31 protein-coding genes (1 of these 31 only partly in view) are annotated in these 57,239 nt (G+C 72.2%); 12 read left to right on the plus strand and 19 right to left on the minus strand.

Features of this window, described 5'->3' with window-relative positions; genetic code table 11:
• The 4 genes from AB0E24_RS22355 to AB0E24_RS22370 form a co-directional block, all read left to right on the plus strand.
• Positions 1–16,363: the 3' portion of a non-ribosomal peptide synthase/polyketide synthase gene (locus tag AB0E24_RS22355; protein ID WP_359379285.1), read on the plus strand. It extends 3,695 nt beyond the left edge of the window; the window shows 16,363 of its 20,058 coding nt (coding positions 3,696–20,058); its start codon lies beyond the left edge, outside the window; the stop codon is at positions 16,361–16,363.
• Positions 16,360–17,616 (plus strand): MFS transporter, encoded by a 1,257-nt coding sequence (locus tag AB0E24_RS22360; RefSeq protein ID WP_102933536.1) that lies wholly within the window; start codon positions 16,360–16,362, stop codon positions 17,614–17,616. The genes AB0E24_RS22355 and AB0E24_RS22360 overlap by 4 nt, the downstream gene beginning before the upstream one ends.
• A 73-nt stretch (positions 17,617–17,689) precedes the next feature.
• Positions 17,690–17,893 carry an MbtH family protein gene (locus AB0E24_RS22365; RefSeq protein ID WP_069872127.1) on the plus strand — a complete coding sequence of 68 codons (204 nt, stop codon included), beginning with the start codon at positions 17,690–17,692 and terminating at the stop codon, positions 17,891–17,893.
• A gap of 151 nt (positions 17,894–18,044) precedes the next feature.
• Positions 18,045–18,908, plus strand: coding sequence for an SAM-dependent methyltransferase (locus AB0E24_RS22370; RefSeq protein ID WP_079256269.1), 864 nt, complete (start codon positions 18,045–18,047; stop codon positions 18,906–18,908).
• 22 nt (positions 18,909–18,930) lie between these two features.
• Here the strand turns inward: AB0E24_RS22370 and AB0E24_RS22375 are convergent, their stop codons facing one another.
• Together AB0E24_RS22375 and AB0E24_RS22380 are read right to left on the minus strand one after the other, a co-directional pair.
• Entirely contained in the window at positions 18,931–19,146 is a 216-nt protein-coding gene (locus tag AB0E24_RS22375; RefSeq protein ID WP_069872123.1) for a ferredoxin, read from the minus strand.
• A 5-nt stretch (positions 19,147–19,151) separates the two neighbouring features.
• Positions 19,152–20,342, minus strand: coding sequence for a cytochrome P450 (locus AB0E24_RS22380; protein ID WP_069872121.1), 1,191 nt, complete (start codon positions 20,340–20,342; stop codon positions 19,152–19,154).
• 145 nt (positions 20,343–20,487) lie between these two features.
• Between AB0E24_RS22380 and AB0E24_RS22385 the strand changes: the two genes are divergently transcribed.
• Complete coding sequence (locus AB0E24_RS22385) at positions 20,488–21,069, plus strand: TetR/AcrR family transcriptional regulator (protein WP_441005790.1); 582 nt, start codon at positions 20,488–20,490, stop codon at positions 21,067–21,069.
• Positions 21,070–21,155: 86 nt separating this feature from the next.
• Here AB0E24_RS22385 and AB0E24_RS22390 read toward each other — a convergent pair whose 3' ends face one another.
• From AB0E24_RS22390 to AB0E24_RS22415, 6 genes are all read right to left on the minus strand, one after another.
• The gene (locus AB0E24_RS22390; protein WP_359379293.1) at positions 21,156–23,840 is read right to left on the minus strand and encodes an SMI1/KNR4 family protein; all 2,685 of its coding nucleotides are present in this window, start codon (positions 23,838–23,840) and stop codon (positions 21,156–21,158) included.
• Positions 23,841–23,974: 134 nt separating this feature from the next.
• Complete coding sequence (locus AB0E24_RS22395) at positions 23,975–25,294, minus strand: NAD(P)/FAD-dependent oxidoreductase (RefSeq protein WP_250854202.1); 1,320 nt, start codon at positions 25,292–25,294, stop codon at positions 23,975–23,977.
• Between the two features lie 135 nt (positions 25,295–25,429).
• The gene (locus tag AB0E24_RS22400) at positions 25,430–27,397 is read right to left on the minus strand and encodes a glycoside hydrolase family 84 protein (protein WP_359379296.1); all 1,968 of its coding nucleotides are present in this window, start codon (positions 27,395–27,397) and stop codon (positions 25,430–25,432) included.
• Between the two features lie 229 nt (positions 27,398–27,626).
• A complete protein-coding gene (locus tag AB0E24_RS22405; RefSeq protein WP_069873951.1) occupies positions 27,627–28,061 on the minus strand; it encodes an SRPBCC family protein in 435 nt (144 codons plus the stop codon).
• Between the two features lie 172 nt (positions 28,062–28,233).
• The gene (locus AB0E24_RS22410; protein WP_069873948.1) at positions 28,234–29,256 is read right to left on the minus strand and encodes a glycoside hydrolase family 113; all 1,023 of its coding nucleotides are present in this window, start codon (positions 29,254–29,256) and stop codon (positions 28,234–28,236) included.
• A 111-nt stretch (positions 29,257–29,367) separates the two neighbouring features.
• Positions 29,368–31,227, minus strand: coding sequence for a DUF2334 domain-containing protein (locus AB0E24_RS22415; RefSeq protein WP_147966249.1), 1,860 nt, complete (start codon positions 31,225–31,227; stop codon positions 29,368–29,370).
• A 589-nt stretch (positions 31,228–31,816) separates the two neighbouring features.
• Between AB0E24_RS22415 and AB0E24_RS22420 the strand changes: the two genes are divergently transcribed.
• From AB0E24_RS22420 to AB0E24_RS22430, 3 genes are all read left to right on the plus strand, one after another.
• Positions 31,817–33,058, plus strand: coding sequence for a glycosyltransferase family 2 protein (locus tag AB0E24_RS22420; protein ID WP_087684144.1), 1,242 nt, complete (start codon positions 31,817–31,819; stop codon positions 33,056–33,058).
• Between the two features lie 199 nt (positions 33,059–33,257).
• A complete protein-coding gene (gene wecB / locus AB0E24_RS22425) occupies positions 33,258–34,397 on the plus strand; it encodes a non-hydrolyzing UDP-N-acetylglucosamine 2-epimerase (protein WP_435865310.1) in 1,140 nt (379 codons plus the stop codon).
• Complete coding sequence (locus AB0E24_RS22430) at positions 34,394–35,095, plus strand: 3-keto-alpha-glucoside-1,2-lyase-like domain-containing protein (protein ID WP_359379305.1); 702 nt, start codon at positions 34,394–34,396, stop codon at positions 35,093–35,095. The genes wecB and AB0E24_RS22430 overlap by 4 nt, the downstream gene beginning before the upstream one ends.
• Here the strand turns inward: AB0E24_RS22430 and AB0E24_RS22435 are convergent.
• Positions 35,026–37,368, minus strand: a complete 2,343-nt coding sequence (locus AB0E24_RS22435) for a HelD family protein (protein ID WP_359379308.1) — start codon at positions 37,366–37,368, stop codon at positions 35,026–35,028. The genes AB0E24_RS22430 and AB0E24_RS22435 overlap by 70 nt on opposite strands.
• A 136-nt stretch (positions 37,369–37,504) precedes the next feature.
• Positions 37,505–38,464, minus strand: coding sequence for an NAD(P)-dependent alcohol dehydrogenase (locus tag AB0E24_RS22440; RefSeq protein WP_099012493.1), 960 nt, complete (start codon positions 38,462–38,464; stop codon positions 37,505–37,507).
• A 91-nt stretch (positions 38,465–38,555) separates the two neighbouring features.
• Between AB0E24_RS22440 and AB0E24_RS22445 the strand changes: the two genes are divergently transcribed.
• Positions 38,556–39,239, plus strand: coding sequence for a TetR/AcrR family transcriptional regulator (locus tag AB0E24_RS22445; protein ID WP_359379312.1), 684 nt, complete (start codon positions 38,556–38,558; stop codon positions 39,237–39,239).
• A 1-nt stretch (position 39,240) separates the two neighbouring features.
• Here the strand turns inward: AB0E24_RS22445 and AB0E24_RS22450 are convergent, their stop codons facing one another.
• Entirely contained in the window at positions 39,241–39,846 is a 606-nt protein-coding gene (locus AB0E24_RS22450) for a CAP domain-containing protein (protein ID WP_359379315.1), read from the minus strand.
• 347 nt (positions 39,847–40,193) lie between these two features.
• The gene (locus AB0E24_RS22455) at positions 40,194–41,885 is read right to left on the minus strand and encodes a phospholipid carrier-dependent glycosyltransferase (RefSeq protein ID WP_435865308.1); all 1,692 of its coding nucleotides are present in this window, start codon (positions 41,883–41,885) and stop codon (positions 40,194–40,196) included.
• Positions 41,886–42,212: 327 nt separating this feature from the next.
• Here AB0E24_RS22455 and AB0E24_RS22460 point away from each other — a divergent pair, with 327 nt between their 5' ends.
• Positions 42,213–43,778: an MDR family MFS transporter gene (locus AB0E24_RS22460; protein WP_174885666.1), complete on the plus strand. Its 1,566-nt coding sequence runs from the start codon at positions 42,213–42,215 to the stop codon at positions 43,776–43,778.
• A 19-nt stretch (positions 43,779–43,797) separates the two neighbouring features.
• Here AB0E24_RS22460 and AB0E24_RS22465 read toward each other — a convergent pair whose 3' ends face one another.
• From AB0E24_RS22465 to AB0E24_RS22495, 7 genes are all read right to left on the minus strand, one after another.
• The gene (locus AB0E24_RS22465) at positions 43,798–46,662 is read right to left on the minus strand and encodes an NHLP bacteriocin export ABC transporter permease/ATPase subunit (RefSeq protein ID WP_359379319.1); all 2,865 of its coding nucleotides are present in this window, start codon (positions 46,660–46,662) and stop codon (positions 43,798–43,800) included.
• A gap of 1 nt (position 46,663) precedes the next feature.
• Positions 46,664–48,946, minus strand: a complete 2,283-nt coding sequence (locus tag AB0E24_RS22470; RefSeq protein WP_435865309.1) for an NHLP family bacteriocin export ABC transporter peptidase/permease/ATPase subunit — start codon at positions 48,944–48,946, stop codon at positions 46,664–46,666.
• The gene (locus AB0E24_RS22475; RefSeq protein WP_069873920.1) at positions 48,943–49,749 is read right to left on the minus strand and encodes an HlyD family efflux transporter periplasmic adaptor subunit; all 807 of its coding nucleotides are present in this window, start codon (positions 49,747–49,749) and stop codon (positions 48,943–48,945) included. The genes AB0E24_RS22470 and AB0E24_RS22475 overlap by 4 nt, the downstream gene beginning before the upstream one ends.
• Positions 49,750–49,853: 104 nt before the next feature.
• Positions 49,854–50,072, minus strand: a complete 219-nt coding sequence (locus AB0E24_RS22480; RefSeq protein WP_069873919.1) for a hypothetical protein — start codon at positions 50,070–50,072, stop codon at positions 49,854–49,856.
• A 463-nt stretch (positions 50,073–50,535) separates the two neighbouring features.
• Positions 50,536–51,555 carry a glutathione S-transferase family protein gene (locus AB0E24_RS22485; protein ID WP_099016770.1) on the minus strand — a complete coding sequence of 340 codons (1,020 nt, stop codon included), beginning with the start codon at positions 51,553–51,555 and terminating at the stop codon, positions 50,536–50,538.
• A gap of 386 nt (positions 51,556–51,941) precedes the next feature.
• Positions 51,942–53,561, minus strand: a complete 1,620-nt coding sequence (locus AB0E24_RS22490) for a helix-turn-helix domain-containing protein (RefSeq protein WP_359379326.1) — start codon at positions 53,559–53,561, stop codon at positions 51,942–51,944.
• A gap of 296 nt (positions 53,562–53,857) precedes the next feature.
• Positions 53,858–54,466 carry a TetR/AcrR family transcriptional regulator gene (locus AB0E24_RS22495; RefSeq protein ID WP_069873913.1) on the minus strand — a complete coding sequence of 203 codons (609 nt, stop codon included), beginning with the start codon at positions 54,464–54,466 and terminating at the stop codon, positions 53,858–53,860.
• Between the two features lie 172 nt (positions 54,467–54,638).
• On the opposite strand from AB0E24_RS22495, the gene AB0E24_RS22500 reads away from it, so the two are divergent.
• Together AB0E24_RS22500 and AB0E24_RS22505 are read left to right on the plus strand one after the other, a co-directional pair.
• Entirely contained in the window at positions 54,639–55,862 is a 1,224-nt protein-coding gene (locus AB0E24_RS22500; RefSeq protein ID WP_079153766.1) for a cytochrome P450, read from the plus strand.
• Positions 55,863–55,991: 129 nt separating this feature from the next.
• Positions 55,992–57,128 (plus strand): amidase domain-containing protein, encoded by a 1,137-nt coding sequence (locus tag AB0E24_RS22505; protein WP_359379331.1) that lies wholly within the window; start codon positions 55,992–55,994, stop codon positions 57,126–57,128.
• Positions 57,129–57,239: the final 111 nt, after the last annotated feature.

The raw sequence follows: 57,239 nt of genomic DNA on the forward strand, positions 1-57,239 counted from the left end.
CAGCGTCTCGTGGCGCATTCTGCTGGGCGATCTGGAGAGCGCCTACCGGCAGGCCGCCGCCGGGGAGCCGGTGTGTCTGGAACCCGCCTCCACGCCCTTCACCACCTGGGCCCACCGGCTGGGCGAGCGGGTGCGGGAAGGGCTGCTGGACGGCGATCTGGCGTACTGGGACGGCGTACGGCGGGCGGGCGGCGCGGACCTTCCGGTGGACCGTCCGGGCACGGCCACGTCCGGGTCCACCCACACCGTGCGGGTACGGCTCGACCGCGAGACCACCGACGGGCTGCTGCGCCGGGTGCCCGGGGTGTACCGGACGCAGATCAACGATGTGCTGATGAGCGCGCTGGGGCGGGTGCTCGCCGGGTGGACCGGCGAGGACCGGGTGCTGGTGGCCATGGAGGGCCATGGCCGGGAGGAGCTGGACTCGGCCGTCGATCTGTCCCGGACCGTGGGCTGGTTCACCACGCAGTACCCGGTGGCGCTGACGCTGCCAGGGGACGGCTGGGGCGTGGTGCTCAAGTCGGTGAAGGAGCAGCTGCGCGCGCTGCCGCACCGTGGGCTGAGCTATGAGGCGCTGGCGTATCTGAGCGCCCCGGACTCCCCCGCGCGGGCGCTCGCCGGCGCGCCGCTGCCGGGCATCTGCTTCAACTACCACGGCCAGTGGGACTCGGCCGGGGACGACGGCGCGTTCACACTCACCGGGGAGACCCTGGGCCGGGATCTGGCCGCCGATGAGCCCTCGGTGTATCCGCTCGATGTGTCCGCCGTGGTGGCGGCCGGTGAGCTGGAGCTGACCTGGCTGTTCTCCGACCGGGTCCACGACGTGGCCACGGTGCGGGGGCTCGCGGACGGCATGCTCACGGCGCTGCGGGAGATCGTGGCGCACTGCGACGGACCGGGCGCGGGCGGCCGTACCCCCTCCGACTTCCCCCTGGCCCGGCTGGACCAGGACGCCGTCGACCGGTTGGTGGGCGACGGGCGGGAGGTCGAGGACGTCCATCCGCTGACGCCGCTTCAGGAGGGCATGCTCTTCCACCGGCTGGTCGGCGGCGCGGAGGACGTCTACCTCGACCAGGCCACGCTGGTCCTGGACGGGGTGCGCGACCCGGAGGCCTTCGCCCGGGCCTGGCAGGAGACGGTGGACCGCACACCGGTGCTCCGTGGCGGCGTGGTCTGGGAGGGCGTCGAGCGGCCGGTGCAGATCGTGCGCCACCGGGCCCAGCTGCCCGTGACCCATCTGGACTGGCGCGGGCTGTCCGAGGAGCGGCGTGAGGCCGAGCTGGAGCGGTTCCGGGCCGAGGATCTGGCCCTGGGCATCGATCTGGCCGCACCGCCGCTGATGCGGCTCGCCGTCGCCCGGCTGACCGACGCCCGTGTGGCGCTGATCTGGACCTCGCACCATCTGGTCCTGGACGGCTGGAGCCTGGCGCAGGTGTTCACCGAGGTGTGCGAGCGGTACACCGCGGCCGCCCGGGGCAGTGCCCCGGCGCTCCCCGTCCGGCGGCCGTTCCGCGACTATCTGACGTGGCTGGAGGGGCAGGACGGACGGGAGACCGAGAGCCACTGGCGGGAGCTGCTCGCGGGCTTCACCGCGCCGACCCCGCTCCCCCGCGACCGCAGGGCCGTGGAGTCCCACCGGGCCCGGTCCTCGGCGACCGTGGCGGTGTCGCTCACCCCCGAGGTGTCGGAGCAGCTGCGCCGTACGGCCCGGAGGGGCGGCCTGACCGTCAACACGATGGTGCAGGGCGCATGGGCGCTCTTGCTGTCCCGGTACAGCGGTGAGGAGGACGTGGTCTTCGGCACCACCGTCTCGGGCCGCCCGGCGGAGCTGGCCGGGGTCGAGTCGATGGTGGGGATGTTCATCAACACCCTGCCGACCCGGGTGCGGGTGGACGCCGCCCGCGACACCGGGGACTGGCTGCGGGACCTCCAGATGGCTCAGTCCGCCTCGCGGCGCCATGAATCCGTCTCGCTGGCGCGGGTGGCGGGCTGGAGCGACGTACCGACCGGAACCCCGCTCTTCGATTCCATCGTGGCATTCGAGAACTACCCCTTTGACGACACCTCGGCGCGCGATGCGGGCCTGCGGATCATCGAGGTCCGCTCCATCGACGCGACCAACTTCGGTTTGAGTCTGCGGGCGCATCTCTCCGACCGGCTGGGCTTCGACCTCGGCTATGACCCGGGGCAGTTCGACGCGCGGACCGCGGCGGCGGTCGCCGACCGGCTGTGCCTGCTGCTCACCGCGATCGCCGCCGACCCCGGCCGTCCGCTGCGGGCGCTGCCGTGGACCACCGCCGAGGAGCGCCGCCGGACCCTGGTGGAGTGGGGCGGCGGCGCGGCACCGGAGGCGCCGGAGCGGACGCTGGTGGACCTGTTCGAGGAGCAGGCGGCCCGCACCCCCGGGGCCATCGCCGTCTCCTGCGCCGGGGTATCGCTGTCCTACGCCGAACTCGACGCGCGGGCGGGCCGGTTGGCCCATCGGCTCATCGCCGAGGGCGCCGGGCGGGAACGGTATGTGGCGCTGGCGCTGCCCCGTACACCGGACATGCTCGTGGCGATCGTGGCGGTGCTGAAGTCGGGCGCGGCCTATCTGCCCCTCGACCCGGACCAGCCGTCCGGCCGGATCGCCCGGATGCTCGCCGACGCCGAACCGGCCGTACTGCTGACCACCACCGCCCTCGCGGCACGGCTCGGCGAGGAGACGGAAGAAGGCGCTGCCCCCGCCGTGGCCCGGCTGTGCCTGGACGACCCCGCTCTGATCGCCGATCTGGAGCGGCAGCCCGCCGCCGTTCCGGCCGGTTCGGGGCCGCTGCCGGACAGCCCCGCCTACGCCATCTACACCTCCGGGTCCACGGGCGTGCCCAAGGGAGTGGTGATCCCGCACTCCAATGTGGTCCGGCTGTTCTCCGAAACCCATGCGTGGTTCTCGTTCGACGCGAGCGATGTGTGGACGCTGTTCCACAGCTACGCCTTCGACTTCTCCGTCTGGGAGATCTGGGGGGCGCTGCTGCACGGCGGCCGCCTCGTGGTGGTCCCGTACGCCGTCTCCCGCTCCCCCGAGGAGTTCCTGCGGCTGCTGGCGGACGAGGGGGTGACGGTGCTCAGCCAGACGCCGTCCGCCTTCCAGGGGCTGATGCGCGCCGACGAGGAGCGCCCCGGGGCCCGGCTCGCCCTGCGCCGGGTGGTGTTCGGCGGTGAGGCGCTCGACGCGCGGCGGCTGGCGGGCTGGTACGCGCGGCATCCGGACACCGCGCCGGTGCTGGTCAATATGTACGGGATCACCGAGACCACCGTGCATGTCACCTACGCCCCGCTGGACCGCGCCGCCGCGTCCGCTCCGGCGGACACGGCGAGCGGCATCGGCACCGGCATCCCGGATCTGCGGGTGTATGTGCTGGACGAGGGGCTGGAGCCGGTGCCGCCGGGGGCGGTGGGCGAGCTGTATGTGGCGGGGGCGGGGCTCGCCCGGGGCTATCTGCGCCGCCCGGGGCTGACCGCGTCCCGTTTCATGGCCGATCCGCACGGGCCCGCCGGGAGCCGGATGTACCGCACCGGCGACCGCGCCCGGTGGAGCGCGGACGGGGAGCTGGAGTATCTGGGCCGCGCCGACGACCAGGTGAAGATCCGCGGTTTCCGGGTCGAGCCCGGGGAGGTCGAGGCCGCCCTCACCGCCCATCCGGAGGTCGGCGACGCGGTGGTGACCGTACGGGAGGACCAGCCGGGGGTGCGGCGGCTGGTGGCCTATGTGGTGGCGGCCGGTGCGGATGTGCCGCCCGAGGCCGGTGAGCTGCGGGAGTTCCTCCAGCGGTCGCTGCCCGCGCAGATGATCCCGGCGGCGTTCGTACCGCTGGACGCGCTGCCGCTGACCGCCAACGGCAAGCTGGACCGGGGCTCGCTGCCCGCGCCCGGCGCGAGCGGACTCGCGGCGAGCGCCGAGCGGATCGCCCCGCGCACCGAGGCCGAGCGTACGGTGGCGCGGGTGTGGGCCGAGGTCCTCCAGGTCGATCGGGCCGGGGCGATGGACGACTTCTTCGCCCTGGGCGGCGATTCGATCCTGGCCATCCGGGTGGCTTCCCGGCTGCGGACGGCCTTCGGCGCGGAGGTCACGCCGCGCGCGCTGTTCACCCACACCACCGTGGCCGAACTCGCCGCCGCGCTGTCCGCGCCGGAGGACGGCGGGGCCGTCGGCCACGAGCGGGGCGGGGCGGTGGACACCATCCCGGTCGTGCCTCGGGACGGGGAGCTGCCGCTGTCGTTCGCACAGGCGCGCCTGTGGTTCCTGGACTCCTTCGACGACGGCGGTACGGAGTATGTGACGCCGTTCGCACTGCGGCTGCGCGGCCGTCTGGACACCGCCGCCCTGCGCACCGCCCTGGACGGCCTGGTGGCCCGGCATGAGCCGTTGCGCACCACTTTCGCCGAGGTCGCGGGCCACGGGGTGCAGCGGGTGCACGAGCCGTACCCGGTGGCGCTTCCGGTGCACGACCTCACGGCCGGTCCGGTGGCCGAGCGCGAGCGGGAGCTGGAGCGGCTGCTGGAGCGGGAGGGTGCCACGCCCTTCGAACTGCGCACCGGGCCGCTGCTGCGGGCGTCCCTGATCCGGCTGGACGACGAGGAGCATGTGCTCACCCTGACGATGCATCACATCGTCACGGACGGCTGGTCCACGGCCGTCATCGGCGCCGATCTGAGCGAGCTGTACGGCGCGGCGGCCGTGGCACGACCGCCCGCGCTCGCCCCGCTGCCGCTGGGTTACGCCGACTACGCGGCGTGGCAGCGCGATCCGCTGGGCGGCGCGGCCCGGGTGGAGCCGCGGCTGGAGTACTGGCGGGCGCGGCTCGCGGATCTGGCGCCGTTGGAGCTGCCGACCGACCGTCCGCGGCCGGCCGTGCGGACCAGATGCGGGGCGCTGCTGGAGTTCACCCTGCCCGCCGGTCCGGTGGAGAGGCTGCGCGCGGCCGGGCGGCGCGGCGACGCCACCCTCTTCATGACGCTCCTCGCCACCTGCCAGGTGCTGCTCGCCCGCTGGTCGGGGCAGGAGGACATCGCGGTGGGCACCGTGACCTCGGGACGGGAGCGCCCCGAACTGGAGCATCTGGTCGGGATGTTCGTGAACACGCTGGTGCTGCGCACCCGGGTGGAAGCCGACGAGTCGTTCGAGGCCCTGCTCGCCCGGGTGCGGGGCACCGTGCTGGACGCCTTCGCGCACCAGGACGTGCCGTTCGAGCGGATCGTGGACGCGCTCCAGCCGGAGCGGGACACCAGCCGCACCCCGCTCTTCCAGGTGATGGTGGCGCTGCACAACCTGGGCGCCGAGGTGCCGCGACTGCCCGGTCTCGCCGTGGAGGCCGTACGCGTCCCGGGCCGGACCGCCGGTTTCGACCTGGGCTTCGACTTCGTGACCCACCTCGGCGCCCTGACCTGCTTCGTGGAGTACAACACCGATCTGTTCGACGCGGCCACCGTGGAGCGGATGGCCCGTCAGCTGCGGCTGCTGCTGGAGGCGGTGGCAGAGGACCCCGGGCTCCGGGTGGCCGAACTGCCGCTGCTGACCGCCGAGGAGCGGCGGACGGTGCTGGAGGAGTGGAACGACACCGCGCTCCCGGTGGCGGACACCACCTTCCCGCGGCTCTTCGAGGAGCAGGCCGCCCGCACCCCGGGCGCGACCGCGCTGGTGGCCTCCGACGCCACCTATGACTTCGCGGGGCTGAACGCGGCCGCCAACCGGCTGGCCCACCATCTGATCGCCCTCGGCGTGGGCCCGGAGAAGGTGGTGGCGGTCAGGCTTCCGCGCACCGCCGAGCTGATGGTGGCCCAGCTCGCGGTGGGCAAGGCGGGCGGCGCACACCTGTACGTGGACCCGGGACTGCCCGCCGAACGCGCGCGGTTCCTGCTTCAGGACGCGGCGCCCGAGGTCGTCCTCACCCCCGATGTACTGCGGGACGCGCCCCTCGACACGCTGCCGGACACCGATCCCACCGACGCGGACCGGGCGGCCCCGCTGCTGCCCGGCCACACCGCGTACATCACCTACACCTCGGGGTCCACCGGCCGCCCCAAGGGCGTCGCGGTCGAGCACCGCCAGCTGGTGAACCTCTGCCTCGACCACCGGGCCGGGCTCATCGCGCCCCACCGGGCCGAGGCGGGCCGTCCGCTGCGCTCGGCGCTGACCGCCGCGTTCTCCTTCGACACCTCCTGGGAGGGCGCGGTGTTCCTGGCCTCGGGCCAGGAGGTGCATCTGGTCGACGACGCGGTACGGCTCGACCCGGCCGCCCTGGTGGCACTGGTCGCGGACCGTGGCCTGGACTTCCTCGATGTCACCCCGTCCTACCTCCATGAGCTGATGGCGGCCGGGCTGTTCGCCGGGGACCGCCATCGCCCCCGGATCGTCATGGTGGGCGGCGAGGCCCTCGGGGCGGCGCTGTGGCGGGAGCTGCGCGCGGTGCCGGACGTGGCGGCGTACAACTTCTACGGGCCCACCGAATGCACCGTGGACGCGGTCTACGGCGACCTGGCCGGTCTCGGCGACCGTCCGCTCATCGGACGGCCCGGCCGCAATCTGCGGGCGTACGTCCTGGACGGCGCGCTGCGGCCGGTGCCGCCCGGGGTCCCCGGTGAACTCCATCTGGCCGGGGCCCAGGTGGCGCGCGGCTATCTGCGCCGCCCCGGGCTCACCGCGCGGCACTTCGTCGCCGATCCGTACGGCCCTCCCGGCAGCCGGATGTACCGCACCGGCGACCGGGCGCGCTGGACGGCTGACGGCGCGCTGGAGTTCCTCGGCCGTGCCGACGAACAGCTCAAGATCCGTGGCTTCCGGATCGAGCCCGGCGAGATCGAGGCCGCGCTGCTGGACCATCCGGCGGTCCAGGAGGCGGTGGTCGTGGCCCGCGAGGACACCGGCCACCGGCGGCTGGTGGCCTATCTGGTGACCGCCGGCTCCCCCGATCCGGTGGAGCTGCGCGCCCAGCTCAAGCGCACCCTGCCCGACTACATGGTCCCGGCCGCCTTCGTGCCGCTGGACCGGATGCCCCGCACCGACAGCGGCAAGGTCGACCGGCGCGCGCTGCCCGCTCCCCCGGACCGGCCGGAGCAGGGCTCGCCGTATGTGGCGCCCAGGACCCCCGCCGAGACGGTGCTCGCGGGCATCTGGGCCGAGGTGCTGGGCGTCCCCGAGGTGGGCGTGGCGGACAACTTCTTCGCCCTGGGCGGCGATTCCATCCTCAGCATCCAGATCGTCTCCCGCGCCCGGCAGGCCGGGCTGACGCTCACCTCCAAGGACGTCTTCCGCCACCAGACCGTCGCGGAACTCGGATTGAGCGTGGAGGCCGCCCGGCTTCAGCCGCTACCCGAACCGGCCGGGGCGGTGGCCGGACCGGCGCCGCTGACCCCCATCCAGCACTGGTACCTGGACGGGCGGCGGCCCGGCGACCGGCACCACTTCACCATGAGCCACCGGCTGGAGCTCACCGGCGACCTCGACGAGGCCGCCCTGCGACAGGCGGTGGACGCCCTGGTGGCGCAGCACGCGGCGCTGCGCACCCGCTTCCTGACCATCGACGGCCGGTGGCGGCAGGAGGTCCTCCCCGCCGCCCCCGGCGGTGTGCTGGAGCGGCACGACCTGTCCGGTCTTGACGACACGGCACGCGCGGAGGCCGTACGGGAGGCCACGGTCGCGGCCCAGACGGGCCTGGACATCGCCGAGGGGGCCGTGCTGCGGGTGCTGCTGTTCGCCTTCGGCCCCGGGCGGCCGCCCGAGTTGCTGCTCACCGCCCACCATCTGGTGGTGGACGGCGTCTCCTGGCGCGTACTGCTCGGCGATCTGGAGACCGCCTACCGCCGCGCCGCCGCCGGTGGCGCGGCCACCCTGCCCCCGGCGAGCAGCGCCTTCACCCGGTGGGCCGCCCGGCTGGCGGAGCATGTGCGCTCCGGTGGGCTCGACGGCGAGCTGGCCTACTGGACGGGCGTGGCACGCTCGGCGCCCGCCACCCTCCCCGTCGACCGTGAGGGCCCCAACACCCATGGGACGGCGGCCACGGTGAACACGGTCCTCGGGCGCGCCGAGACCGGGGCGCTGCTGCGCCAGGTCCCGGGTGTCTACCGGACGCGGATCGACGAGGTGCTGCTCGCCGCGCTCGGCCGGAGCCTGGCGCGCTGGACCGGTGGGGACACGGTGCTGATCGGGGTGGAGGGGCACGGCCGCGAGGATCTCTTCGAGGACCTGGATCTCTCCCGTACCGTCGGCTGGTTCACCGCCGAGTACCCGCTCGCGCTGGCCGTCGACGCCGAGGCGGGGTGGCGCGAGACCCTGCGGTCGGTCAAGGAACAGCTGCGCGCCGTCCCGCACCACGGGCTCGGCCATGGTGCGCTGCGCCATCTGGCCGCCGACGGCTCCCCGGCCGGGGAGCTGCCGGGCGGTCCTTCGCCCCAGATCGTCTTCAACTACCACGGCCAGTGGGATGTGGCCGCGGACGACGACGGCGCGGCGGCCCCGGGCCTGTACCGCGCCGCCCTCCCCGTGACCGGCCAGGACGCCCCGCCCGAGGAGACCCGGCCGTATCTGCTGGAAGTCACCGGCGCGGTCCAGGACGGCCGTCTGGAGCTGGGCTGGAGCTATCCGGCCCGGATGTACGACGAGGCGACCGTGCGCCGGCTCGCGGACGGCTGTCTGGCCGCGCTGAAGGAGATCGTCGCGCACTGCGCGGAGCGCGGCGCGGGCGGCCGCACCCCCTCCGACTACCCGCTCGCCCGGCTCGACCAGCGCCAGGTGGATCTGATCGCCGGTGACGGCGGCGCGGTGGAGGACATCTATCCGCTGACCGGGCTCCAGGCCGGGATGCTCTTCCATGGCCTCGTGGACGGCGCTGCCACCGGTGGCGCCTATTTCGACCAGATCGCGATCCGCATCGGCGGGATCGCCGACCCGGACACCTTCACGGCCGCCTGGCGGCGGGTGGTGGACCGTACGCCGGTCCTACGGAGCTCCGTCCGCTGGGAGGGGCTCGCCGAGCCCGTCCAGGTCGTCCACCGCCGGGCCGAGCTGCCCACCGCGCGCATGGACTGGCGGGGGCTGACGCCGTCCGGGCGGGAGGAGGCGCTGCGGCGGCTGCTGGCCGAGGACCGCGCCGCCGGGATGGAGCTCACCTCGGTCCCGCTGAGCCGGATCGCGGTGGCCGGGCTGCCCGATGACGAGGTCATGTTGGTGTGGACCGCGCACCATCTGATGCTCGACGGCTGGAGCACCGGGCAGATCTTCGCCGAGGTGTGCGAGACCTACGCGGCCCTCGTCGCCGGGCGCACCCCCCAGCCGCCCGCGCGCCGCCCGTTCCAGGACTTCCTGCGCTGGCTGCGCGAACGGGACCAGGAGCGGGCCGAGCGCCACTGGCGCCAGGTGCTGACGGGGTTCGGCACCCGCACACCGCTGCCGTACGACCGGCCGCCCCGGGAGGCGCACCGCACCACCTCGACCGCGCTGACCCGGCTGGAGCTGGCCGAGGAGGTGTCCGCCCGGCTGCGCGAGACGGCGCGCGGCGGCGGGCTGACGGTCAACACGGTGGTGCAGGGGGCGTGGGCGCTGCTGCTGTCGCGGTACTCCGGTGCGCGCGATGTGGTGTTCGGCACCACCGTCTCGGGCCGTCCGGAGGGGCTGCCGGGCGTGGAGACGATGGTCGGCATGTTCATCAACACGGTCCCCACCCGGGCCGTGGCCGAGGGCGGCCGTGAGGTCGTGGAGTGGCTGCGGGAGCTTCAGGAGCAGCAGAGCGAGTCCCGCCGCTTCGACTTCGTCGCCCTCCCCCGGATCCAGGCCCTGAGCGCGCTCCCGGCCGGTGAGACGCTCTTCGACAGCATGGTGGTGTTCGAGAACTACCCCTTCGACGAGTCGTCGGCGGCCGGTGCCGGGATCCGTGTCCTGGAGGTGCGGGCCGAGGACGCCACGAGTTTCCCGCTGTGTCTGCGCGCCTATCTCGGCGACCGGCTGGGCTTCGACATCGCCTACGATCCGGCGCTGTTCGACGCGGCCACGGTGGAGCGGGCCGCGGCCCATCTGGAGACACTGCTGACCGGGATCGCGGACGGCGCCGGGCAATGTCTGGACGAGCTGCCGCTGCTGACGGAGGCCGAGCGCCGACGGGCGGTACGGGAGTGGAACGCCACCGCCCGGCCGCTTCCGGAGGGCTCGCTGGCCGAGCTGTTCGCCGAGCGGGTCCGAAGCACCCCGGACGCCGTCGCCGTCACCGACGGCGCCACCTCGCTCGGCTATGCCCAACTCGACGACTGGGCAGGGCGGTTGGCGGGCCATCTGCTGCGCTCCGGCCTCCGGCCGGAGGACCGGGTGGCGCTGCTCATGGACCGGTCGGTGGAGCTGGTCGTGGCCCAGCTCGCGGTGGTCAGGGCCGGTGGGGTGTACGTACCGGTGGACACCCGCGCCCCGCGCGACCGGCGGCGGACGCTGCTGGACCAGGCGGGCGCCACGGTCGTGCTGACACCGGATGAGGTGGCCGCCGCGCGCGAATACGAGCCGGTGGCGCCCGCGGTGCCGGTGCACCTGGACCAGCTGGCGTATGTGATGTTCACCTCCGGCTCGACCGGTGTGCCGAAGGCCGTGGGGGTGCGCCATCGCGATGTGGCGGCGCTCGCCCTCGACCGTGCCTTCGCCGGTGGCGGGCACGAACGGGTGCCGATGCACTCGCCGGTGGCGTTCGACGCCGCCACCTATGAGATGTGGGTGCCACTGCTGGGCGGTGGCCGGGTGGTGGTGACACCGGGCGAGCTGGACGCCGCCGCGGTGCGCCGGCTGGTGGCCGGGCAGGAGGTCACGGGGCTCTGGCTGACCGCCGGGCTGTTCCGGCTGCTGGCTCAGGACGCGCCGGACTGCTTCGCGGGGCTGCGCGAGGTGTGGACCGGCGGCGATGTGGTGCCCGCGGCCTCGGTGCGCCGGGTGCTGGCACACTGCCCCGGGCTGACCGTGGTGGACGGCTACGGACCGACCGAGACCACCACCTTCGCCACATCCTTCCCGATGTCCCGCGCGGATGAGGTGCCCGAGGTGGTGCCGATCGGCCGGCCGCTGGACAACATGCGGGTCCACGTCCTGGACTCCGCGCTGCGGATCGTGCCGCCGGGTGTGGTCGGGGAGCTCTTCATCGCCGGGGAGGGGGTGGCCCGTGGCTACCTCGGCCGTCCCGGTCCGACCGCCGCGGCGTTCCTCCCCGATCCGTACGGGCCCGCCGGGGAGCGGATGTACCGCACCGGCGATCTGGCGCGCCGACGGCCGGACGGCACGGTGGAGTTCGCCGGCCGCGCCGATGACCAGGTCAAGATCCGTGGCTTCCGGATCGAACCGGGCGAGGTGGAGGGGGTGCTGGCCGGCCATCCGGAGGTGGCGGATGTCGCGGTGGTGGCCCGGGAGTACGGGCCGGGCGGAAAGCGGCTGGTGGCCTATGTGGTGGCCGGTGGCGACGCCTCGGTGGACGGCGCCCGGCTGCGGGCGTACGCGGCGGAGCGGCTTCCGGACTACATGGTGCCGTCGGCCGTCGTCCCGCTGGACGCGCTGCCGCTCGGCCCCACCGGGAAGCTGGACCGGGCGGCGCTGCCCGCCCCGGGCCCGGAGATCCGCCGCACGCCCTACCGCGCACCGCGCGAGGGGCTCGAACAGGCCGTGGCGGCGGTCTGGGCCGAGGTGCTGGAGGTCGAACGCGTCGGCGCCGGGGACAGCTTCTTCGAGCTCGGCGGCGACTCGATCCTCTCCCTCCGGCTCACCTCACGGCTGCGCGAGGTGCTCGGAGTGGAGCCCTCGCCCCGTCTGGTGTTCACCCATCCGACCCTCGCCGCCCTGGCCGAGGCGCTCGACGGCGCGGACGGCCGCGCCGGGGACCGGCCGGCCCCGATCACACCGGTGCCCCGGGACGGCGAGCTGCCGCTGTCGTATCCGCAGCAACGTCTGTGGTTCCTGGACTCCTTCGCACCGGACAGCGCCGAGTACATCACCCCGCTGGCGCTGCGGATGCGCGGAGCCCTCGATGTGGACGCGCTCGGCGCGGCGCTGACCGCGCTGGTGGCCCGCCATGAGTCGCTGCGGACCACCTTCGACGCGGTGGACGGCCGCGGGGTGCAGATCGTCCACGACCCGTGGGAGATCCGGCTCGAACCGTACGACCTGTCCCATCTACCCACCGACGAGCGGGAGATGGAGCTGGCGGAGCTGCTGGAGTACGAACGGGCGCGCCCGTTCGACCTGCGGCGTGGCCCGCTGCTGCGGACCGGTCTGGTCCGGCTCGGCGCCCAGGAGCACATACTGAGCCTGACGCTGCATCACATCATCACGGACGGCTGGTCCACCGGTGTGCTCACCGGCGATCTGCGGGAGCTGTACCGGGCGGCGCTGAGCGGTGGGCCCGCGGCGCTGCCCCCGCTCCCGGTGCACTACGCGGACTTCGCCGCCTGGCAGCGGGCCGAACTCACCGCACCCCGCGCGGAGGAGGAACTGGCCTACTGGACACGCCAGTTGGCCGAGGTACCGCCGCTGGAGGTGCCCACCGACCGGCCCCGCCCCGAGGTGCGGACGAAGTACGGCGCCACCGTGGAGTTCACCGTGCCCGCCGAGGTGAGCCTGCGCCTCAAGGAGTTCGGGCGGGCGCGGGGAACCACGCTGTTCATGACGCTGGTGGCGGCGTCCCAGATCCTGCTCGCCCGGCTTTCGGGCGGGCGGGACATCGCGGTCGGCACCGTCACCTCGGGGCGGGAGCGCGCCGAGGTGCAGCGGCTGATCGGGTTCTTCGTCAACACCCTGGTGCTGCGCTCCACGGTCGATCCGCGCGCCCGTTTCGGCGACTTCCTGGCCGAGGTGCGCGGCACCGTCCTGGACGCCTTCGCCCATCAGGCGGTGCCGTTCGAGCGGGTGGTGGACGAGGTGCGGCCGCCCCGGGACACCAGCCGGACACCGCTGTTCCAGGCGATGGTGGTGCTCCAGAACGCGCCGGGCCGGACGCTGGAGCTGCCCGGTCTGGAGCTGGCGGACGTGGAGCTCGATACGGGGACGGCCGCCTTCGACCTCACCTTCGAGTTCGCCGAGGCAGAGGGAGGTGTGCTGCGCGGGCTGATCGGCTACAGCACCGATCTGTTCGACGCCCCGACCGTGGAGCGGATGGGCACGGCCCTGCGGGCGCTGCTCGCCGGGATCGCCGAGGATCCGGAGCGGCCGGTGGGCGCGCTGCCGCTGACCACCCCGGCCGAGCTGCGGCGCACCCTGGTCGAGTGGAACGGCACCGGGCGGGAGGTGGAGCGCGCCACGCTGCGCGAGCTGTTCGAGCGGCAGGTGGCCGTCTCCCCGGACGCCACGGCCGTGCGGTACGGAAAGGGCGATCTCACCTTCGCCGAGCTGGAGGTGGCCGCGAACCGGCTGGCGCACCGGCTGATCGGCCTGGGCGTGGGACCGGAGCGCCTGGTGGCGCTGGTGCTGCCGCGTTCGGTGGAGATGCTGGTGGCGCAGCTGGCCGTGGTGAAGGCGGGTGGCGCGTTCCTGCCGGTGGACCCCGGCTATCCGAAGGAGCGGGTGGCGTTCATGCTGCGGGACGCCGCGCCCTCGGTCGTGCTCGACGACGCGGTCTCGGTCTGGGCCGAGGACGGCCCCGCCGGGCCACCGCCCGGCCGTGGACTGACACCGGACCATCCGGCGTATGTCATCTACACCTCCGGTTCCACCGGTGTGCCCAAGGCGGTCGTGGTCACCCATGCGGGGCTGGCCGGTTTCTCGGCGGCCGCGGCCGAACACTACGGCGTGCGGGCCGGGGACCGGGTGCTCCAGTTCTCCTCCCCCAGCTTCGACGCCTCCGTTCTGGAGCTGTGTGCCTCGCTGCCCCGTGGCGCGGCGCTGGTGATCGGTGACGAGGGGCCGCTGCTGGGCGAGCGGCTGGCCGAGGTGCTCGACGGGCAGCGGATCACCCATGCGCTGATCCCCCCGGCCGCGCTGGCCACCGTGCCGGAGGCGGCGTGGCGGGCGGGGCTGCCGGATCTGCGGACCCTGATCGTCGGCGGCGACGCCTGCTCGGCCGAACTGGTGGACCGCTGGGCGCCGGGCCGGCGGATGGTCAACTCCTACGGCCCGACGGAGGCCACGGTGGTGAGCACCTGGTCCGAACCGCTGACGGCGGGGTCGGGGGCCCCGCCGATCGGGCGGCCGATCCCGAACACCCGGGTCTATGTGCTGGACGAGGCGCTGCGCCCGGTGCCGGTGGGCGTGGCCGGGGAGCTGTATGTGGCGGGCGCGGGCCTGGCGCGGGGCTATCTGGGCCGTCCGGGGCTGACCGCCGCACGGTTCATGGCCGATCCGTTCGGCCCGGCGGGCGGCCGGATGTACCGCACCGGCGATGTGGTGCGGTGGACCGGCGAGGGTGTGCTGAGGTTCCTGGGCCGGGCCGATGACCAGGTCAAGGTGCGGGGCTTCCGGATCGAACCGGGCGAGGTGGAGAGCGCGCTGCGGCGCAGCCCGGAGGTGCGGGAGGCGGTGGTCGCCGTACGGGAGACCGCCCCGACCCCCGAGCAGCCCTCCGGTGGGAAGCGGCTGGTGGGCTATGTCGTCCCGGCGCCGGGCGCCTCGCCGACCGCCGCCTCGCTGCGCGACGCCCTGGGGCGGACCCTTCCGTCCCATATGGTGCCGTCGGCCTTCGCCACCCTGGACGCCCTTCCGCTCTCGGCCAACGGCAAGGTCGACCGCCGGGCCCTGCCCGATCCGGATGTGGCACCCGCCGCCTCCGGTGCGGACCATGTCGCCCCGCGCACCCCGATGGAACGCCGGATCGCGGACATCTGGGCGGATGTGCTCGGTCTGGAACGGGTGGGCGTGGCGGACAACTTCTTCGAGCTCGGCGGGGATTCCATCCTCAGCATCCAGGTGGTCTCCCGGGCCCGCCAGGCCGGGCTGCGGCTGACCACCAAGGATCTGTTCACCCATCAGTCGGTGGCCGCGCTCGCCACCGTGGCCACGGCCGAGCGGGACGAGGGCCGTGCGGAGCCGGTGACCGGGGCGCTTCCGCTCACCCCGATCCAGGACTGGTTCTTCGCCACCCGTACCGTCAATCCGCACCACTTCAACCAGTCCACCTTGCTGGAGCTGCACCAGGAGCCGGACGAGAAGGCGCTGGAGGGGGCGCTGGCCGCGCTCCTGGTCCACCATGACGCGCTGCGCACCCGGTTCACCGAGGAGGGCGGCGAGTGGCGGAGCCACGTCCCGGCGCCGGAGGCCGACATCGCCGTCCTGGACCGCCACGATCTGTCCGGTCTGCCGGCCAGGGAGGCGGACGCGGCGATGGAGAAGGCGGCCGACGCGCTCCACGCGGACTTCGGGCTCGGCCGGGGGCCGCTGCTGCGGGCCGCGCTGTTCCGCTTCGGCGAGGCCCGGCGGCCGTTCCTCTTCCTGACCGCGCACCATCTGGTCATCGACGGGGTGTCCTGGCGGATCCTGCTGGACGACCTGGACATCGCCTATCAGCAGGGCGTACGGGGCGAACCGGTGGACCTCGGCCCCAGGACCACCGCATTCCGCGACTGGGCGAGGCGGCTCGCGGAGCATGTCGCCGAGGGCGCCCTGGACCATGAGGCCGACCACTGGTGCGGGGCCCTCGACGCCCGGCCACTGCCGGTCGACCACCAGGTGGCCGCGCCCGGGGCCGAGATCCGTACGGTGCCGGTCACGCTCGACGAACGGGACACCGAGGCGCTGCTGCGCTCGGCGCCCACCGCCTATCGCACCCGCATCAACGATGTGCTGCTCGCCGCCCTCGCGCTGGCGCTGTCCCGCTGGACCGGCCGGGAGCGGGTCTCCGTGGAGCTGGAGGGCCATGGCCGCGAGGACATCCTGGACGGTGTCGATCTCTCCCGTACGGTGGGCTGGTTCACCACCATGTACCCGGTCTCCTTCGAGTTGCCGGACATCCACGAGGGCGGACCCGCCGACTGGCGCGGGCTGGTCAAGTCGGTCAGGCGGCGGCTGCGGACCGTCCCCGGCAACGGCTTCGGCTTCGGGGCGCTGCGCACGTTCGGCCCGCCCGCGCTGCGCGAGCGGCTGTCCCGCGACGGCGCCGGGCCGCAGATCGTCTTCAACTACCTGGGCCAGTGGGACGCCCGGTCGGCGCGGTCCCAGGGCGGTCTGGTCCACGCCGAGCACGGGTCGTTCGGCCAGGACCACGATCCGCGCGAGGGCGGTTCCCATCTGCTGGAGGTGGTGGGCGCGGTGCAGGACGGCCGGCTCGGTTTCACCTGGCGCTACCGCCCCGATGTGCACGAGAGGCGGACCGTGGAGGCGGTGGCCGGGGACTTCGCGGAGGCGCTGCGCCGGATCGCCGCGGACTGCCGGGGCGCCGTATGACCGCGGCCCCGCCGGTTCCCCCGCCGGTGCCCCTGTCGCGCAACCGGGACTACCGGCTGCTGTGGGGCGGTCAGGCGCTCTCGGAGTTCGGCTTCCACTCGGCGCTGATCGCGTTTCCGCTGCTGGTCCTCGCGCTCACCGGCTCGGGCGCCGCCTCCGGTCTGGTCATGGGCACCATCGCCGCCGCGCAGATGGTGGCCGGGCTCCCGGCGGGTGTCCTGGTGGACCGCTATGACCGCAAGGCCATCATGCTGGGCTGTGAGGCGGCCCAGGCGGTCTCCGCCATCAGCCTGGTGGCGGCCGTGTGGGCCGGTGCGGCCACCGTCTGGCACATGGTGGCCGTGGCGGCGGTGTTCGGGGCGAGCGCGGCGCTCTTCGAACCGGCGGAGAGCGCGTCGCTGCCGGCCCTGGTGGCGGACGAGCATCTGCCCACGGCGGTGGCGATGAACACCGCACGTGCCTCGATGGGGCAGCTGGCGGGCACCGCGACCGGCGGATTCCTGTTCGCCGTGGGGCGGTTCGTCCCCTTCCTGGTGGACGCCGTGACACACACGCTCTCCTTCGTCGTGCTGCTCTTCGTCAGGCTGCCCCGGCGCGAGCGGCCCACGGGCGGTGCGGGCCCGCTGGGCCGTGAGGCGCTGGCCGGGTTGCGGTGGGTGTGGCGGGAGCGCCGGATCCGGGTCACGGTGGTGTGCGCGGTGGTGCTCAACCTGTTCTTCAGCGCCTACTACCTCGTCGTCATCGTGCTCGCCGAGTCCCGGGGGGTGCCCTCAGGCGAGGTCGGTGTGATGGCGGCCATGCTCGGGGTGGGCGGGGTGCTCGGCGCGCTGGTGGCGCCCGTACTGCACCGGCGGCTGGGAGCGTACGGCGGCATCATCGCGGTGTTCTGGGCCCTGGCCGTGCTGGCCCCGGTCACCGTGCTGATGGACAGCGGCTATCTCATCGGGGTGCTGTTCGCCCTGATCGCGCTGTTCCCGCCGACGGCGAACACCGCGATCATGACCGAGCAACTGCTGCGCACCCCGGACGAGTTGCGCGGCAGGCTCACCAGCACCCTCGTTCTGGCCTGCGGTGCCGCGAGCGCGGCCGGTCCCGCGCTGGGCGGATCGCTCGCCCAGGCCCTGCCGGGCGACCGGGCGCTTCTGCTCTGCTCGGCGGGGATGGCCGCCGCGGCCGTCCTGGCCACTCTCAGCCCGACCCTGCGCACGCTGTCCCGGCGCCACGAGAGCGGGCGGCCCGCCACGGCCGGCTGACCGTCATCCGTCCACTTCACCGACCATCACCGATATCACCACTACGCCCGATCCTCGACAGGAGAGACCGACCATGGACGACAACGCCCGCTACCAGGTGCTGCGCAACGACGAGGACCAGTACTCGCTGTGGCCGGCCGATCTCGAGGTGCCCGAGGGCTGGCACCCCGTCGGCAAGGAGGGCACCAAGGACGAGTGCTCCGCGCACGTCGACGAGGTGTGGACCGATATGCGCCCGCGCAGCCTGCGCGAACGCATGGACAACGTGGCCTCCTGACCGGAGCCGTGGCGGCGGGTGCGGCCGGCGTGTGGGGGCGCCGGCCGCTTCCGGGCCCCTCAACTTCCTCGTACGATCGCGCGGTTACCATCCATGGAACCAGTCGGCCGCGGCGCGAGGGATCGCGCCCGGATACGGAGGAGAACACCACGTGACCGCGCAAGGGGTAGCATCCCAGACCGGAAGCGGGCCGGAGCCCCCCAACACCCCCCTCAACCAGGGGCGACCGCACAGCGCCCGGATGTACGACTACTTCCTGGGCGGCAAGGACAACTACGTCGCCGACCGTGAGGCCGCCGCCAAGGTCCTCACCCTGTGGCCGGGTGTCATGATCGCCGCCCGGACCAACCGGGCCTGGATGCACCGCGCGATCCGGTTCCTCGCCGCCGAGCGGGGCATCCGCCAGTTCCTCGACATCGGCACCGGCATTCCCACCCGGCCGAATCTGCACGAGGTGGCCCAGGGGATCGCCCCGGAGTCCCGGATCGTCTACGTGGACAACGACCCCATCGTCCTCGCCCATGCCCAGGCCCTGCTCAAGAGCCGCCCCGAGGGCCGCACCGCCTATGTGCACGGGGACATCACCGAGCCCGAGACGATCCTCGCCTCGCCCGACCTCACCGAGGTGCTGGACCTGTCCCAGCCGGTCGCGCTGAGCCTGGTCTCGCTGCTGCACTTCGTGCCCGACGACTGGGGCCCGTACGACCTCGTCCGGCGGCTGGTCGACGCGCTCGCTCCCGGCTCCTATCTGGTGCTGAGCCATATCACCCCGGACTTCGACCCCGAGGCCACCCAGAAGACCGTGCAGGTCTACCACAGCGGCGGCATCCAGGGGAAAATCCGCACCAAGGACGAGGTGGAGGGCTTCTTCACCGATCTGGAGCTGGTCGAACCGGGCCTCGAGGTGCCGCACCGCTGGCGGACCGACCTGGCCGAAAGGGACTCCCATGTGGAGACCGGCGATGTGACCGACGCCGAGGTGTCGTTCTGGGCGGGCGTCGCCCACAAGCCCTGACACGGGGCTTCCGGAGCGGGGTTCAGGGACGCGGTCCGACGGTCGTGGTGCCGTCGCGGATGGTGATCGCCAGCGCGGGACAGGAGTCCGCCGCGTCCAGCACCCGCTCCTCCTCCGGGACCTCCTCGCCCAGCGGCCGGGCGTGTTCCTCGTCCAGGACGAACAGATCGGGGGCGATCCCGGCACACATGCCGGACGCCATGCACCGGCCACCGTCGACCTCGGCCTTCCAGGTCATCCGGCTCACCACCCGACCGGCATGACCCGGGGCCCGCGGACCAGCATCCGGCCCTTCCACTCCACATCCCCGGCCAGCCGCAGGTTCGGGAAGCGGGTGATCAGCGCGCCGAGCGCCTCCTGGAGCTCCAGACGGGCCAGCGGCGCGCCCAGGCAGTGGTGCACACCGTGGCCGAACCCGAGGTGCTGGGTGGCGGGGCGGGCGACGTTCAGGGTGCCCGGCTCGTCGAAGCGCAGCGCGTCGCGGTTGGCCGAGCCGACGGCCACGAGCACGGGCTCCCCGGCGCGCACCAGGGTGCCGCCCACCTCGATGTCCTCGGTGGCGTAACGGGGCATGGAAGCCGCCATGCCCAGCGGGACGAAGCGCAGCAGCTCCTCGACGGCGCCGTGCAGCAGGTCGGGGTCCTCGCGCAGCCGCCGCAGTTCGTCCGGGTGCTCCAGCAGTGTGAACACGAAGTTGGGGATCTGGGTGGCCGTGGTCTCGTGCCCGGCCACCAGGATGCCCACGCACAGATCCACGAGTTCCAGCTCGGACAGCCGGTCGCCCGCGTCCCTCGCCTCGATCAGCGAGCTCATGATGTCGTCCCGCGGGCTGCTGCGATGGTCCTCGATCAGCCCGGCCATATAGGCGCGCAGCTCCTCGGTGTTGCGGGTGTGCTCCTCCGCGCTCAGCGAGCTGGTGGACAGCGCGGCGTCGCTCCAGACGCGGAACCGGGGCCGGTCCTCCTCCGGGACGCCCAGCATGGCGCAGATGACGCCGACCGGAATGGGCAGGGCATAGCGGTCCACGAGATCGGCGGGCGGCCCCGCGGCCTCCAGGCCATCCAGCAGGTCATGGGTCAACTGCCTTACCCACGGCCGGAGTTTCTCCACCTGGTGGACGGTGAACGCCTTGGCGACGAGCGTGCGCAGCCGGGTGTGGTCGGGCGGGTCCATGGTGAGGATGCCGCCGTCGCGCCGGCCCTCGGACTGCCGTGGCTCGTCGTGGTGAAGCACCTCCGCACGGCTGAAGCGCCGGTCCCCGAGCACCAGCCGGGCGTCGGCGTACCGCGTGGCCAGCCAGGCGGGCTCGCCGTAGGGCATGCGCACCCGGAGTAATCCGGTGCGGTTCCTGGCCTCTTCGTACGCCTCGCTGAGCGCCAGCCCGTCGGAGGAGTTGAAGGGGTAGGCGATGGGTGTCGTCTCCGCTGTGGTCATCGTGACCTCCCTTGCGTAAGCACGTGCTTACAAACGTAGGAGGCATCGGCTGATACGGTCAACGGCCCCTTTGCGCCGTTGATCTGACGGGCCGACGGGGACTTCGCCGGAAGCAGACGAGAGGGGTGTCGTGATGGGGACGACCGTGTCCGAGAGGCAGCACCGGGACGCGCGGGACACACGCCGGCGGTTGCTGGAGGCCGCGGCGGCGCTGTTCGCCGAGCGGGGCTATGAACGGGCGACGGTGCGGGACATCGCCGATCGCGCGGGGGCCAACCAGGCGCTTCTCTTCCGCTATTTCGGCTCGAAAAGCGCGCTGTTCGGCGAGGTGATCGCGCGCAACGGGGAGGAGCAGCTGCGCACCACCCCACCTCATGAGCTGCTGGAGGCCGCCCTGCGCGGGCTGCTGGGGCCGGGCGGTAAGGAGCCGGGCGGCCGTGCGCTGGCCACCCTGCTGCGCTCGGTGGACAGCGGTGACGAGATCGGTACGGCGGTGCGCGCCATCAGCGACGACTACGCGCGGGTGCTGGCCTCCCTGTCCAGCGCGGACAACCACGAGCTGCGGGCGGATCTGGCGCTGTCCTGGTTGCTGGGCATAGGGATGATGCGGGTGCTGGTGGGCAAGGAGCCACTGGCCGACGCCGATCCGGACGAGGTGTGCGCGCTGGTCACCGCCGCGCTCGGCACCCTCCTGGACGGTCTCCCGGCAGCGGACGGCAGGCCGTAGAAGGGCAGGCCGTTAGGGGCAGGCCGTAGAAGGGCGGTTCATGGCAGTGCGGGCTGTGGCGGGCCGGGCCACGCGGGGGCCGAGCGCTACCCGCGGAACTCCCCGCGGGGCGTGGTGACGACGCGACGCGCCCGGGCCGGGGTGATCACCTCGCGGAAGGCCGGATCGGTGAGAAGGACGACCGGGGCGATGCGGTGCGGGGAGTCGCCGTGCCAGTGGGGCAGGGCGGCCTCGATCACGGCCCACGACTGATCGGTGGCACCGCGGTCGGCCAGTGCCCTGGCCAGGTCCAGGGCCTGCTGGAAGGTGCGGGATTCGGGGAGGGCCTGCGGGGCGAAGGCGGCGGCCCTGGCCATCCAGGCGGCGGTGTCGTCGCCCTCGGTGGCGGCGCCACCGGCGGCCACACCGCCCGCGCCCACGACACCGTCGACGCCCTCCGGGAGCCGCGGCAGGATGTCGCCGAGGGCCGGGAGATAGCCGCCCGGGGCGCCGGTCCACTCCTCGGCCGCACAGCGCAGATAGAGCGGGGCGGCCTCGGCCCGTAACTGCTCCATCCCGATCGCCTCCATGACGTGCGCGTTGCCGAGGATGCCGGTGCGTATCCAGTGGTGGGCGGCGCTGATGTCGAGGAACGCCCCCAGGATGATCCCCAGATACGCGCCCGCGCCCGACCCCTTGACCGTGGCCTGCTCGAAGGTGGCCATCGCCTTGCGCACCTCGCCCCGCAGGGCCTGCGCCCTGCCCTCGGCCACCAGCTCCTCGGCGCTCTCGGGACGCGCCGTACGGACCTCGGGGGCCGCCTGGTCCTCGAAGCCGGTGCGCTCCTCGGCGACCAGCTCGGCGAACGAGGCGTGCCGGTCCCCCAGGGCCGGATACCAGCTCGCCCAGATGTAGGCGGCCCACTCCCCGTCCTCGGACACATCGGCGGGGTCCAGCAGCCAGTGCTGGGCGTCCCCCTCCTCGGAGATCAACAGCACCCGGTCCATGAACGCGGTGTCGTCCCAGTCGTCGCCCTCGCCGCCCCGGATGAGACGCCAGGTCTCGTAGTCGGCCTCGCGCAGCCAGCCGACCGCCTTGGCCGACCGCATCCGCCACATGAACGGGCTGATGTTCAGCCAGCCGTCGGAGGCGCCCAGGAAGGCTCGGTAGCTGGGCGGGAGCCGGGTGCCGAGCCGCTCCTCCAGGGCGAGGACGCTCTCCTCGTCCGCGCCCTCGAACCCGAGCCAGCCGGCGGCCCGCTGCTCGTCGCCGACCTCGCTCAGCTCCTCCTCGTCGGCCACCCGCAGGATGGTCGCGCTGTACTCCGCGAGATACGACCGCCACTGTTCGATGGTCCGCGGCAATGCCGCCGCGGACTCCGGCTCCGCGGCGGCCGTCACCGATGTGCCGCGGTATCCGGTGGGCGCCTCGCCCGCCCGCTGGTAGTGGCCGATGAAGCCCTTCGGCTGGGGCGCGGAGGTGAAGAGCCGGACCTGGGAGAGCTGGATCTGGTCCTCCCCCGCGTTCCGGGTGATCTCCAGGCGGTAGTGGCGATAGGCCGTGCGGGCGGGGAAGGTGAATCCCCTGGGCTGATGGCGGTGCGCGAAGCTCTCCTCGATGCGGAAGTCGAGGTCCACCCAGTGCTCCCCGTCGTTGGAGCCCTTGAAGGTCCAGTCCCTGGGGTCGCGGCCCGGGATGTCGTTCGCCGAGGTCAGGACGTAGTGACCGACGGCGGCCGGGCGCCGCAGGGTGAACTCCAGCCAGGCGCTGTCCCCATGGCCGAGCCACTTGTGACATGAGTCGTGCAGCAGGTTCTCCGCCACCTCGCCCGCCTCGGTGAACTCGCTGTGCGCCCGGACCCTGGTGACCAGGTCGGTCACCTCGGCCTCCGGGCCCGGCTCGGCGGCGAGCAGCGACACCGTGCCCGAGTGCCCCGCCGGGTCGCCCCAGATGACCCGCTCGACGGGCGGTCCCCCGTCCTCGATCAGCAGACGCAGCTCCCGGCCGAGGTGGCGGCCCCCGGCCCCGCCGCCCTCCACCGTGCGGAAGCGGTGCATCACCTCCTCCAACGCGCTGTCCCGGAGCGGTGAACGCCCTTCCAGCGCCCCCCGGTACTCGGTGAGCGCGCCGTCGGCGGCCCGGCGGTGTCCGTAGAACTCGGTCATCGCCGGCTGGAAGCCGATCGACGCCTCCGCACCGTCCTGCCCGCGCCAGGCGAGCCGGACCGGGAGCGAGCCCTCGCCCCGGTCCAGATGGACCAGCAGCCGCGGGGCGGGCCGCCAGGCGGCCGAGCCCGGGGCGCGCCACTCGGTGCGATAGGCCCACACCGCGGCCTCGGCGCGCTGCTCCTCCGCCATGAGGTGCATACGGGCGCGGATGCGTGAGGGCTCGACGGTGATCCGGTACAGCCAGAGCAGGCCGCGCGCCTCGTCGCAGCCACGGACGTACAGCGTGTTCGCGCCCGCCACCAGCGCCTCACCGGGGACCGCGAACGCCACCTCCCGGGGCCGGGCGCCACCGGGCACGGTGAACTGCTCGATCACCGCATGCCCGTTGACGGTGATGTCGATCGGCGCCCATCCCAGGGATTCCCCCAGTGGTGAGACCCGTGCGATCAGGGTCAGCGTCAGCTGCTCCGGCAGCTCGTCGCGGTCCAGAGCGAAGTCGAGTTCGACACTCGCGCCCGCGCCGATCGCGAGCCGGTCACGGTCGGGGTGGCACTTTGCGTACCGGGCCGTGGCATTGCCGAATCGAGGCGGATCGATGGCGAAATCCGCGAAAGTCGCTCGCACGCTGTGCTCCTGATGGGGCGCCGTCTGGTGGTCCGTTGACATGGGTCGGGGCATGGGTCCGGTATGGCCTCAACACCCGGATGCTGCCGATGCTAGGGCGGTCCACCAGCACCGTCCGTACGCCGTGACGATCACTAGGGGGATGCGGGTCGGCCGCTTCCTCCCCCGCGTAAAACGGACCTCAGAACGGCGGGGCGCATCAGCGCGGTAGGGGCTGCGACCAGGGACATCACCTCGTGCAGGGCGTTGCAGACCGCCGGGTCGACGGTGGCCCGCCGGATGACCCGGTCCAGATAGCGGTGCTGGGCGCGGACCGGCAACCCGGCGGGGCCGCCGGTGGTGGCGGGGAAGCGCACATCCTCGCTGGAGGACAGCATCCAGGCGGTGTTCGTGGCGGCCGCGATGCCCTTACGGGCGGTGTCCGCCATACGGTGGCCGATGGAGCCGTGGCGCTCGGCGGCGGCCCGCAGGGCGCGGGCGCCGAGCGCGGCCACGGTGATGCCCTGGCCGTAGACCGGGTTGAAGGTGCACACGGCGTCTCCGATGACCACCAGGCCGCCCGGCGCCCGGCGCTCGTAGTGACGCCGCACACCCGGGCCGGGCCAGAAGCCGCGGACCGCACCTGCGGGCTGGGCCCGGGCCAGCAGCTCGCGCAGGCTCGGGTCGCGCAGCAGCCGCAGCTGCCGGTCGAAACCGGCCGTACCGGGCTCCGCCTGCGCACCGCGCATACTGCCGAGGCTGGCGATCCACCGGCCGTCCTCCACGGGCAGCACCACACCGAGCCTGGGCACGTCGGGGGCCCTGGTCTGGAGATAGAGCGCGTCGAAGCCGGGATCCGGCCCGGCCGCGCGGTGGTACAGCCGGCTCACGTACGACACGCCCGCGTCGACGCGCTCCTCGGGGGCGGGCGGGCAGCCCAGCTGGGCCAGCCAGGAGGGGAGCGAGGAGGTGCGCCCGGAGGCGTCCACCACCATCTCGGCACGCACCTCGCGCACCTGGGCGCGGGCGTCGCCACGTGCCCGGACCTGGACGCCCGTCACCTCGGCCGGTGTGCCGAGGAGTCCGACGACGTCCGTGTTCTCCAGCCAGCGCACCGTGGGCTCGCCGCGCACCCGGCGCAGCACGGTGTGGTCGAGCAGCGGTCTGGTGCACGAGAGGAACGCGACCTCGCTCTCGTACTTCGCGAGCCACCCGGCCGCGCTAAGCCAGCGCACACCCGACATCGGAACGCGCACCGCACCGGCGGCCCGCAACTCCTCGCGCGTACCCGGCATCAGCTCCTCCAGCGCCCGGTGTCCGGCCTCGAGCAGCAGATGCGCGTGGCGCCCCTGCGGAACGCCCGAGCGGAACGCTGGCCGCTCGGGATAGCGGTCGCGCTCGACGACGACAATGCGCTCGGCATATCCACGCAGCGCCCATGCGGCCAGCACCCCGGCGAGACCTCCGCCGATCACTACCGCGGTCCCTCGTCCCGTTCGTTCCCCCAAAACCCCCATGCTACGGAGCGTAGTGCATGATCACCCTAGAGTCACCACCCCCTTTGGGGGGGCGTGCAAGCGCTTCGACAACCCGGGCGGGGTCAGGGCAGTTCAGCCGGTCTCCGCCGGTTCCGCCGACTCGGCCGACTCGGCGATGAATGTGTCGAGCACCCCGTCGGCGATGCGCACCGGCCCCTCGGGGCGGGTCTCACCCGGGATGGTGCGGATCTCCCCGGCCCGCCTCGCGTCGGCCGCCGCCTCGGCGAACCACCGGGCCGCATCGGCGTCGTGGCCGTCGAGACGGGCGCCCAGCGCGTCCAGGGTGCGCTCGAAGGCGCGCCCCCACAGCGACAGCGCCTCGAGCCAGGGCGCGCTGTCCGCCACGAATCCCCGGTCGGCCGCCCCGGCCCTGATGCGCTCGGGGGCCTCGGCCAGCAGCCTGGCGTACGGGCGCAGATCGCGCAGGGCCGTCCGCTCGTGCCCCGCCTCCCAGGCGGTACGGAACCGGTCGAGCCGGGCGGCGAGTTCGGGGGCCTGCGGCTGCCAGGGTTCGGCGCCGAAGGTGGGCGCGAGATGCTGGGTGTCGAAGAAGGCCAGCAGTGAGCGAACGGTGTCGTCCGAACGCCCCGGCCGCGTGCCAGGGGCGCTCCCGGCGAGGTGGCGGGCGGCGGCCTCCCAGGTGCGGGTGGCGTCGTAGCCCGTGTCGTTCCAGGCGAAGTCCGCTCCGCCGAAGAGGGCCACCTTGCTGGCGGCGGCCTGGTTCATCGGGTTGAGGACCAGACCCGAGAGCTGCCGGTGCAGTCCGGGCTCACGGGCGTCGTACGGAGCGAGCAACAGCCGGCCCTCGGCCTGGCCGTAGTCGTTGACCGGATAGTTGTCCCAGACGAAGACCTTCCGCCCCCACACGCCCGCGGCCCGCTCCGCGTCGGCGACGGTGATGCGCGGCGGCACCACATCCGTTCCGGTCCACATCACCTCGACCCGTGTGTCCAGCCGCTCGCGCAGAACACGCTTGTACGGGGTGTCGGTGACGTCCCCGTACTCGGTCGGCACCATCTGGAGCGGCCTGGTGCCCGCCCGTTCGTCCAGATACGCCTTCTGCACCGTGTTGAGCAGGTCGGACTGCGCCTCGGCGGCGGCCTTCGACGAGGGGTCTCCGTAAGTGGCGCGGTCGGACTCGCAGTTCCAGCGGGTGTAGCTGATGTCGTCCAGCGGCATGGAGAAGCTGCGCACCCCGAGCTCGTAGACCGCGTCCAGCTTGGCCTCCAGCGCGGCGATGTCGGCGGGGTCGCTGTAGCAGATGGAGTTCCCCGGGGAGACGGCGAAGGTGAACCGCACATGGTGGTCGGTGGCCTGCCGGACGAGCTCGCCGAGCTCGGCGAGCTCGGCGGCCGGGTACGGCTCGCGCCACTTCTCCCGGTGGTAGGGGTCGTCCTTCGGCGCGTAGATGTAGGTGTTCATCTTGACGTCCCCGTAGAACGCCAGCTGGTCCATCCGCTCGGCGTGGGTCCAGGGGCTTCCGTAGAAGCCCTCGATCACCCCGCGCAGCGGCATCAGCGGTTGGTCGGCCACCGCGACGGAAGCGATCGCCCGGTGGCCGGAAACCAGCTGACGCAGCGTCTGCGCCGCGTAGTACACGCCGTCCGAGTCCGCGCCCGCGAGCGCCACCGAGGTACCTCTCGCGGCGAGCGCATAGCCCTCGGCCGGAAGCGGGCCGCCCGGCACCCGGCCCCCGGCGGCCCGCAGCGCCCGCACGACCCGTGGATCGGCGATCCGGCCGACGGTCACGGTCAGCTTCGGCCCGGCGCCGTCCTGAATGCGCGAGGCCCCCGCGCGGCGGAGCACCGAGGTGATCAGATCACGCGTCGGGCGGTCCACACCGTCCGCGATGACGAGGCGGACCCGGTCGGGGACATGGACATCCGCTCCGATGCGGGACATCTCCTGCGGGCGCGGGGTGACGACCGGCAGCGGCCCGGGGGCGGTGGCCGCGGTGGCGGCCGCGCCGGTGGGCAGCAGCAGGGTGAGCAGGGTGAACAACACCGTGACACGGGCCAGGGTGCTGGAGCGACTGCGCATGGGCCATCTCCTCCGTGGCGTTCGGCGGCCTTCGGGGGCGGTGCGGTGATGCCGGGGCGGGTGCGGTGCGCCGTACGGGATGCTGGGTGCTGGGGGCCGTGTGCGATATGGGCCCCGGCGTATCCCTACCCAGCCGCGAGCGCGGATGATCGTGCCGGGCGATGGCCGTCAAATGCCGTACGGGGCAGGCCACTTGAAGAGCGCCTCATACGTTCGGGACGGGCGCCCGTCACTGCTTGAGCAGCGCGTCGACCACACGGCCGAAAAGCAGTCGGCCGGACCAGGCCGTGGGCGGGTCGAACAGCCGGGGCAGCCCCCGTAGCCGCACCTCCTCGCGCCACTCCACCTCGGACCCGCCGCCCCGGGGGCGCACCTCGATCTCGGCCCATCCCAGGACCACCGGGCCACGCTTCTCCAGCCTGCACCCGCCGGGAGCGTCACCGGCGGGTGGATCCCAGCGCACGACCTCCATGGGGTCGTCGAATCCGGCGGGGCCCACACCGGTGCGCACCACGACCACCGTGCCCACCCGGGTCGGCCCCTCCGGACGCACGGTGACGCCGCTCAGTGGTACATGGGCGCCGTGGCGCCGCCAGTCGGTGAGCCGTCGCCAGGTCTCACCGGCGGGCAGCGGGGAGCGCCGCTGGATGCGGAAGTGGGCCACAGCGGGATCGTAGGCGGTCGGCGGCCGGAAACGCGGCTGCCGAAGCGATCGGAGGGGTCGAGGCCGTCTTCGGACTGTGGCGGGTGTCCCGCGCGACAGCCGCCCCTGGCAGGAGCGGCTCCGGCGAGAACCGCTCCTCAGGACCGGCGGCGGCCGGTCCACACCTCCCGGGTCACGCCCGCCACCAGCGGCGCAGCACCTGCTCGGCGGGTTTGCCATGGGGGGTGTAGGCCAGCCGGGGCGCGGTCTCGCCGCTGTCCGGCCAGTCGTCCCACATCCACCAGCACACCCCGGCCCACCACGGCCGGCCGTCGAGGGCGGTCAGCAGCGCGTCATACGCGGCGGACTGCTCATCCGCCGCCGCGCGCTCGCTGACGGTCCAGGAGTACGGCTCGGCGGCGGTGCCCCGCTGGCTGACGTAACCGGCCTCGGTGAACAGGATCTTCTTGTCCAACCGGGCCGAGAACGCGGCGAGTTCGGCGACGATCGGCTTCCAGCCCTTCGCCAGCCGGGCGGGGTCGGCGGTGGCGGAGTCGGCCAGTGGCCAGTAGGCGTCGATGCCGATCAGATCGAGGGAGCCCCAGAAACGGATACGGGCGTACTCGTCGTAGTTGGCGGCGTAGGTCAGCGTGCCGTCGTAGGTGTCGCGCACCGCGTCGATCACATGGGTCCAGCGGCGCCGGTCGGTGGAGGTGCCGGCCAGTTCGGTGCCGACGGCGAACTGCTCCACGTCCAGTTCGCCGGCCAGCCGGGCGTAGTGGGTGATGAAGCGCCGGTACGCGGTGAACCAGGCGTCCGGGTCGGCGGGCCGGATACCGGCCCGGTCGCCGCCGTCCACCAGGTCCACATGCGGTTTGAGCATCACCTTCAGCCCGGCGCCGTGGGCCAGGCCGACGATCCGCCGCACACTGCGGTCGCTCGCGGTCTCCTCGGTGGTGTGCGGCGTGGAGCGCCGGGTCCCGTTCTGGTACCAGGTGGGGGTGAAGACCACCCACCGGGCGCCGGTGCCGGCGATCTGGCGCAGATAGCGACGGGCCTCGGGGCGGTCGTAGTCATCGGTGTTCCAGGCGGGCAGGGTGATGCCCCGCACCTGGCCATGGGGGGTGGGCCGGTCGTCGTCCGTATCGGACGAGCATCCGGTCAGGACGGCGACGGCGGCGGTGACCGCCGCGGTCGCCCGCCTCAGCGCTCTCATCGGGGCAGGGCCTTCCTCGGGCAGGGACCCGGTACTACGCGGCCGTTCCCGGCCCGCGCGGGGCGGACCGGGAACGGCACACGGACGGTGTGACGGTGGATCAGGCCGGGCTCAGATCAGGCTCTCGGGGCTGACGAAGGTGTAGCCGAGGGCCAGGATGCCCTCGACGGTCTCCTTCAGCGGCTCGACCGGCTGGTAGGGGTGGTAGTAGAAGCTGGCGAAGCCGTCCCGTACCGCCAAGTTGGCCTTGGCGTTGTTGATCAGGTCGGCCGCCAGCCGGGGCGGGTTGTTGTTGTGGGCCTCGGGCTCGTAGCTGCCCAGGTTCTCCGGGAGCACCTTGGTGCCGTAGACATCGGTGACCGGGTACGGGAAGAACTGCCCCAGGTAGCGGCTGGAGTCGGTCGGGGTGCCGGAGAGAGTGCCGGAGAAGTACAGCGGACGCTCCATGCGGGCCGCGAAGTTCTGCGCGAACACCTTGTAGTCGGTGGCCGAGGCCGCGTAGTGCGGAGTGGTCCACAGCTTCGGCGTGGGCAGGCTCACCCGCGCGAACTCGGCCAGGGCGGCGGTGACCCGCTCCTGTGCCCACTCGGCGGAGTCCTCGGCCGCCGGGCCGTCGTAGACCACCGTGTCGGTGGCGTCCACATGGGCCCGGAAGAACTCGAAGTCATCGGCGGTGAGCCCGTTGTACGGGTTGTCGACGTTGCCGTACTGATGGGTGTAGCCGTGGTCCATCAGCACCGCGCCATTGCTGAGCATGTACTTGAGCGTGTTCACCAGCGCCGGGCGCTGGGAGAGGCGTACGGTCCGCGGCACACCGTTGTTCTGTACGCCCTTGGGGTCGCTGTAGACCGGGATGACATTGATGCCGTAGGCGATGTTCTTCGACTTCAGGTAGTCCGCGATCGCCCGCAGGCTGGTGGTGTCGGAGAGCGGGGTGATGTCCTCCAGGCGCACCATGGCCCGGTGCTGCTCGGCGGTGTCCGGGGCCAGCGCGTCGAAGAGCAGGTCCTGGAAGGCGATGACCCGATCGGACTCGGAGACATAGGTGAAGGGGATCTCACCGACGTAGGTCAGGTTGCCGGAGCGGATCGCCCACGGGGAGTTCTTCTCCGCGCCACCGGCGGTGTCGACCGCCTGGGCCAGCTCGGTCACCGTGGCGTTGTCCCCACCGGGTGTGATGTGGGGGTGCAGAACACCGGGGTCCTGGCCCGCCGGGATCTTCCGGGTGAGCTCCTGGCCCTTGTAGTTCACCTTGGTGATCTGGCCGACGCTGCCGTCCACGTCGTAGAACGACGAGGTCGGGTCCCAGCCGTACCGGTACGCGAACTCCTGGAGGCTGACGGAGTTCGCCATGTTCCAGATGTTCTCGCCGATCCAGGTCACCGGCCGCTCGGAGAGCAGGGTGTCCAGGTAGAAGTCCTCCGGTATGGCGTCGGGGATCTCGTCGCCGTAGTAGGTGGAGCCGATGTACACGGTGGCGTCGTAGCTCTCCAGCAGGCCGGGGGTGTACTCCTGGACCGGCTTGGTGGTCACGGTGCCGAAGTGGCCGCCGAGGTTGGCCACGCCCATCGCGTACAGCTCACCGAGGTGTCCGTACGGGCCCGCCGTGTCGTACAGGACGAGCGTCTTGGCCTGGCCGGGCTCGGGGGCCCGCGGTGCGCGGTTCGCCCGCGGTCCGGCGGCCCGGAGCGCCTGCCGGATGTGGGTCGATGTCCGCTTTTCGCCGGTGTGCCTTCCGGCCATCTCGGCGCGGCGCTCCCGGTCGGCGGACCGCTGGGCGGCCGCCCAGCCCTTGAGGTCCTTGGCGTTCACACCGGTCGCCGGGCTCTGTGCCGCCGACCCGGCGGCGTCCCCCCGGCCCTCCCGGGCCGACGCCGCGGGTGCCAGGAAGCCGCCTCCCAGCAGGGCGGCGATGGCGAGGGCGATCAACGCCAGCCAGGCCGGCCGTGTTCTTCTTAAGGGTTCCGTCATGCTCTTTACCCCCCTCATTCGGGTCCCGCATTGCATGGAACGGGACAGCGGGGAAACAGCGGATCATGGCCGATTACGGCCTGAGGATCATGGCCGGTCGGCGCATACGGATCATGGCTGGTTCCCCGCGGAATTCCATCAGCGGGATCACGGAGCTCAACAATCCGGAGATTGTTCTGATGATTCCCGCCGCCTGTCAATGGGGCCGATGGGGCAGAAAATTACGTCTTGAAAGTTCAACTGGAGCTCACCTCCGGCCGTGTTGTGTCTGGTACCTTCCGTAAGCGCGCAGAGGTCGGCCCATGGGGAGGCGTCCGGCACTCCTGCGCCAACTTCAAGTGGGGGGACCGATGTATGGTAGGTCTGCTGTGGGATCAGTGCTGCCCTTGGTCGGCCTGGCCGCGGCACCGGAAATGATTCCTGGAATTCCGGTTGCCAGAGCTTTGCAGGCAACCGCCGGGGCGGGTTTTCTGTTGTACTGCCTGATTGTTCTCGGCCTGTTGGCGGCTCGAATACGATTACGTGCCCGTGGTTCCGCGACCGGTTCCAGCGCCTCCGGGGCCAAGGACCTGTCCGCGGTGGACCGGACGTGACCGATGAGCCGCTGATATGGGCCAGCGTCGCCATCATCGTGATGGCCGGTACCTATAACTTCGGTCTGTTCCTGCTGTCCCGCCGCCGGTTGCCACACCGTTCCGGCTCCGGTGAACAACGCTTCTATGTCTTTCTGCTCGCCTGTCTGAACGAGGAGAAAGTACTGGGCGAAAGCCTTGCGCGAATCACCGCCCTGCCCGCCGGAAAGTGCGTCGCCCTGGTCATCGACGACGCCTCCGACGACCGGACCGCCGAAATCGCCCGGTCGGCGGATCCCGAGCGAGTCTGGCTCCATCAGCGCGAACTGCCGCGCGCCCGCCTCGGCAAGGGCGCCGCGCTCAACGACGGTGTGCGGCTGCTGCGCGCCTCGGGGCTGCTCGGCGGCCGCGATCCGGACCAGGTCATCGTCTGTGTGGTGGACGCGGACGGCCGGCTGGACCCGCATGTGATCGAGGCGGTCGATCCGTTCTTCAACGACCCGCGGACCGGCGCGACCCAGATCGGCGTCCGGATGTACAACCGCCGCGCGGGACTGCTGGCCCGGATGCAGGACATGGAGTTCGTCGTCTACGGCGATATCTTCCAAAGCGCCCGCCGCTTCATCGGCAGCGTCGGCATGGGCGGCAACGGCCAGTTCATGCGGCTGTCCGCGCTGGACTCACTGGGCGACAACCCCTGGAGCGACAGCCTCACCGAGGACCTGGACCTCGGGGTGCGGCTGATCGCCAAGGGCTGGACCAATCAGCACTGCACCACGGCGGCCGTCTCCCAGCAGGCCGTACTGGATCTGCGGCGGCTGATCCGCCAGCGGTCCCGGTGGTTCCAGGGGCATCTCCAGTCGGCCAACCTGGTCCCGCTGATCCTGCGGGAGGTGCCCGGCCGGGCGGCGATGGATCTGATCTACCACCTGTCCAGCCCGGTGCTGATCCTGCTCACCTCGCTGCTCCCGGCCTCCTTCATGGTGGCGGTTCTCGGCACGATCGCCGGTTCCCTCCAGGCGGGACGGCCGCTGGTCTCCACCATGTGGTTCCTGGGCCCGTATCTGCTCTCGTTCACCGCGGCCTGGATCTACGGCTTCGTCTACCGCCGGCGCGAATCCTCGCTCGGCGCGCTCCACGCGGTACTGCTCGGCCACATCTTCGTGATCTACGGCTACATCTGGTTCGCCGCCGGCTGGTGGGGGCTGTGGCGCGCCGTCACCGGAAAGCGCACCTGGCTCAAGACCGCCCGTAGCTGAACCTTTCGCACCTCACGCACCGCCTGCGCACCTCACCACCGGTTTCTCTCGCACGTCCTGTGCCATCCCGCTTGTGCGGTTGCTCCTTCCCTCTTCGCTCCTCTCGTCAAGGAGACCCATGTCCCCCATCGGCAGACCCGTGTCCCTGTCGTCCATGGACGCCGCCCCCGCGCCGCGTCCGCCGCGCACCGTGCGCACCATGCTGGTGCTCGGAACCCGCCCGGAGGCGATCAAACTGGCCCCGGTGGTCCGGGCGATGGCCGCCTCCGCGCGGTTCCAGCCGGTGGTGGTGACCACCGGTCAGCACCGCGAGATGCTTCAGCAGATGCTCGGTCTGCTGGGGGTCGGGGTGAAGACCGACCTGGCCGTGATGCGGGACCGGCAGCGGCTGTCGGAGCTGACCGCGCGGCTGGTGGACGGTCTGGGCACGGTGATCCGCGCCGAACGGCCGGATCTGGTGGTGGTCCAGGGCGACACCACCACGGCGCTGTGCGGTGCGCTGGCCGCGTTCTACGAACGCACGCCGGTGGCCCATGTCGAGGCGGGGCTCCGCACCGGTGTCCTGGACAACCCCTTTCCCGAGGAGCTCAACCGGCGGATGATCGGCCGGGTGGCCCGCTGGCACTTCGCCCCCACCGACCGCTCCGCCGCCCAGCTCCGGGCCGAGGGCGTACCGCCCCTGCAGGTGATCACCACCGGCAATACGGTCATCGACAACCTGTTATGGGTGCTGGAGGAGGGCGCCGGGCGCAGCGCCTTCCGCACCGCGCACCGCAAGGTGCTGCTGACCCTGCACCGCCGGGAGAACCAGGGGGAGAGGATGCGGGCGATGGGCGCGGCGCTGCGCCGACTGGCCGACCGCGGCGATGTGGAGCTGGTGCTGCCGCTGCACCGCAGCCCCGCGGTGCGGGAGGCCCTGCTGCCGGAGCTGGACGGCCATCCGGGGGTGCGGGTGGTGGATCCGCTGGACTACCTGGACTTCGCCGCCACCCTCGCCGACTGCGATCTGGTGCTCACCGACTCCGGCGGGATACAGGAGGAGGCCCCGAGCCTGGGCAAGCCCGCACTGGTGCTGCGGACCACCACCGAGCGCCCCGAGGCGGTGGAGGCGGGGGCGGCCCGGCTGGTGGGCACGGACCCGGACGCGATCCTCTCCGCCGCCGGGCGGTTGCTGGACGATCCGGAGGAGTACGCGCGGATGGCCGGGGCGGGGAACCCGTTCGGCGACGGCCGGGCGGCCGACCGCATCATGGCGCGGCTCACCGAGGACTTCGGATATGAGGAGGCGGTGAACACCGCACGGCGCGACGCGTCCGGCTCGTATGATCCGGTGGCATGACGTCGTCGTTACGAGGGCGCACAGGGTGGCGTTCCGGGGGGCTTGTGCTGGCCGTCGTCCTCGTGGTGGTGGTGGGGGCGCTCGCGCTGTCCGGCGCATGGGACCGGAAGCGGCCGCCTTCGATCGTCGAGACCTGGCGGGACGGTTCGGTGCACGGCCCATGGCGGTCGGTGTTCCACGGCTACGGCGGAAACGCCGGCGGGGCGGACGAGCTGACGCTCACTCCGCGAACGGCTCGCCGTGAGGACCTCACCCACGCCTGTCTGGTGGTCTCCACCGCACGCTACGGGCGCGTGGACTTCCGGGCCCGGATGCGCACGGCGGAGCAGCTGCGCACACCCGAGCCCAATCCCTGGGAAGTGGCGTGGCTGGTGTGGGCGTACACCGACCCCGAGCACTTCTACTACGTGGCGCTCAAACCCAACGGCTGGGAGCTGGGCAAACGGGACCCGGCGTATCGGGGCGGGCAGCGGTTCCTGGCCACCGGCACCCGCCCCTTCCCGGTCGGTGACTGGTCGGACGTACGAGTCCGGCAGCGCGGCCCGCGGATGACGGTGTCGGTGGACGACCGTCATGTGGTGGGCTTCACCGACCGGGAGCGCCCGTACACGGCGGGGAGCGTGGGCGCCTACACCGAGGACGCGCGGGCCGAGTTCCGGGACATCACCGTCCCCGCGGAGCCGTCGGACCCCTCGTGATCGGCCGGCTCGGTCGGCTCGGTCGGCTCGAACAGATCGGCCGGCCCGGTCAGGTCGCGCAGGCCCTCCGGGAGCGGCCCGGTGTGCAGCACGCCCAGCCGCTGGGTGGCCCGGGTGAGCGCCACATAGAGGTCGCTGGTGCCGAACTCCGCGGGCTCGGCCACGATCACCGTGTCGAACTCCAGCCCCTTGGCCTGCCGGGGGTCGAGCAGCACCACCGCGCTGGTCAGGTCCGGGGACCGGCCGGTGGACGCCTGCGGGAGGGCGGCTGACAGCCCGTCATGGCGGTCCCTCGGGGCGATCACCGCGAGCCGGCCCTCGGTGCGGGTCTCCCGCGCCACCGCCGCGGCCACCGCACCGGGCAGATCGCCGGTGTGCGCCGCCCAGGGACGCACGCCCGTGGCGCGCACCGAGCGCGGCGGCTGGAAGGCGGGGTCGACGGTGCGCGCCACCCGCGCCGCGACCTCCATGATCTCGGTCGGGGTGCGGTAGTTGACGCCGAGCCGGGTGTGCTCCCAGCGGTCGCCCACATACGGCTCCAGGATCGAGGACCAGGAGCCGCAGCCGCCCGGTTCCGCGGTCTGCGCGGGGTCGCCGACCAGTGTCATCGAACGGGTCGGGCTGCGCCGCATCAGCAGCCGCCAGGCCATCGCGGACAGCTCCTGGGCCTCGTCCACGATGATGTGGCCGAAGGCCCAGGTGCGGTCGGCGGCGGCGCGTTCGGCGGCGCTGCGGTGGTCGCGCTCCTCGGCGCGGTCCGCCAGCCGTTCGGCGTCGATGAGGTCGTGGGCGGCCAGCACCTCCGACTCCTCGTCCTCGCGGTCCTCGAACTCCAGGGTGCGGGAGCCGTAGGAGAGGTCGAGCACGCCCTGTGCGTAGTCGATGCGCTCCTGGCGCTCGGCCTCCTCGGCGGCGCGGGCCGCCGAGTCGTCGTGGCCGAGGAGTTCGGCGGCCTCGTCCAGCAGCGGGACGTCGGCGGGGGTCCATTCGCCGTCGGTGCGCCGGATCGCGGCGGCGTCGGCGTCGGAGAGGTGGCGGGGGTCGTCGAGGAAGTCGGCCACGAGCCGCTGCGGGGTGAGGGCGGGCCACAGCTCCTGGATGGCGGCGTGCACCTCGGGGTTGACCGCGATCGCCTTGCCGAGCTGGGCGATGTCGTCCGCGCCGAGGAGGTTGGGCCCGCCGTAGGGGTCCGCGCCGATCCGGTCGACGAGCTGGTCGGTGAGGGCGTCGATGACGCGGAACGCGAAGTGGGGGCGGGCGAGGTTGTGCGGCAGTCCGGTCTCCCGGGCCTTGTGGCCCGCCTCGGAGGCGATGTCCCTGTCCAGCACCAGCTCGCCGTCGTCGTGGGGGATCACGATGGCGGGGTCGGGCAGCGTCTGCCGGTCCCGTACGCAGCGGGCCAGGGCATCCGCCATCTCGGCGCGGCCCTTGACCTCGGCGGCCTCGGGGGTGTCGGTGCCGGTGGCCGTCACACCGGGGAAGAGCTCGCCGACCGTGGCCAGGAGCACACCGGTCTCACCGAGCGAGGGCAGCACCTCGCCGATGTAGCCGAGGAAGGCCGGGTTGGGCCCGACGATCAGCACCGCGCGGCGGGCCAGCGACTCCCGGTGCGCATAGAGCAGATACGCGGCACGGTGCAGCGCGACGACGGTCTTCCCGGTGCCGGGGCCGCCCTCGACGACGTGGACGCCGCGGTGCGGGGCGCGGATGATCTGGTCCTGCTCGGCCTGGATGGTCTGCACGATGTCATGCATCCGGCCGGTGCGCGCGGCGTCGAGCGCGGCCAGCAGCACGGCGTCCGCGTCGGACCCCTCGTGCCCGGTCCGTATGGTGTCCGAGAGGTCCAGGATCTCATCGTGCAACCCGGTGACCTCAGGGCCTTCGGTGGTGATGTGGCGCCTGCGGCGCAGCCCCATGGGGGTGTGCCCGGTGGCGAGATAGAACGGACGCGCCACATCGGCCCGCCAGTCGACGACCAGCGGGGTGCGGTCCTCGTCATCGCGCCGGATGCCGATCCGGCCGATGTGGTGGTCGCGGCCGTCGCGGAACATCAGCCGGCCGAAACAGAGCCCCCGCTCCCCCGCCTCGAACGCGGCGAGCAGCCCGGACCGCTCGGCCACCAGCACATCGCGCTCCAGCCGCGCCTGGAAGGTGGTGCCCTCCAGGGTCAGCGCCTCGGTCACCGCCTCCTCGGCCTGTGCCCTGAGCTCGGCGAGGCGACCGTTGAGCAGATCAAGGAATTCTTGCTCACGGTCCCATTCCTCATTTGACAATTCGACTCCCGCCGGGATACGATGACTTCATCAGGTTTCCCTATGCCATGAATGCATTGGCACATGGAAATCCCCAATATACGCCGAGAAACGCCCCGGCCGTCAAGGCAGCCGGGGCGTTTCTCTGTTTATGGCCTCATATCACCTGGATGACGTGTTTGCCGCGAACACCGCCGGCTTCCATGGCCCGATGCGCCCGACCGATATCGGAGAGCGGATGGACGGTGTCGATGACCGGCCGGATCGCCCCGTTCTCCACATACGCGGCGAGGTCCGCGAAGAGCTGGTGCATGGGATTGCCGGTGAAGAACCGCATCCGCCGTGAGCCGTGCACGGTGGACAGGAGCACGGAGCCCAGCGAGGACAGCGGGCGGTCGGTATCGAAGGCGATGGCCACCATGCGCCCGCCGGGCGCCAGCAGCTCGCGATAGGCGCCGAGCCCGGTGCCCACCGTGTCCAGCACGGCGTCGAACGGCCCGAGGGCGGTCGGGCCGGTGGTCCGGTAGTCATGTGCCTCATCGGCGCCGAGCTCCCGGACGAGGTCGAGCGTCTTCGCTCCGGCGAGCGCGGTGACATGGGCGCCGAGCGCGTGTCCGAGCTGGACGGCGACGCTGCCGACACCGCCGGCCGCGCCACGCACCAGCAACCGCTCGCCACTCCTCAGACCGATCTTGTCGCGCAGCGCCGTGATGGCCGTGGTGCCGACCCCGGGCAGGGCCGCGGCCCGGACGAGATCGATGCCCTCGGGGGCGTAGGAGAGCTGACGGGGCCGGACGGCCACGTACTCGGCGGCCGCCCCGAACGTCAGGTGCGGCATCGCACCCCACACCCGGTCGCCCACCGCGAGATGGCGCACGGAGGAGCCCACCTCGGCGATCTCCCCGGCGATGTCGACGCCGATGCCCTTCGGGAACCTCCTCCCGGTCACCAGCTTCAGCTTGCCCGCCCGGCCCGAGAGCTCGCCGCCGTTCACACTCGTGGCGTGCACTCGGACCAGCACCTCGTCCGGACCGGCCACCGGCTTGGGCAGCGTGCCCTCGTACAGCACCTCGGGAGGTCCGTACCGGTCGTAGCGCGCCGCGCGCATCTCGTTCATCGCCCTCATCGTCCCTTTCGCACATCGGGGTGGCCGCCCACGCTAATGCGCGCAAGGGGGGAAACCGCCCGGTCGGCGTAAGGTGAGAAACATGCCTGCTCACGTCTCTCATATAGCGCCCGTCACCGGTGTTCGGGACACCGGGAGTCCGGGGTTGCGGTCCGACGCGGCGTCCAACCGCCGGCGCGTCCTCGATGCGGCACGGGCGCTGTTCGTCTCGCGTGGGCTCGATGTGCCGATGGCCACCATCGCCCGTCGTGCCGGGGTCGGGGTGGCCACGCTCTACCGGCGCTTCCCCACCCGGGAGGCGCTGGTCGCGGAGGTGTTCTCGGACGAGTTCACCGCCTGTGCGGCGATCGTCGACGACGCCCTGGCCGACGACGACGCGTGGCGGGCCTTTCGCCGGATCATCGAGACGGTGTGTGCTTCGCAGACGCAGGACCGGGAGTTCAACGACGCCTTGCTGTCATCGTTCCCCGACTCGGCCGGCTTCGAGCGGGAGCTGCCGCGCATCGAAGAGGGCTTCGCCGAGGTGGTCCGGCGCGCCAAGGCCGCGGGGCGGCTGCGCGAGGACTTCGACGTGTCCGACCTGAGCCTGGTCTTCCTGGCCAACCGAGGTGTCATCGGCGATGCCACGACCGCACCGGCCGCGTCCCGGCGGCTGGTCGCCCACCTCCTGCGGTCCTTCGAGGCGGGGCGGGCCGAACCGGCCCGCCCCCTCCCGCCGCCGGCGCCGCTGGGGCTGGGCCGGTTGCCCCGGACAGCCGGGGGATGAGCTATCGGGCGGTGCCGAAGTCCTGCGTCCAGTAGTTGCCGGGCTGCGCCAGGCCGACGCCGATCTCCTTGAAATCGCAGTTCAGGATGTTGGCCTTGTGGCCGGAGCTGTTCATCCAGCCCGCCATGACGCTCTTGGGCGAGTCATAGCCGTAGGCCACGTTCTCGCCGTAGGCCCGCCAGGAGTAGCCCGCGCGCTCGATCCGGTCGCCCGGGGAGGAGCCGTCGGAGCCGGTGTGCGACATATCGCCGTGGGCCGCCATGTCCTCGCTGTGGTCCTGGGCGGCCTTGGTCAGCTTCTCGTTCACGGTCAGCGGCTCACAACCGGCCTTGCCACGCTCGCTGTTGACGAGGTCCACCACTTCCTGCTGGTCGGTGGCGGCCGCGGAGGAGGAACCCGCGGGGGTGGCGGAGGGGGAACCCGCGGAGGTGGCGGACGGGGAGCCCCCGGGGGTCGCGGAGTGGGAGCGCGCGTGGGCGAAGTGGGAACGCGCGGGTGCGCCGGACTGTGATGCCATCGCGGCGGAGGGAACGCCCACGGCGGCCACGGCGAGCGCGGCGATGGCTATCTTGCGGCGGTGTGTCGTGCTGCTGCGGTGCTTGCTCATTCGGGACCTCACACTCGGTTGAGGCCCGTCATTCTTGAAGCCGTCCGCCCCACGGGCAACACACGTGTTCGTACTACAGGGGTTCGTAGTGAGGGCGGCGCTTGCGCTCAGTGGCGAGACATGCTGAGCCGCCGCCGGGGAGGGCCCGCACAGCCCGATGTCTCATCAGAAGACGCGGCGGCCAGGCGAGTGGAGGCCGGGCCCGGACACGGACGAACACGGCCAAGCGGAATCAACCATTCCCGATAGGGCGGACAAGGCGCACTATGTCGCCTAGTCGATATGCCCTCTACGCCCCCTTTACTCGGGCGTCCGGTGTGAGAGATGTCATGACATCGCCTGGGCGATCAGCGGCGGTAGATGGTGATCGAGTGGCCGACCTCGTCGATCGGCTCACTGCCGTCGATCAGCGCCGCCAGCCGGCCGGTGGCCTGGGCGATCGAGGAGTCCGAGACCACGAGCAGCCCGCGCACCTCCTCCGGCGGGATCCGGCGCGGGTCGGACGCGCGGATGCCATAGGCGGACGGCACACCGCTGCCCTTGTAGACGAGCCAGACACGCTCGCCTCGGTATCGCTCCCGGAGGCGGTCGGCCAGCCGCCCCAGGTCCTGACCCCAGTCGACGTTCGAGTCATGCAGCCGCAGATGGGTCCGGGAGGGGCCGCCGAACGCCTCGTTGGAGTACGGCAGGTAGTACGGATACGTCCGCAGCGAGCTGACCGCCACGAACAGGACCAGCGCCGGCGTGGCACCGTACGCCCATCGCCGCCGTAAGGCCATCGGCGCGGCCGCCGCCACCGCCAGGAACATCGGCAGGAAGACGGCGTACCGCACCCCGAGGTTGCGGGCCCCGTCCAGGGCGGCGAGCAGCAGCACCGCCGCGGGGACGAGCACATACGGCGCGGCGTGCCGCAGCCGGGGAACCACCAGCATGGTGACCGCCCCGGCGAACCACAGCACGAGCATGCCCAGGGGCGTCTTCACCAGCAGCGCGACGGGCAGGTAGTACCACAGCGACCCGAGGTAGCGGCGGCCGAGCAGAAAGCCACGCCAGGTGTCGTACTCGAAGCCGAACTGGACGCGCATCCCATCGCGGTACGCCTCCGGAAGCGGCAGCCAGTCGACGGCGAGCCCGCGCAGCCCGTGCACGGCGGGCACATGACCGGTGGGCGTCCAGCGCGGCCGGGGGTCCACCAGCACATAGACGGCCCACACCACGGCCACCGCGATCAGCGCCACGCCCACCGCCGCCGCCACCCCGATCCCGAGCGACCGCAGACGGCCGCGCGCTGTGCGGTGGTGCGCACGGCGGGCGTACCAGACCGAGAGCACGGCCAGGAGCAGCAGCACCGGAACCGCCGCCAGCATGCTCATCTTCGTGGCCAGGGCCGCGCCGAGGGCCACCCCCGCGAGCGGAAGGTACGGCCGCGGCCGCCGACGCGCCCGCCACAGCAGCCAGACCGATGTCAGCAGGAAACCGGCCGCCGGTACGTCGAGCGTGGCGAGGGAACCGTGCGCGATGACGTCCGGCGAGAAGGCGTACAGGGCGAGGGCCACCGCCCCGCCCACGGGGCCGGTCAGATCGCGGGCGAACGCGAACACCACCAGCCCGAACAGCAGCGTCAGCGCGATCATCGGCAGCCGTGCGCTCAGCATCAGCCGCCAGGGGTCGTTGCCCGATGCGTAGAGCACCTGCCGCCCGAGCGCCGTCTGGTCACCGGTGAAGCGAGCGTCGAGGCGCGGATGCGCGAACGCCACCCCCGTCGCGATGATGAGCTTGCCCAGCGGTGGATGCTCGGGGTTGTACCGCACCCGGTGGTGGTGCAGCGAGTCCACCGCCGTGCCCACGTACACGGGCTCGTCGATGGTCGGGGTCTGCTCCACCGCGGTGGTGACCATCGCGACGGCCATCTGGAGGAGGAGCGCCACGACGGCGGCCGCCACCAGCCACCGCCGATGCCGCACCGGCCCCGCCACCGACCGGCCCTTCGGCACGCCGACGGCCCTGGTCGCCCTGTCGATCACACCGGCCCACCGCATAGCGACAGACGCTAACGCCCGCGTGCCGCCGCGCCCGGTATCCGCCCGAAACTTGAGCCAAGTCCGCAAACCGGCCCGGATGTCGCCGTGGGCGTCGCCTGCCGGGAGTGGGCCGGCCGTGTTCGAGGAGCGCCGAGGCGGGGCGGCTTCCCGGTCGGAGTCCTGATCGAAAAGCGGGGACTTCTCCATTCGATGTGCTCTTCTGTTGCGGAGCCCACCTCTTTCAGGACCCCCGCCCCGCCCCCTGCCCTTTCGGGATCCCGACGCTTTCGGGGCCCACTCCCGCGCGACCCCGCGCCGAGCGCCTTGAGAAGGAAGTGATCAGACTTGTCCGTATCCGACGCACCGCCGTCCGGCGGTGCCACCGCGCCGGAGACCGTCCCGAAAAGCGTCCGTCCGGCCCTGCTCGGTGTGCTGCTCGCGATGCTGCTGTCGATGCTCGACGCCACGATCGTGGGCACCGCGATGCCGACGATCGTGGGCGACCTCGGCGGCCTGGAGCACATCTCCTGGGTGGTGACCGCCTACACCCTGGCCACCGCCGCCTCCACCCCCGTCTGGGGCAAGTTCGGCGATCTGTACGGCCGCAAGCACATGTACCTGATCGCCGTCGTCGTCTTCGTGCTCGGCTCGGCGCTGTCCGGCGCGGCCCATTCGATGACCCAGCTGATCCTCTTCCGGGCCCTCCAGGGCCTGGGCGCGGGTGGCATCGGCGCCGGTGCCTTCGCCCTGATCGCCTCGCTGGCACCACCCCGGGAGCGGGGCCGCTACCAGGGCATGACCGCCTCCATCATGGCCATCGGCACCATCGGCGGCCCGCTGCTCGGCGGCTTCATCACGGGCCATTTCGGCTGGCGCTGGGCCTTCTTCATCAATCTGCCGCTCGGTGTCCTCACCCTGGTCTGGTGTCAGCTGGTGCTGCGACTGCCCGCCACCCGGGCCAGGGCCCGTATCGACTGGCCGGGCATCACCGTGATGACGGCGACCATCTGCGCCCTCACCCTGGCCGCCACCTGGGCCGGTTCCAGCTACTCATGGACCTCGTGGCAGATCCTGGGGCTGTTCGCGCTGGCCGCGGTGGGCCTGCCCGCCTTCGTGGCCCGGCAGCGGCGGGCGGCCGAACCGCTCATGCCGCTGCGCATCTTCACCGGGCACCGCAACTTCTCCCTGGCGTCCTCGCTGATCCTGGTGGGCGGGGTGGTGATGTTCGGCTGCTCGCTGTATCTGCCGCTGTACCAGCAGACCGTCCAGGGAGTCTCCGCCTCCCGTTCCGGTCTGCTGCTGCTCCCCCTGATGATCCCCGTGGTGATCATGTCCCAGGTCGGCGGCAAGGTCATGTCCGCCACCGGCCGGTACAAGATCTTCCCCATCGTCGGCACCGTGTGCATGGCCGTCGGTCTGTTCCTGCTGGCCACCATGGACGCCACGACCTCCCGCACGGCCACCGGCTGCTTCATGGCCCTGGTGGGCACGGGCATGGGCTGCCAGATGCAGATGGTCACCACCATCGCGCAGAACAGTGTGGAGATGCGGGACATGGGGGCCGCGTCCGCGTCGGTCACCCTGTTCCGCACCATCGGCGGCTCCCTGGGCGTGGCGGTCTTCGGTTCGCTGTTCACCGGCGCGGTCCAGGGCCACGCACCCGCCGGGGCGGAGACGGGCGAGGCCCGGCCCGACCCGGCGGCGCTGGCCCGGCTGCCGCAGGCCGCCAGGGACGGCTATCTGCACGCCGTCGCCACCGGCACCCAGCGGATCTTCCTGACCGCGGGCGTCGTCTGTGTCGTGGCCTTCATCGCCGCCCTGTGCGTCCAGGAGGTACCGCTGCGGGGCAGGCCCGGCCCGGCGGTCCAGCCGCACAAGGCCGAGGAGGCCGCCGGCACGGCCGCCCCGTAACGCCCGATGGCCCGCCGTGCTAGAGCGTCTGGCGCCGCACCAGCTCGTGCAGCTTTCCGCCCGGGATGGCCATCAGCTCGGCCGGTGCGCCCTGCTCCACGAGCCGGCCGCCCTCCATGACCAGCACGCGGTCGGCGTCCATGACGGTGGACAGCCGGTGCGCGATCACCAGCCGGCTGGCGTTGAGACGGCGGGTGCTGTCGATGACGATGCGCTGGGTCTCGTTGTCCAGGGCGCTGGTGGCCTCGTCGAAGAAGAGGATGCGCGGACGGCGGATCAGGGCCTGGGCGATCATCAGCCGCTGCCGCTGGCCACCGGAGATGGCGCCGCTGCCGGAGATCATGGTCTGGAGTCCCATGGGCATATGGCGGATGTCCTCGGCCAGACCCGCCAGTTCGGCGGCCTCCATGGCCTCCTCGGGGGTGTACGGCTCGGCGCCGCGGATGCAGTCGAGGATCGTACCGCCCAGGGGCTGGGCGTTCTGGAGGACCACCCCGCACTGGCGGCGCACCGCCGCCTGGTCGAGGGCGGCGAGGTCCTGGCCGTCGTAGAGCACACTGCCGGACACCGGCCGTTCGAAGCCGATGAGCAACCGCAGCAGGGTCGACTTGCCGCAGCCGCTCGGGCCGACGACGGCCACGAATTCGCCCGGCCGGATCTCCAGCGAGACATCGTCGAGCACCAGCGGCCCGTCGTCGCCGTAGCGGAAGGTGAGGTTTCTGGCCCGGAGGTCACCGGAGAGCACTCCCGGCTGGGCGCTGCCGCCGCGGACCTCGGGCGGCTCGTCCAGGATCGGCTTGACCTGCTCGAACATGGGCAGGACCGCCACCGTGGAGACCAGGGAGTTGGCGAGCTGGGTCAGCGAGGTGAGCAGCATGGTCACGGAGGTGTTGAACGTCAGGAAGGCGCCCGCCGACATGCTGCCCCGCGCCGGCCCGGCCAGCAGCATGAACACGGTGAGGGAGACCAGCGGAAGGTAGACGGAGTCCAGCACCTGGGTGAGGTTCTTGATGCGCCCGGTGCGCTGATGCAGATCGCGGGAGTGGGCGAAGCCGCGGGCCCATGCCGCGTAGGCGAAGTTCTCGGCCGCGGCGACCCGCAGTTTGGGCAGTCCGCGCAGGGTCTGGAATGCCTGGTTGTTGAGCTTGTTCTCGCTCTCCACCAGCCGTCGCTGCCAGCGCACCTGCCACAGCCCCATTCCGAGGAAGACCCCGGAGACCACCAGCAGGATGGCGATCACCACAAGCGCCAGGGAGGCACTGTAGTACAGCAGCAGAGCGAGGTTCATCGCGCCCACGGTGCCGGCCTGGAGGACCGTCGGCGCGATCCCGGACAGTACCCGGCGCATGGTGCTGATGCCCATTGCCGCACTGGCCAGCTCTCCGGTGGAGCGCTCGGCGAAGAAGGTGGTGGGCAGCCGCAGCAGCCGGTCCCACACCGCGGGCTGGAGGGTGGACTCCAGCCGCCCCTCCAGCCGCAGCAGGGTCAGGTTCTGCATCAGCATGAAGGCGGCCGCGACGACGCTGGAGACGATCAGGGCCAGGGCGATCTGGACGATGGGGCTCTTCTCGGCGCGGGGTACGAATCCGCCCAGCACCTGGCCGGTGGCGAGCGGCACCAGCGCGCCGAGCGCCACCGTCACCAGCCCGCTGATCACAAGGTTGCGGAAGTCCCCGGTGGCGCCGCGCACGCTGAAGCGCATCAGCCGCCACATGGTCATCGGCCGGTCGGGCAGCGGACGGTAGAACATCACGGCCCGCGGCTCGAACTCCTGCGCGGTGCCCTTGTCGACGCGGATCCGCAGGCCCGAGGCGGGGTTGACCGCCTCGTACCGGCCGCGCCGCCACAGCAGCGCCACCGGGGCCCCGGACTTGGCGCGGTAGCCCACCAGCGGTCCGGCGTCGTCCCGCCACCAGCTGCCCTCCAGCCGGACGGCGCGGGTGCGGATCCGGGCATGGGCGGCGATGCGCTCGACCGGGTCGACACGTTCGTCGATGGCGCGGCTCCTGGACGGCTCGGGCAGGGTGATCCCGGCGGCCTCCGCCACCCGGCGGCACACCGCGTGGACGGCGTCGTCGGTGGCCTCCTCCGACACCCGCGCGCGCCGCGGCCCTCCGATGGAGGCGATCAGCGCCTGGTCGGCGCGGGTGCGCACGGCCTCACCGGCCCGGATGCCGGCCGCCGTACGGTCCGCGTGGGCCCGCTCCATGGTCTCGATCCAGCGGTCCACGGCGGTGCCGAGGCGGTACTGCTGATTGACCATCCGCTGCCACAGCGCACCGTCGATCAGCAGGTCACCGGCGGCCTGGGCGCTGTACTCGGCGCCGTAGCGCACACTGCCGGACGGCACCGGAAGCCAGAGCAGGTCCTCGTCGGCCGCCTCGGGCGCGGCGCCGCCGTCCAGCGGGGCCTGGAAGAGGACGCCGAGGCTGCGGCTCACCCCGAGCGCCACGGCGTGCTCCAGCGGAGTGGGCGGGGTGTCCTGGAACCCGCCGTCCCCGTAGGTGCCGTACGGATCGCCGGTCCTGGCCGCGCCGTACGCGTCGTACGCCTCCGGGCGGTACAGCTCGCGCAGGGGGATGCGGCGCACCAGGCAGTCCTGGGAGGGCCGGCCCAACAGGGTGTGGCGCGGGCCCTCGACCGGGCCCGGGAGCGCCGCGCCGGTCTCGAGCCGGCCGAGGAAGTGCCACTGGCCCTCCTCGGCGGCGTCCACCGCGAACAGGTCCAGGGCGCCGCCGACGACGAGCCAGAGCACCTGCGGGCCCTCCAGCGGGAGGCTGCGCAGTCCGGCGCAGTCGACGGGCGTGCCGAGCGCGCCCAGCGCCTGGACCACCGCGTCGCCGCCGTCCGCGGCCACCGCCGGGGCCGGGTGAACGGACGCCATGTCAGTGCTCCTTCATCAGCTCGGCGTACGGGCCTCCGGCGGCGGCGAGGTCCTCGTGCCGTCCGCGTTCGACGACCGTGCCGCGGTTCAGGACGAGGATCTCGTCGCTGTCCCGTACGGTGCTGAGCCGGTGGGCGATCACCACACACGCACAGCCGCGGCGGCGCAGGTTGTCCATGACGATCTGCTCGGTCCGCGCGTCCAGGGCGCTGGTGACCTCGTCCAGCACCAGCACGCTGGGGCGGCGCACCAGGGCGCGGGCGATCTCCAGCCGCTGCCGCTGGCCACCGGAGAAGTTGCGGCCGTCCTGCTCCACCCGGCAGTGGATCCCCTCCGGGCGCCGTGCGATCACATCGTCGTAGAGCGCGGCGTCCCGCAGGGCCTCCAGCACCGCGTCGTCCGCGATCGACGGGTCCCATAGCGCCACGTTGTCCCGCACCGTGCCCTCGAACAGGAAGACCTCCTGGTCGACGAAGGAGACCGAGGCGGCCAGCGCACCGCGGGGAATGTCCTCCAGACGCTGTCCGTCGATGCGGATGACGCCTTCCCAGGGGGTGTAGAGGCCGGAGACGAGCCGGGAGACGGTGGACTTGCCGCTGCCGGAGGCACCGACGAGCGCCACCTGCCGGCCGGGGCCCACGGACAGCGAGAAGTCGCGCAGCAGCGGTTCGTCCAGCGGGCTGTAGCCGAAGGTGATGTTCTCCAGTGTCACCTGCCCGGTCAGCCGGCGGGTGTCCTCGCGCGGCTCGTCGCGGGTGTAGAGGGAGTCCACCGGGAAGTTCTCCACGTCCTTGAGCCGGGCCACGTCGGCGGAGAAGTCCTGGATGCGCCCGGCCACCGAGTTGAGCCGGGTGATGGGCGCGGTGAAGCGGGTCACCAGCGCCTGGAAGGCCACCAGCAGACCGATCGAGATATGGCCCTCCACGGCCCGCAGCCCGCCGATCCAGAGGATGAGGGCGCTGTTGAGCGTGGCGAGGGTGGGGGCCACCACGGCCAGTACCGAGCTCGGTACGCCGAGGCGCTGCTGCTCCTCCAGGGTGATGGCGTGCTGACCGGCCCAGCGGCGGAAGTAGCCGGTTTCACCGCCGGTGGCCTTCACGGTCTCGATGAGCTGGAGTCCGGTGTACGAGGTGGTGGTCAGCCGCGCGGTGTCGGCGCGCAGCTTCTGGGTCCTGGTGGCCCGCAGCCGCACCACCACCCGTATCGCCACCACGTTGAGCAGCGCCAACCCGACGCCGATGAGGGTGAGTTGGGGGTCGTAGGTCCACAGCAGCACGGCGTAGAGGACCACGACGATCCCGTCGACGGCCGCGGCGGCCAGATCGCGGGCGAGGGTCTCGGCGACGGTGTCGTTGGAGCGCAGCCGCTGGACCAGGTCGGCCGGGCTGCGCTGGGCGAAGAAGGTGACCGGCAGCCGCAGCAGATGCCGCAGGAACCGCGCGCTGCTGAGGGTGGAGGAGATGATGCGCCCGCGCAGCAGATTGGCCTGCTGCACACCGGTCAGCACGGCGGTGAGGACCACCGCCACGCCCATGGACGCGAACAGCGGCTCCAGCGTCGAGTCCTGGCCGCCGATCAGGAAGGTGTCGATGAAGGTGCGGCTGAGCGCCGGGACCGCGGCCCCCACCGCCACCAGCAGCAGGCTGGCCAGCAGCGAGGCCAGCAGAGTGCCCGTGGTGCCGCGCATCCGCGGGGGCAGGGCGCCCAGCACCCCGGGGCGGCGCCCGCCCCGGCGGAAGGAGTCCTCGGGTTCGAGCACCAGGACCACACCGGTGAAGCTGGTGTCGAACTCCTCGACGGGGATGAAGCGGCGTCCCTTGTCGGGGTCGTTGATGTGGACGCCGCGCTTGCCGAACCGCCGCCCCATGCCATCGAAGACGACGTAGTGGTTGAACTCCCAGAACAGGATCGCCGGGGCCTGGACCTCCGCGAGGGCCTCGGGCTCCATCTGCATGCCCTTGGCCCGCAGACCGTAGCTCCGGGCAGCCTTGAGCAGATTGCTGGCGCGCGAGCCGTCCCGGGAGACCCCGCAGGCGATCCGCAGCTCCTCCAGCGGCACATGGCGGCCGTAGTGTCCGAGCACCATGGCCAGCGACGCCGCACCGCACTCCAGGGCCTCCATCTGGAGCACGGTGGGGGTGCGCACGGTACGGCGCCGTGGTTTCCTCGGCCCGGCTCCGCCGCGTGGCGCGCGCCGCCGTCCGCGGGCCGGCTGGGGGCGGCGCGCCCCGCTGCTTCCGGCGGGTGCCGGCCGGGGCGGTCCGCTCTCGTTCGTCGCGGTCACGGGAGCAGCCAATCGATGGGGTGGTGGGCGGCCAGGTGGACGGTGCCGCTGGTCAGGGTCATGGAGCCGAGGGCGAACGGCGGGCCGTCGGGGGACGACCAGCGGTAGCCCGAGCGGGTGGCGGAGCTGCGGTCGAGGCGCACCTGGACGGCGACCGGCGGGCCGTGCTTGGAGAACTCCTCGCCGAGTTGCTCACTGCCGAGGTAGGAGCCGATCTGCTGGCTCGACTGGGCGGTCCGGCCCACGGCCCGCACCTCACCGCGGAGCACACCGTAGGTCTGTGTCGGCGCGGACTGCACACTGAGGTCGACCGACGCGCCGACCCGTACCGAGGCCGCCCGGTCCGCGGCTACGAACAGGGTCGCCACCAGCGGGTCGTCGGAGTGGCGGACCCGCTCCACGGAGGCCACGTTCGCGCCGGTGTTCAGCACGGCGCCGATCGAGGCGGAGAGGGTGGTGAGCCGGCCCGCGGCGATGGTGCGCACGACCGTGGTGCCACTGGTGGTGCGGACCTTCAGCAGCGGCGCGCCCGCCGGGAGGGTGCTGCCCTCCTGTGCGAGGACGGAGGTCACCTGGCCCGCGATCGGGCTCTGGAGCACATAGCTGCCCTGTCCGTGGGTGAGGATCCCGGTGGCCTCGAGGGTGTTGGACACGGTGCCCGTGACGGCCCATACGGCCGATCCGGCCATGACCGCCATCGTGACCGCGAGTGCCAGCCATCCCTGGGGGCGGGCGTAGCGCACCGGCAGGTCGATGTCCTCTGCCGACTGGAGCTTGGAGAGGGCCTGCTGGCGGAACTGCACGAGAGTCTTTCCTCAACCGCGAGGGGGCGTTCGGACGGGGCCGTGGACCGCCGAGTGCCCCGGACCAGGCAGGCCCGGGGCACAGGGAAGGCGGTGTGTCAGCCTCAGAGGCTGCCGACAACCCCACCGACGATGCCGGTGGTGTTCAGGCCGGTGAGACCGTCAACCGTGCCGGTCACGGTGCCGACGGCGCCGGTCACCGGGCCGGTGATGGTGTCGACGGTGCCGAGGACGTCGCCCACCGGGTTGCCGATCCCGCCGGCCACGTTGTCCAGTTCGGCGTCGGAGATCTCCTGGGTCGCGACCTTGGGCGCGTTGTTCATTGTTGCGTCTCCCTTGGGTGACTGTCTCGTTGAGCTTGCAACAGCGCACGGGGGCCGAAGGGGAATCGGCTCCCACGGTATGGCCACGAGGTTCCGGGAGGACCCGGATCCGTGGATACCTGAGCGCGGAAAGGGATGTAACCACGGGGCTCGCCACGCTGCGAATCAGCCAAGCCCCGGAACCGGGCATTCCGCCACTTTCCGATCACACCACGAACACATCCGTGCACCTCATCGGCGCTGTTCCATCACAGAAAGGTCACCGAACTCCGCTGGCATCGCACCCCTGGAGCGAGGTGACGCGCGTCATTTCCAGCCATGTCACCATGGCCGGGGCCGAGGTGGCACATGAGCCGGGGGGAGCGCATGGCATCTGTGTAACAGGTGTGCCGATCGCTTGAAGACCGGGCGAACAACCCCGCATGCGAGGGCGAACGCCGCAGGAAAGACGACATGTGCGACTTCAGAGCGCCCGGCCCTGCTCCGGCACCGCCTCGCCGTCCGGCGCCGGTCCTGGCGCGGTGCCGTCGCCGAACGGGCGCCCGCCCAGCTCCGCACGGTGATGCGGTGTCAGCCACCCGGAGAGGTCGGGGCCGAGCGGGACGATGCGCCGGGGATTGATGTTGGTGTGCACCTGGTAGTAATGGCGCTTGATGTGGTCGAAATCGACCGTGTCCCCAAAGCCCGGTGTCTGGAAAAGGTCACGGACATAGCCCCATAGCACCCGATTCTCACTGAGCTTGTTGCGATTGCACTTGAAGTGGCCGTGATAGACGGCGTCGAAGCGGACCAGCGTGGTGAACAGCCGGATATCGGCCTCGGTGATGGTGTCGCCGACCAGATAGCGCCGCGTGGACAGCCGCTCGGACAGCTCGTCGAGGCGGGCGAAGAGACGTCGGTACGCCTCCTCGTAGGTGCCCTGGTGCTCGGCGAAGCCCGCCCGGTACACACCGTTGTTCACATCGCGGTAGACCCCCTCCGCCACTTCGTCGATCTCGTCGCGAAGCTCCTCGGGGTAGAGATCCGGGGCGCCCTCGCGATGGAGGGCGGTCCACTCGGTGGCGAGGTCCAGGGTGATCCGGTGGTAGTCGTTGGTGACCAGCGCGCCACTGGGGACGTCCACGACCGCGGGCACGCTCACCCCGCCCGGATATCCCGTCTCACGGGCGTCGTACGCCTCACTGAGGAACGCGATGCCCAGCACCGGGTCCCGGCCCCCCGGGTCCAGGGTGAAGCGCCAGCTGCGCTCGTCCTGGATGGGGTCGGTGATGGCCACCGGGAGGGCGGACTCCAGGCCGAGCAGCCGCCGTGAGACCAGCGCGCGGCTCGCCCAGGGGCAGGCCCGGCTGACCACCAGCCGATAGCGCCCGGCCTCCACCGGCCAGCCGTCCCGGCCGTCGGCGGTGATCCGGTCGGCGAAGTGCGGCGCGGATCGGCGGAACTCCTCACGCGCGCGGGGTGTCTCCTGGTCAGCGGTGTTCAACGGGACCACCTACCACCTTCCGAAGCGGGAACCGTCATGGACGGTCCGGGTCACGGGTCGGCCTCCGAGGCTTCGAGGCTCCCGTGCCACGGAGGACACCTACCCGGTTCCACATCTCGGGAAGGGGTATTCCTCACGGATCGGACAGAGTGGTGGCGATACGGCGGCGCGCCGGCGACGGTCCGCGCCCACCGCGGGAACGAAGCCCTCGCACCGTACGGCGCCGGACTGCATCACTCCCCACGTGGTGATACAGGCCGGCGTCTCGCGGAGGCGGGGCTTCGTTTCCCGCGCTGTGCGGCAGAAGTGACGCTAAAGCGGATCACCAGGGCGGGCAACGGTGCACGGTGCGCATCGCATGCCCGCGACATGTGCACGGTGCGCAGTCAGCCCGCCGGGTGCAGCCCGGTGATATGCAGTGCGTGCACCAGGTCGTGGATCCCCGAGCCGGTGGTGAGCAGATCGCGGCTGAGCAGGTGTTCGGCGGCTCGCAGATGGGCCCTGACGGTGTTCCGGCTGAGACCGAGGTGGCGGGCGGTCCGCTGGGCGTCGGTGTTCGCGTCGATCCAGGCGCGCAGAGTGGTGTGCAGATCACGGCCACGGGTGTCCTGGAGCGGGCGGAGGAACTCCCGCGCCCAGGCGTGGGCGGGCTCGGTGCGGAGCAGCTCGTCCAGGGTGGGCACCGGCCGCCCGCGCTCGGCGCCGAAGCCACCGTCCAGCGGCCCTCCGGCCAGGCCGAAGGCCAGATCGAGGGCGGCCCGGGTGCGTACGTCGCCCAGGTCGAGGCCGAGGGTGGTCTCCACCCGGTTGAGGTGGTGGGAGACGGTGTTGCGGCTGATGTCCAGCAGCCGGGCCACCGCGGACCGGGGGAAGGTGACGGCGAGCCGGGTGATGTCGAGGGTGGCTCTCGGGGTGGATCCCAGCGGCCGCAGCAGGGCGCGGGCCCAGGTGTCCGCCTCCGTAGGGTGCAGCAGCGGCACCAGCGGTGTCCGGCCGAGGTAGGCGGCCACCCGCTCGGAGGTATGGCGCGCCGCGGCCAGGGCGTGCAGCGCCTGCCCGTACGCCTCGGCCGTCGCGCCGAGCGGATACGGGCTGCTGATGCCCAGCGCGTAGTGCGAGTTCTCCCGCACCAGGCGGCGCAGCACCGCGCCCTGGCCGTGGGTCGCCCCGGGACCGTCGTCGAAGTCGTCCGGGCCGGAGGGGTCATCAGGGTCGGCTGGGTCGTCCGGACCGGACCGGTCGGCGAAGTCGGCGGGACCATCCGGGCCGGCGGGGTCGTGGGGCCAGGCGCCGGGCTCGCCCTCGGCCTCCTCGGCGACAAGACAGATGAGGTGCTCCTTGAAGGCCGGGCAGTGCACCATCAGGCCCGTGCCGTGATAGCCCGAGCCGTCCTGGTAGGTCTGCGTCAGCCGGTCACGGTCCTCCGTCGGGCAGTGCAGCAGATAGACACGTAGCCGTTCGGCGTCCAGCAGCGCGGGGACGGCGCCGGTGGTCATCCGGCGGGCCAGGGTGAGATCTCCCGCCAGCAGGGCGCTGAAGACGGCGAACCGCATCTGCCGCGCCTTGTACTGATAGCCGCGGAAGGTCGTGTCCGCGTCCTGCGCCCGGTCCAGGAGCGCGATGAGACTCCCGGCGTGCGAGACCAGCGAGGCCGCCTCGCGGGTGGGCGCCGAGGTCCCGGCCACCACCAGGACGGGGCGCGGCGCGCGCGAGCCGAGCGCCTCCAGACGCACCTGAAGGGCGCCGCTCTCGGTGGCCGCCGCGGCCATCTGCCCACCGGCCAGCCGCGTCAGCGTCGGTTCGAGTGTGGGCAGGATCCGCCGCGGGAAGCGCGCGGTGGCGGCCTCGACCGCGCCCTCGCTCCCGACCAGCGCGACATCGGCGTCGATCTGCCGGCCCAGCCAGTCCAGCACCGCCCGCGGATCCGCCCCGGCCCCCCGGCTCATCTGTCGCCGCACCTCGTGCAACAACTCGTCCAGCCGCCCGGTGTGCGCCCGTGCCTCCACAGCAGTGCTCCTCCTCACCCCCCGCGGTGCGCCATGCCGCGCGGACCGATCGGCGGTCCGCGCACCGACGTACTTTATTGACCGGTTCACGGGGCCTCGGCGAGGGGCGCATGGATCACGCCGGTCCCGCGGGGCGGGTCCGCCCGGATCGGGGGGTGTCCGCGCAGGCCAGGGGCCTTTGTGGAGGTCGTGGCGGGGCCTGTGAGGTTGACCTGCCACTGGTAACGGGGAAACAGCGGGGAAAGGGCGACGACGCCCTGGCGATCAACCGGAAGGGCCCCTCAGCGGTCGCGCATTCAGGCCACCGACCGGAACAGGCCCTCCAGCGCCATCGCCACCTGGTCGGTCGAGAGCGGGTCGTCGACCCCGCCCACCGCGTAGATGCCCCGGTCCAGCTTGATGCCCCGGGTCATCGCGCCGAGCAGCGCGGCCATTTCGGTGCCGCGCAGCGCGGGCTGGTGACCCGCCCGGTCGAACAGCGCGTCCAGCATGGTGCCGATGCGGCGGCTGAACCGCTTCTCGTGTTCCACCAGCGCGGAGGCGGCATCGCAGTCCCGCAGCGCCATCAGCCGGAATTCCAGGTGGATGAAGACCCACCGGGCGTCCAGGTGCTCACCGTTGAAGATCTCGGCGAAGGTCCCCGCGAGCTGGGGGGCCAGGTCCCGCCCGGTGTCCATCTCGGCGATCCGCTCATCGATGTAGTCGGCGGTGCGGTCGCTGTGCCGCCGGAAGACATCGAGGAAGAGCTTCAGCTTGCTGTCGTAGTTGGAGTAGAAGGCCCCGGTGGTCCTGCCCGCGCACTGGCAGATGTATCCGATCGAGGCCCCGTGGAAGCCGCGTTCGGCGAACGCCCGCTCCGCCCCGACGATCAGCGCTTCCACGGTCTTTGACCGCTGCGGCGGCATCCGTGTGCCCCTCTCCCCCAGTTGTTCGGAAACCTGGCCAGATCCGTACGGTAGCCGATCCGCCCCCCTGTTCAGTAGGGAACCCTATCGGTAGCGTTCCCTATCGAAAGCTGTGCCTGACGGCTCCCGGCCGTTCGCCCCGGGAACTCGAGGACCACGAAGGAGAGCCATCGTGAACGCTCCGCCTCCCACAACCCATGACGACCTCCGAGATCTCCATGACCTTCCGATGTATCCGAAGGAGCGGGACGACTACATCAACCCGGCACAGGCGCTGCTGACGGGGCCGCCGGTGAGCCCGCTGAGGTTCGCCGGCGGCAGCGTCGGCTGGCTGGTGACCGGGTATCACGAGGCGCGGGAAGTGCTGCGGGACCCCCGCTTCAGCGCCGAGCGCTGGCGTGGCGACGACGCGATGCGGCCGGTCCCCGAGTCGATCCGCAGGGACCGGAGCAGCGGGGCGGGGTCGTTCCTGGCCATGGACGCGCCGCAGCACGGGCACTACCGGGGCCAGCTCACGCGGTACTTCACGGTGCGTCGGATGCGTGAGCTGGAGACCCGTATCGAGGACATCGTGGCCGCCCAGCTGGAGGCGCTGGAGGCAGCGGGCAAACCGGCCGATCTGGTGCGCCACTTCGCCATGCCCATCCCCTCACTGGTGATCTGCGAGATGCTGGGGGTGCCGTACGAGGAGCGGGAGCTCTTCCAGTCCGTCGCCGCGCGCCTGCTCCGCCAGGACCGCACCGACGAGGAATTCGTCGCCGGGAAGATCGAGCTCGACACCTTTCTGCGCACCCTGGTCGAGGCCAAGCGCAAGGATCCGCAGGACGATCTGATCTCCCTGCTGACCGCCGTCGAGGAGCTCGACGACGAGGAGATCGGTGGCATCGCGGGGCTGCTGCTGATCGCCGGTCATGAGACCACGACCAACATGCTCAGCCTCGGCACCTTCGCCCTGCTGCGCCGGCCCGAGCAGCTGGAGCGGCTGCGGGCCGACGAGTCGCTCCTTCCGCAGGCCGTCGAGGAGCTGCTGCGCTACCTCAGCATCGTCAACGCCTTCCCGGTCCGCATCGCGCTGGAGGACGTGGTCGTCGGCGGTGTCACCGTCACGGCGGGCCAGTCGGTGGCCGTCTCGGTCCCGGCGGCGAACCGGGACCCGGCGCTGGTGGACGACCCGGACACGCTCGACGTCGGCCGTCCCCGCAGCAGCCATCTGGCCTTCGGCTACGGCATCCATCAGTGTCTCGGGCAGCATCTGGCCAGGATCGAGCTGGTGTCGGGCTACCGCGGGCTGATCCGCCGGTTCCCGGGGCTGCGGCTCGCCGTGCCCCCGGAGGAGGTCCGGATGCGCAGCGACATGGTCATCTACGGAGCACACGAGCTGCCCGTCACCTGGTGACGCCCCCCCGGGGCGAGGCCCGGCCTCCGCGCGGCCGAAATCGTCACATGAGCTCCACGCATGGGGAGTTCATGTGATGATTCGGTGACCCCGGCCCGTCCGGTCCGGGAGTGTGGAGGGAAAATACACGTGAAGTCAACGAGCTTCAGATCCGCCGTGGGGGCCGTGCTGACGGCGGCCCTGTCCGCCGTGGTGCTGCCCGCCTCCGCCGCGAGCGCGGCGGAGAACCCGGCGGCGGCCGGCACCGTGGACACCGCGACCGCGCAGTCCTTCGGCCGCCTCGCCGACGCGGTGCTGACCCAGCGCACGGCGGCGCTGCTGGACACCGAGCGGTCGGTGCGGAGCGCGGCCCCGCTCGCCGAGAAGAACGTCCGTCTGTCGGCCGGGCAGACCCGGACCGAGGACACCGCACTGTCCACGCTGCGCACCCGCAAGGCGCGGCTCGCGGCCCTGGGCGAGGCGTACACCTCCGCCGACACCCGGGTGGCGGTGGACCGGGTACGGGTCGAGGCCGGGCGCGCCACGGTCCAGGCCACCGAGACCACGACGCTGACGTACAAGAAGATACGCGGCGACGAGCCCGCGACGACCGGCTTCCAGGCGCACCACCGGCTGAGCTTCGCCGCCACGGCGGACGGGAAGTGGCAGCTGACCGGCCTCACCTCGACCGACGACGGCCCGCTGGCGGTCAACGAGCCCAGCACGGCGCGGGTGGCGGCCGGGACGACGGCCCTGCCCGAGGCGACGCCCGCGGCCATCTCGGTGCCGTCCCGGCCCCAGACGAAGCCCGCGGGCAGCTACGACTACACGGCGATGGCCTCGTACGCGGAGAAGTACTGGCAGAACTACAACCCCGCCTACCGGAAGTTCAACGAGGCCGGTGGGGACTGCACCAACTTCGTCAGCCAGGCCCTGAAGGCGGGCGGCTGGGCCAACAAGTCCGGCGACGCCGAGGACTACCGCAGCTGGTGGTACGACACCTCGTACCAGTCGACCTCCTGGGTGGGCGCCAACGAGTGGTCCTGGTTCACGCTGGACGCCAAGCGGGCCACCAACCTGGCGAACGTCTACTACATGGGCGTCGGTGACGTCATGCAGATGGACTTCGACAAGGACGGGTCGAAGGACCACACCATGCTCGTCACCTACCGGAGCTCGAGCGGGGTCCCGTATCTGACCTACCACTCGGTGAACACCTACCGGAAGTCCGTGGCCAGCATCATCGCCTCGTACCCGAACTCGGCCTACTACGCCTACCGCACCTGAGTCGTCCGGCGCGCGGCTAGGGTCTGTCGTCAAAGGGGGCGCCCGGCCGCGAGCAGGGGGCACCTCCCAGCGGTAGCTGGGGGAGTCTGGTGCGGTCGATCGCAAGGCGGA

Source organism: Streptomyces malaysiensis subsp. malaysiensis, assembly GCF_040653035.1.
GTDB classification, from domain to species: Bacteria; Actinomycetota; Actinomycetes; order Streptomycetales; family Streptomycetaceae; genus Streptomyces; species Streptomyces malaysiensis.

Excerpts from the sequence above, each read along its gene's own strand:
- AB0E24_RS22410 (WP_069873948.1), bottom strand. The coding sequence starts at position 29,256 with ATGAGAGCGCTGAGGCGGGCGACCGCGGCGGTCACCGCCGCCGTCGCC.
- AB0E24_RS22480 (WP_069873919.1), bottom strand. The coding sequence starts at position 50,072 with ATGAACAACGCGCCCAAGGTCGCGACCCAGGAGATCTCCGACGCCGAA.
- wecB (WP_435865310.1), top strand. The coding sequence starts at position 33,258 with ATGCTGGTGCTCGGAACCCGCCCGGAGGCGATCAAACTGGCCCCGGTG.
- AB0E24_RS22365 (WP_069872127.1), top strand. The coding sequence starts at position 17,690 with ATGGACGACAACGCCCGCTACCAGGTGCTGCGCAACGACGAGGACCAG.
- AB0E24_RS22495 (WP_069873913.1), bottom strand. The coding sequence starts at position 54,466 with ATGCCGCCGCAGCGGTCAAAGACCGTGGAAGCGCTGATCGTCGGGGCG.
- AB0E24_RS22440 (WP_099012493.1), bottom strand. The coding sequence starts at position 38,464 with ATGAACGAGATGCGCGCGGCGCGCTACGACCGGTACGGACCTCCCGAG.
- AB0E24_RS22430 (WP_359379305.1), top strand. The coding sequence starts at position 34,394 with ATGACGTCGTCGTTACGAGGGCGCACAGGGTGGCGTTCCGGGGGGCTT.
- AB0E24_RS22415 (WP_147966249.1), bottom strand. The coding sequence starts at position 31,227 with ATGACGGAACCCTTAAGAAGAACACGGCCGGCCTGGCTGGCGTTGATC.
- AB0E24_RS22450 (WP_359379315.1), bottom strand. The coding sequence starts at position 39,846 with ATGAGCAAGCACCGCAGCAGCACGACACACCGCCGCAAGATAGCCATC.
- AB0E24_RS22400 (WP_359379296.1), bottom strand. The coding sequence starts at position 27,397 with ATGCGCAGTCGCTCCAGCACCCTGGCCCGTGTCACGGTGTTGTTCACC.
- AB0E24_RS22465 (WP_359379319.1), bottom strand. The coding sequence starts at position 46,662 with ATGGCGTCCGTTCACCCGGCCCCGGCGGTGGCCGCGGACGGCGGCGAC.
- AB0E24_RS22375 (WP_069872123.1), bottom strand. The coding sequence starts at position 19,146 with ATGACCTGGAAGGCCGAGGTCGACGGTGGCCGGTGCATGGCGTCCGGC.
- AB0E24_RS22455 (WP_435865308.1), bottom strand. The coding sequence starts at position 41,885 with ATGCGGTGGGCCGGTGTGATCGACAGGGCGACCAGGGCCGTCGGCGTG.
- AB0E24_RS22380 (WP_069872121.1), bottom strand. The coding sequence starts at position 20,342 with ATGACCACAGCGGAGACGACACCCATCGCCTACCCCTTCAACTCCTCC.
- AB0E24_RS22360 (WP_102933536.1), top strand. The coding sequence starts at position 16,360 with ATGACCGCGGCCCCGCCGGTTCCCCCGCCGGTGCCCCTGTCGCGCAAC.
- AB0E24_RS22445 (WP_359379312.1), top strand. The coding sequence starts at position 38,556 with ATGCCTGCTCACGTCTCTCATATAGCGCCCGTCACCGGTGTTCGGGAC.